Annotated in this window: 52 protein-coding genes (1 of these 52 running past the window's edge); 18 read left to right on the forward strand and 34 right to left on the reverse strand. The window is 54.2% G+C overall.

Features of this window, described 5'->3' with window-relative positions:
• Nucleotides 1-328: 328 nt before the first annotated feature.
• On the forward strand, nucleotides 329-2,929 hold the full coding sequence (mutS, locus tag K6123_RS22085; RefSeq protein WP_221801689.1) for a DNA mismatch repair protein MutS: 2,601 nt from the start codon (nucleotides 329-331) through the stop codon (nucleotides 2,927-2,929).
• A 153-nt stretch (nucleotides 2,930-3,082) separates the two neighbouring features.
• Nucleotides 3,083-3,406: a ferredoxin FdxA gene (gene fdxA / locus K6123_RS22090; RefSeq protein ID WP_221801692.1), complete on the forward strand. Its 324-nt coding sequence runs from the start codon at nucleotides 3,083-3,085 to the stop codon at nucleotides 3,404-3,406.
• Nucleotides 3,407-3,493: 87 nt separating this feature from the next.
• Here fdxA and rpoS read toward each other — a convergent pair whose 3' ends face one another.
• From rpoS to pyrG, 11 genes are all read right to left on the reverse strand, one after another.
• On the reverse strand, nucleotides 3,494-4,456 hold the full coding sequence (gene rpoS / locus K6123_RS22095; protein WP_221801694.1) for an RNA polymerase sigma factor RpoS: 963 nt from the start codon (nucleotides 4,454-4,456) through the stop codon (nucleotides 3,494-3,496).
• Nucleotides 4,457-4,545: 89 nt separating this feature from the next.
• On the reverse strand, nucleotides 4,546-5,355 hold the full coding sequence (locus tag K6123_RS22100) for a peptidoglycan DD-metalloendopeptidase family protein (RefSeq protein ID WP_221801696.1): 810 nt from the start codon (nucleotides 5,353-5,355) through the stop codon (nucleotides 4,546-4,548).
• Nucleotides 5,356-5,538: 183 nt separating this feature from the next.
• On the reverse strand, nucleotides 5,539-6,456 hold the full coding sequence (locus tag K6123_RS22105; RefSeq protein ID WP_221801699.1) for a DUF368 domain-containing protein: 918 nt from the start codon (nucleotides 6,454-6,456) through the stop codon (nucleotides 5,539-5,541).
• A 33-nt stretch (nucleotides 6,457-6,489) separates the two neighbouring features.
• Nucleotides 6,490-7,128, reverse strand: a complete 639-nt coding sequence (locus K6123_RS22110) for a protein-L-isoaspartate(D-aspartate) O-methyltransferase (protein WP_246624972.1) — start codon at nucleotides 7,126-7,128, stop codon at nucleotides 6,490-6,492.
• 52 nt (nucleotides 7,129-7,180) lie between these two features.
• Nucleotides 7,181-7,921, reverse strand: a complete 741-nt coding sequence (gene surE, locus K6123_RS22115) for a 5'/3'-nucleotidase SurE (RefSeq protein ID WP_221801704.1) — start codon at nucleotides 7,919-7,921, stop codon at nucleotides 7,181-7,183.
• Nucleotides 7,918-8,958, reverse strand: coding sequence for a tRNA pseudouridine(13) synthase TruD (truD, locus tag K6123_RS22120; protein ID WP_221801706.1), 1,041 nt, complete (start codon nucleotides 8,956-8,958; stop codon nucleotides 7,918-7,920). The genes surE and truD overlap by 4 nt, the downstream gene beginning before the upstream one ends.
• 45 nt (nucleotides 8,959-9,003) lie before the next feature.
• Nucleotides 9,004-9,483 (reverse strand): 2-C-methyl-D-erythritol 2,4-cyclodiphosphate synthase, encoded by a 480-nt coding sequence (gene ispF, locus K6123_RS22125; RefSeq protein ID WP_221801707.1) that lies wholly within the window; start codon nucleotides 9,481-9,483, stop codon nucleotides 9,004-9,006.
• Between the two features lie 8 nt (nucleotides 9,484-9,491).
• Nucleotides 9,492-10,217, reverse strand: coding sequence for a 2-C-methyl-D-erythritol 4-phosphate cytidylyltransferase (gene ispD / locus K6123_RS22130; RefSeq protein ID WP_221801709.1), 726 nt, complete (start codon nucleotides 10,215-10,217; stop codon nucleotides 9,492-9,494).
• Nucleotides 10,214-10,522, reverse strand: a complete 309-nt coding sequence (locus tag K6123_RS22135; protein ID WP_221801710.1) for an FtsB family cell division protein — start codon at nucleotides 10,520-10,522, stop codon at nucleotides 10,214-10,216. Before K6123_RS22135 ends, ispD begins: the two co-directional genes overlap by 4 nt.
• A 109-nt stretch (nucleotides 10,523-10,631) precedes the next feature.
• The gene (eno, locus tag K6123_RS22140) at nucleotides 10,632-11,927 is read right to left on the reverse strand and encodes a phosphopyruvate hydratase (protein WP_221801711.1); all 1,296 of its coding nucleotides are present in this window, start codon (nucleotides 11,925-11,927) and stop codon (nucleotides 10,632-10,634) included.
• Nucleotides 11,928-12,023: 96 nt separating this feature from the next.
• Nucleotides 12,024-13,652 (reverse strand): CTP synthase, encoded by a 1,629-nt coding sequence (gene pyrG, locus K6123_RS22145; RefSeq protein ID WP_221801712.1) that lies wholly within the window; start codon nucleotides 13,650-13,652, stop codon nucleotides 12,024-12,026.
• Nucleotides 13,653-14,229: 577 nt separating this feature from the next.
• Between pyrG and K6123_RS22150 the strand changes: the two genes are divergently transcribed.
• Complete coding sequence (locus K6123_RS22150) at nucleotides 14,230-15,198, forward strand: DMT family transporter (RefSeq protein WP_221801714.1); 969 nt, start codon at nucleotides 14,230-14,232, stop codon at nucleotides 15,196-15,198.
• Here the strand turns inward: K6123_RS22150 and K6123_RS22155 are convergent.
• Nucleotides 15,191-16,084: a LysR family transcriptional regulator ArgP gene (locus K6123_RS22155; RefSeq protein WP_221801715.1), complete on the reverse strand. Its 894-nt coding sequence runs from the start codon at nucleotides 16,082-16,084 to the stop codon at nucleotides 15,191-15,193. The two genes, K6123_RS22150 and K6123_RS22155, sit on opposite strands and share 8 nt — an antisense overlap.
• Before the next feature lie 126 nt (nucleotides 16,085-16,210).
• On the opposite strand from K6123_RS22155, the gene K6123_RS22160 reads away from it, so the two are divergent.
• Nucleotides 16,211-16,834, forward strand: a complete 624-nt coding sequence (locus tag K6123_RS22160; RefSeq protein ID WP_221801717.1) for a LysE/ArgO family amino acid transporter — start codon at nucleotides 16,211-16,213, stop codon at nucleotides 16,832-16,834.
• Between the two features lie 128 nt (nucleotides 16,835-16,962).
• Here the strand turns inward: K6123_RS22160 and K6123_RS22165 are convergent, their stop codons facing one another.
• Nucleotides 16,963-17,733 carry a Nif3-like dinuclear metal center hexameric protein gene (locus tag K6123_RS22165; protein ID WP_221801718.1) on the reverse strand — a complete coding sequence of 257 codons (771 nt, stop codon included), beginning with the start codon at nucleotides 17,731-17,733 and terminating at the stop codon, nucleotides 16,963-16,965.
• A gap of 112 nt (nucleotides 17,734-17,845) precedes the next feature.
• Here K6123_RS22165 and K6123_RS22170 point away from each other — a divergent pair, with 112 nt between their 5' ends.
• The 6 genes from K6123_RS22170 (at nucleotide 17,846) to K6123_RS22195 (ending at nucleotide 25,405) form a co-directional block, all read left to right on the forward strand.
• The gene (locus K6123_RS22170) at nucleotides 17,846-19,045 is read left to right on the forward strand and encodes a trypsin-like peptidase domain-containing protein (protein ID WP_221801720.1); all 1,200 of its coding nucleotides are present in this window, start codon (nucleotides 17,846-17,848) and stop codon (nucleotides 19,043-19,045) included.
• Nucleotides 19,046-19,158: 113 nt separating this feature from the next.
• Nucleotides 19,159-19,722: an RNA polymerase sigma factor gene (locus tag K6123_RS22175; RefSeq protein ID WP_221801721.1), complete on the forward strand. Its 564-nt coding sequence runs from the start codon at nucleotides 19,159-19,161 to the stop codon at nucleotides 19,720-19,722.
• 5 nt (nucleotides 19,723-19,727) lie between these two features.
• The gene (locus K6123_RS22180; RefSeq protein ID WP_221801722.1) at nucleotides 19,728-20,789 is read left to right on the forward strand and encodes a FecR family protein; all 1,062 of its coding nucleotides are present in this window, start codon (nucleotides 19,728-19,730) and stop codon (nucleotides 20,787-20,789) included.
• A 344-nt stretch (nucleotides 20,790-21,133) separates the two neighbouring features.
• Nucleotides 21,134-23,545 carry a TonB-dependent siderophore receptor gene (locus K6123_RS22185; protein WP_221801723.1) on the forward strand — a complete coding sequence of 804 codons (2,412 nt, stop codon included), beginning with the start codon at nucleotides 21,134-21,136 and terminating at the stop codon, nucleotides 23,543-23,545.
• A gap of 82 nt (nucleotides 23,546-23,627) precedes the next feature.
• The gene (locus tag K6123_RS22190) at nucleotides 23,628-24,899 is read left to right on the forward strand and encodes a PepSY-associated TM helix domain-containing protein (RefSeq protein ID WP_221801724.1); all 1,272 of its coding nucleotides are present in this window, start codon (nucleotides 23,628-23,630) and stop codon (nucleotides 24,897-24,899) included.
• A 62-nt stretch (nucleotides 24,900-24,961) separates the two neighbouring features.
• The gene (locus K6123_RS22195) at nucleotides 24,962-25,405 is read left to right on the forward strand and encodes a DUF4870 family protein (protein WP_246624971.1); all 444 of its coding nucleotides are present in this window, start codon (nucleotides 24,962-24,964) and stop codon (nucleotides 25,403-25,405) included.
• Between the two features lie 58 nt (nucleotides 25,406-25,463).
• On the opposite strand, the gene K6123_RS22200 is transcribed toward K6123_RS22195, so the two are convergent.
• Nucleotides 25,464-28,262 (reverse strand): prealbumin-like fold domain-containing protein, encoded by a 2,799-nt coding sequence (locus K6123_RS22200; RefSeq protein ID WP_221801725.1) that lies wholly within the window; start codon nucleotides 28,260-28,262, stop codon nucleotides 25,464-25,466.
• 480 nt (nucleotides 28,263-28,742) lie between these two features.
• On the opposite strand from K6123_RS22200, the gene K6123_RS22205 reads away from it, so the two are divergent.
• Both K6123_RS22205 and K6123_RS22210 read left to right on the forward strand, forming a co-directional pair.
• Entirely contained in the window at nucleotides 28,743-30,023 is a 1,281-nt protein-coding gene (locus K6123_RS22205) for an HlyC/CorC family transporter (protein ID WP_221801726.1), read from the forward strand.
• Between the two features lie 52 nt (nucleotides 30,024-30,075).
• Nucleotides 30,076-30,735 (forward strand): YoaK family protein, encoded by a 660-nt coding sequence (locus tag K6123_RS22210; RefSeq protein ID WP_221801727.1) that lies wholly within the window; start codon nucleotides 30,076-30,078, stop codon nucleotides 30,733-30,735.
• Between the two features lie 10 nt (nucleotides 30,736-30,745).
• Here K6123_RS22210 and K6123_RS22215 read toward each other — a convergent pair whose 3' ends face one another.
• Nucleotides 30,746-31,621 (reverse strand): bile acid:sodium symporter family protein, encoded by an 876-nt coding sequence (locus K6123_RS22215; protein ID WP_221801728.1) that lies wholly within the window; start codon nucleotides 31,619-31,621, stop codon nucleotides 30,746-30,748.
• Nucleotides 31,622-31,814: 193 nt separating this feature from the next.
• On the opposite strand from K6123_RS22215, the gene K6123_RS22220 reads away from it, so the two are divergent.
• Nucleotides 31,815-32,690, forward strand: a complete 876-nt coding sequence (locus K6123_RS22220) for a 1,4-dihydroxy-2-naphthoate polyprenyltransferase (RefSeq protein ID WP_221801730.1) — start codon at nucleotides 31,815-31,817, stop codon at nucleotides 32,688-32,690.
• 81 nt (nucleotides 32,691-32,771) lie between these two features.
• Here K6123_RS22220 and K6123_RS22225 read toward each other — a convergent pair whose 3' ends face one another.
• On the reverse strand, nucleotides 32,772-34,532 hold the full coding sequence (locus K6123_RS22225) for an autotransporter outer membrane beta-barrel domain-containing protein (protein WP_221801732.1): 1,761 nt from the start codon (nucleotides 34,530-34,532) through the stop codon (nucleotides 32,772-32,774).
• 338 nt (nucleotides 34,533-34,870) lie between these two features.
• Between K6123_RS22225 and metG the strand changes: the two genes are divergently transcribed.
• Nucleotides 34,871-36,991, forward strand: a complete 2,121-nt coding sequence (metG, locus tag K6123_RS22230; RefSeq protein WP_221801734.1) for a methionine--tRNA ligase — start codon at nucleotides 34,871-34,873, stop codon at nucleotides 36,989-36,991.
• Between the two features lie 121 nt (nucleotides 36,992-37,112).
• Here metG and K6123_RS22235 read toward each other — a convergent pair whose 3' ends face one another.
• The gene (locus K6123_RS22235; protein WP_221801736.1) at nucleotides 37,113-37,646 is read right to left on the reverse strand and encodes an REP-associated tyrosine transposase; all 534 of its coding nucleotides are present in this window, start codon (nucleotides 37,644-37,646) and stop codon (nucleotides 37,113-37,115) included.
• 171 nt (nucleotides 37,647-37,817) lie between these two features.
• Here K6123_RS22235 and K6123_RS22240 point away from each other — a divergent pair, with 171 nt between their 5' ends.
• Nucleotides 37,818-38,327: a VF530 family protein gene (locus K6123_RS22240; RefSeq protein ID WP_221801738.1), complete on the forward strand. Its 510-nt coding sequence runs from the start codon at nucleotides 37,818-37,820 to the stop codon at nucleotides 38,325-38,327.
• Nucleotides 38,328-38,333: 6 nt separating this feature from the next.
• Here K6123_RS22240 and K6123_RS22245 read toward each other — a convergent pair whose 3' ends face one another.
• From K6123_RS22245 to K6123_RS22255, 3 genes are all read right to left on the reverse strand, one after another.
• On the reverse strand, nucleotides 38,334-39,065 hold the full coding sequence (locus K6123_RS22245; RefSeq protein ID WP_221801740.1) for a sulfotransferase family protein: 732 nt from the start codon (nucleotides 39,063-39,065) through the stop codon (nucleotides 38,334-38,336).
• 98 nt (nucleotides 39,066-39,163) lie between these two features.
• A complete protein-coding gene (locus K6123_RS22250) occupies nucleotides 39,164-39,547 on the reverse strand; it encodes a hypothetical protein (protein WP_221801742.1) in 384 nt (127 codons plus the stop codon).
• Nucleotides 39,548-39,653: 106 nt separating this feature from the next.
• Nucleotides 39,654-40,727, reverse strand: a complete 1,074-nt coding sequence (locus K6123_RS22255; RefSeq protein WP_221801743.1) for a BMP family ABC transporter substrate-binding protein — start codon at nucleotides 40,725-40,727, stop codon at nucleotides 39,654-39,656.
• Nucleotides 40,728-40,929: 202 nt separating this feature from the next.
• On the opposite strand from K6123_RS22255, the gene K6123_RS22260 reads away from it, so the two are divergent.
• Nucleotides 40,930-41,640, forward strand: coding sequence for a ceramidase domain-containing protein (locus K6123_RS22260; protein WP_221801744.1), 711 nt, complete (start codon nucleotides 40,930-40,932; stop codon nucleotides 41,638-41,640).
• Nucleotides 41,641-41,676: 36 nt separating this feature from the next.
• Here K6123_RS22260 and K6123_RS22265 read toward each other — a convergent pair whose 3' ends face one another.
• Nucleotides 41,677-42,639, reverse strand: coding sequence for a glycine betaine ABC transporter substrate-binding protein (locus K6123_RS22265; protein WP_221801745.1), 963 nt, complete (start codon nucleotides 42,637-42,639; stop codon nucleotides 41,677-41,679).
• 274 nt (nucleotides 42,640-42,913) lie between these two features.
• Here K6123_RS22265 and K6123_RS22270 point away from each other — a divergent pair, with 274 nt between their 5' ends.
• Entirely contained in the window at nucleotides 42,914-43,795 is an 882-nt protein-coding gene (locus tag K6123_RS22270; protein WP_221801746.1) for a dienelactone hydrolase family protein, read from the forward strand.
• Nucleotides 43,796-43,871: 76 nt separating this feature from the next.
• On the opposite strand, the gene K6123_RS22275 is transcribed toward K6123_RS22270, so the two are convergent.
• From K6123_RS22275 to K6123_RS22315, 9 genes are all read right to left on the reverse strand, one after another.
• Nucleotides 43,872-44,294 carry a ClpXP protease specificity-enhancing factor gene (locus K6123_RS22275; RefSeq protein WP_221801787.1) on the reverse strand — a complete coding sequence of 141 codons (423 nt, stop codon included), beginning with the start codon at nucleotides 44,292-44,294 and terminating at the stop codon, nucleotides 43,872-43,874.
• An 8-nt stretch (nucleotides 44,295-44,302) separates the two neighbouring features.
• On the reverse strand, nucleotides 44,303-44,929 hold the full coding sequence (gene sspA, locus K6123_RS22280) for a stringent starvation protein SspA (RefSeq protein ID WP_221801747.1): 627 nt from the start codon (nucleotides 44,927-44,929) through the stop codon (nucleotides 44,303-44,305).
• Nucleotides 44,930-45,028: 99 nt separating this feature from the next.
• Nucleotides 45,029-45,787, reverse strand: a complete 759-nt coding sequence (locus K6123_RS22285) for a cytochrome c1 (protein ID WP_221801748.1) — start codon at nucleotides 45,785-45,787, stop codon at nucleotides 45,029-45,031.
• Nucleotides 45,787-47,013 (reverse strand): cytochrome b, encoded by a 1,227-nt coding sequence (locus K6123_RS22290; protein ID WP_221801749.1) that lies wholly within the window; start codon nucleotides 47,011-47,013, stop codon nucleotides 45,787-45,789. Before K6123_RS22290 ends, K6123_RS22285 begins: the two co-directional genes overlap by 1 nt.
• A complete protein-coding gene (petA, locus tag K6123_RS22295; RefSeq protein ID WP_221801750.1) occupies nucleotides 47,013-47,609 on the reverse strand; it encodes a ubiquinol-cytochrome c reductase iron-sulfur subunit in 597 nt (198 codons plus the stop codon). The genes K6123_RS22290 and petA overlap by 1 nt, the downstream gene beginning before the upstream one ends.
• 223 nt (nucleotides 47,610-47,832) lie before the next feature.
• Nucleotides 47,833-48,225, reverse strand: coding sequence for a 30S ribosomal protein S9 (rpsI, locus tag K6123_RS22300; RefSeq protein ID WP_221801751.1), 393 nt, complete (start codon nucleotides 48,223-48,225; stop codon nucleotides 47,833-47,835).
• Between the two features lie 3 nt (nucleotides 48,226-48,228).
• Nucleotides 48,229-48,663 (reverse strand): 50S ribosomal protein L13, encoded by a 435-nt coding sequence (gene rplM, locus K6123_RS22305; RefSeq protein WP_221801752.1) that lies wholly within the window; start codon nucleotides 48,661-48,663, stop codon nucleotides 48,229-48,231.
• A 254-nt stretch (nucleotides 48,664-48,917) separates the two neighbouring features.
• On the reverse strand, nucleotides 48,918-49,229 hold the full coding sequence (locus tag K6123_RS22310) for a hypothetical protein (protein ID WP_221801753.1): 312 nt from the start codon (nucleotides 49,227-49,229) through the stop codon (nucleotides 48,918-48,920).
• 85 nt (nucleotides 49,230-49,314) lie between these two features.
• Nucleotides 49,315-50,901 carry a peptide chain release factor 3 gene (locus tag K6123_RS22315; RefSeq protein ID WP_221801755.1) on the reverse strand — a complete coding sequence of 529 codons (1,587 nt, stop codon included), beginning with the start codon at nucleotides 50,899-50,901 and terminating at the stop codon, nucleotides 49,315-49,317.
• Between the two features lie 233 nt (nucleotides 50,902-51,134).
• Here K6123_RS22315 and K6123_RS22320 point away from each other — a divergent pair, with 233 nt between their 5' ends.
• Nucleotides 51,135-52,865: a bifunctional metallophosphatase/5'-nucleotidase gene (locus K6123_RS22320; RefSeq protein ID WP_221801757.1), complete on the forward strand. Its 1,731-nt coding sequence runs from the start codon at nucleotides 51,135-51,137 to the stop codon at nucleotides 52,863-52,865.
• Between the two features lie 29 nt (nucleotides 52,866-52,894).
• Here the strand turns inward: K6123_RS22320 and K6123_RS22325 are convergent, their stop codons facing one another.
• From K6123_RS22325 to K6123_RS22340, 4 genes are all read right to left on the reverse strand, one after another.
• Nucleotides 52,895-53,554 (reverse strand): SDR family oxidoreductase, encoded by a 660-nt coding sequence (locus K6123_RS22325; RefSeq protein WP_221801759.1) that lies wholly within the window; start codon nucleotides 53,552-53,554, stop codon nucleotides 52,895-52,897.
• A 104-nt stretch (nucleotides 53,555-53,658) separates the two neighbouring features.
• A complete protein-coding gene (locus K6123_RS22330; protein ID WP_221801761.1) occupies nucleotides 53,659-55,065 on the reverse strand; it encodes an efflux transporter outer membrane subunit in 1,407 nt (468 codons plus the stop codon).
• Complete coding sequence (locus K6123_RS22335; protein WP_221801763.1) at nucleotides 55,066-57,006, reverse strand: MacB family efflux pump subunit; 1,941 nt, start codon at nucleotides 57,004-57,006, stop codon at nucleotides 55,066-55,068. It abuts the gene before it with no gap.
• A protein-coding gene (locus tag K6123_RS22340) for an efflux RND transporter periplasmic adaptor subunit (protein ID WP_221801765.1) crosses the window boundary here: on the reverse strand, nucleotides 56,999-57,671 show its 3' portion. The gene runs 548 nt beyond the window's last position; only the last 673 of its 1,221 coding nucleotides appear in the window; its start codon lies beyond the right edge, outside the window; its stop codon occupies nucleotides 56,999-57,001. Before K6123_RS22340 ends, K6123_RS22335 begins: the two co-directional genes overlap by 8 nt.

Raw genomic sequence — 57,671 nt, forward strand, 5'->3', positions numbered from 1 at the left:
AAGAATCCGGCGACCCGAGCGGTTAAACACACTCTTTTCGCCGTCCTTCGCTGCCGAAGCAGTGAAGAGGCGCGCATTATAGGGACGCCTCATTTTGAGTCAATCTCTTTGTGAAAGTTTTTTTACATCCGGTATATCGAGCTATTTCCTGACTGATTTTCAGCCAACAGCCAAAGACAGCTCGCGAATTACCCTGCAGTCGGTACCCAGCTATTTCACGGTTTGGTAACCTTGGCCGCTGTTTGAGCGGAGCTGTTTGCAAGCTGTCGCTGATACATCTTTCAGGTTTTACCTGCTACGTGTTCACCCCAACCCGGTTTAGTACTTCATGGCCAGACAAGCATCGCCCGCGGCAGCATCATCACACACACCTATGATGCAGCAGTATTTCAAGATAAAGGCTGAATTCCCCGACACCATTTTGTTTTATCGAATGGGGGACTTTTACGAGCTATTCTACGACGACGCCAAGAAAGCTGCCCAACTGCTGGATATTACCCTCACCGCCCGCGGCAAAAGTGATGGCCAACCTATCCCGATGGCCGGTGTTCCTTATCATTCTGCAGACAACTACATCGCCCGGCTGGTGAAATACGGCGTTTCTATCGCCATTGCCGAACAGATCGGCGACCCGGCAACCAGCAAGGGCCCGGTTGAACGCAAGGTCGTTCGGGTTATTACGCCGGGTACCCTGACTGATGAAGCCTATTTGGATGAACGCTCCGATAACCTGCTGACCTGTGTCTGTGGTGAAAAAGACGATATCTCCAAAGGTAAGGCCGGCATTGCAGTATTGGAAGTCAGTAGTGGCCGTTTCTCTGTACTCGAAGTGGCCGGAGAAGCAGAGCTGCTGGCAGAGATTGAACGTCTGCGTCCAGCAGAACTCCTCTATAGTGAAGACCAGACCCTGCCAGCCGCACTGTCTGAACGCAACGGCATCCGCTCTCAGGCTCCCTGGCATTTTGAATCTGACACCTGTTTCAGGCTATTGACCCAGCAATTAAAGACCCGCGACCTGCGTGGCTTTGGCTGCGAAGGTATGACCCAGGCCGTACGGGCCGCCGGTGCCTTGCTGCATTACGCCCGCGACACCCAACGCAATGATCTGCCACACGTTCGATCATTACAGGTGGAACTGCCTGATGATGCCATTGTGATTGATCCAGCCAGCCGTCGTAATCTGGAAATCGATATCAATCAGCAAGGTGACACTTCCCATACCCTCGCCTGGGTGATGGACAAAACATCTACCGCAATGGGCGGACGTTTACTGAAGCGCTGGTTAAACCGGCCGATCCGCCAGCAGCATGTTCTTGAACAGCGCCAGCAATTTATCAGTGAATTACTGTCTTCCGGCCGTTGGCAGGATCTGCAGCCACTACTGCGTAATATCGGCGATATCGAACGTATTCTATCGCGTGTTGCATTAGGATCTGCTCGTCCACGCGATCTGGCGCGTTTACGTGATGCCTATACCGTCTTGCCAGAACTGCGACAGGATCTTGAATCCATCGACTGCCAATTGGCCAAACAACTGTGGACTGACGTACAGGAATTCCCTCACTGGGTTGAGCGCTTACAAAAAGCCATTATTGAAAACCCGCCAGTGGTTATTCGTGACGGCGGTGTGATTGCCGAAGGTTATGACGCTGAACTCGACGAACTGCGCGGACTGAGTGAAAACGCCGGTGATTTCCTGATTCAGCTGGAGAACCGCGAAAAAGCCCGCACCGGTATTCCGACGCTGAAAGTTGGCTACAACCGGGTACATGGCTATTACATTGAAATCAGCAAATCCCAGGCGGCTGACGCACCGACCGAATACATTCGTCGCCAGACACTGAAAAACGCCGAGCGTTTTATTACGCCGGAGCTGAAAGCATTTGAAGACAAGGCCTTGTCTGCCAAAAGCCGAGCGCTAAGCCGCGAAAAACATTTGTATGAACAACTGGTGATTGATCTCGGAATGGAGCTGTCAGCGCTGCAACTCAGTGCTGCCGCCATTGCCCAGCTGGACGTATTGGTCAACCTCAGCGAGCGCGCCGACACCCTGCAATTCAGCCGCCCGGAGTTTACTGATGAAGCCATCATAGCTATCCGTCAGGGTCGTCATCCGGTGGTCGAAGCGCTGATTGATGATCCGTTTGTCGCCAACGACACCTGCCTTGATGAACAGCAAAAGATGCAGATCATTACCGGCCCGAACATGGGTGGTAAGTCGACTTACATGCGTCAGGTCGCCTTGATTGTGCTGCTGGCACATATCGGCAGTTATGTACCGGCCGCCAGCTGTAAACTGACCGCCGTTGACCGCATTTTCACCCGCATGGGTTCCGCCGACGATGTCGCCGGTGGCCGCTCAACCTTTATGGTGGAAATGACTGAAACTGCCAATATCCTCCACAACGCCACGGCCAACAGTCTGGTGTTGATGGACGAAGTTGGTCGCGGCACCAGTACCTTTGATGGATTGTCACTGGCCTGGGCCAGCGCAGCACATCTGGCTGAAAAAATCGGCGCCTTTACGCTGTTCGCAACCCACTATTTTGAGATGACGGCACTGCCGGAAAATCACGACAGTGTGGTCAACGTTCATCTGAAGGCCACCGAGCATGATGACAAGATCATCTTCCTGCACTCTGTGGAACAAGGCCCGGCCAGCCAGAGTTATGGCTTACAGGTTGCCCAGCTAGCCGGCGTACCCACCCGGGTTATCAGTGAAGCCCGCAGCCAGCTGAAAAAGCTCGAACAAGGCAGCTTGCCTCCTACCAGTCCGCGCTTCCCCGAGCCTGAACAATCGCCTTATCAAAACGATATGTTCGCCAGCCTGCCATCAGCAGCGGAAACCCGCCTGGCGGAACTGGAACCGGACAACCTGACTCCGAGACAAGCACTCGAGTTGTTATACGAATTAAAATCCCTGCTGTGACAGCAACGCCACCGTGAACAGCCAAATTGGCTGTTCACTTGTGATCCGCTTTTGCTATACCTAGAATGACGCCGACATAATCCCGAGCGCAGAACTCGGATATATAACCATTTAGCTATGTGCCAATAACCGGCACTGATCAGGAGAGATCCCATGCCATTTGTTGTCACCGACAACTGCATTAAATGCAAATACACCGACTGTGTTGAAGTCTGCCCGGTCGATTGCTTCTACGAAGGTCCGAACTTCCTGGTCATTCATCCGGATGAATGTATCGACTGCGCCCTGTGTGAGCCCGAATGTCCGGCACAAGCCATTTACTCAGAAGACGAAGTACCAGCAGGTCAGGAACAGTTTATTGAGCTGAATGCCGAGTTGGCAGAAGTGTGGCCAAATATTTCCGAACGCAAGGAGCCACTGGCGGATGCTGAGGACTGGGACGGTAAACCCAACAAGATTGATATGCTTGAGCGTTAATACGGCAGGACAGGATTGGCTTCATCTGGTCTGGAACAGACCAGATGAAGTTGCAGAAACGGAGACTTCCCCCTCAGAAAGTTCCGATCAGGCTTCGCCAAACAGGGTTTCAGCAGTCAGGCCCTGGCCTTCCATGATCTCACGCAGACGCTTCAGGGCTTCAACCTGAATCTGGCGTACACGCTCACGAGTCAGACCAATTTCACGGCCTACATCTTCCAGTGTGCTGACTTCATGGCCGCGTAAACCGAAGCGACGAGCCAGAACTTCACGCTGCTTTTCAGGCAGCTCATCAATCCAGTTTTCCAGGTTCATCTGGATATCGTTGTTTTGCAGCTCTTCACCCGGATCCGCACTGCGTTCATCAGCGATGGTATCCAGAATGGACTTGTCAGAAGAATTACCCAGCGGAGTATCAACGGAAGTCACACGCTCGTTCAATTTCAGCATGCGCTTAACATCATCCACCGGTTTTTCCAGCAGTGCTGCGATTTCTTCTGCACTTGGCTCGTGATCCAGTTTCTGGGTCAGTTCACGAGCAGCGCGCAGATAGACATTCAATTCTTTGACGACATGGATCGGCAAACGAATTGTGCGGGTCTGATTCATGATCGCACGCTCGATGGTCTGACGAATCCACCAGGTGGCGTAAGTTGAGAAACGGAAGCCACGTTCAGGGTCGAACTTCTCTACCGCGCGGATCAGTCCCAGGTTGCCTTCTTCAATCAGGTCCAGCAGTGCCAGACCACGATTGATATAACGACGGGAAATTTTCACCACCAGACGCAGATTGCTCTCAATCATACGACGACGACCCATCTCGTCACCCTTGCGAGCCAGACGTGCATAGTGCACTTCTTCTTCGGCAGACAGCAGTGGGGAGAAACCGATCTCGTTGAGATACAGCTGAGTTGCATCCATTTCCTTGTAGGAAGAGTCGGCAGCGAACCGCTCAGGAGTTTCTTCCGCCCGAGATTCCAGAGCATCAGTATCCATCATTTCGCTTTCGTCGAAGATTTCGTCATTCAGTTCACGTTGCTGAAGAGCCATGATCATTCCCCCGCCTTGATATTATTGTTCTGTCTGCTAAAACAAACAGAATCTGTGCCAGAACGAGTGATTAGCAATCCAGTGGACGCTTACCGTTTTGGCAAATACAGCAGCGGATCGACAGGATTACCGTTTTTTCGAATTTCGAAGTGAAGTTTCACTTCGGTTGTTCCGGTAGAACCTGTTTCGGCAATTGTCTGGCCAGCTTTAACAACTTCTTGTTCATTGACCAGAATGCGGCTTGCGTGGGCATATGCACTCAGGAAGGTGTCATCATGCTTGATGATCACCAGATTGCCGTAACCCCTGAGGCCCTGACCTGCATACACCACGGTTCCTGCCGCTGCTGCAGCTACAGATTCCCCCAGTGACCCGGACAGATCAATCCCCTTGTTGACAGGCTTTTGGGTTGAAAATTGAGCCATTATTACCCCTGGTACAGGCCAGACCCAGCTTAATGGTTGTTCTGCTACTGGAACGATTGGCGGACTTTGACTAGTTTGAGCATCAGTTGTGACAGATGTCTCAGGTTTTGACGCTATTAGCGACGGATCACTGACACGAACGACTGTGACAGGTTTTTTGACTTCCTCGGCCTTAACGTCAACATTACGGACGTCAATTTTCTGACCAGGATAGATGGTATAGGGGCTGTATATTCCATTTGCACGTGCCAAATCCTTATGATTCAGGCCATAACGCCATGCAATGGAATAAAGGGTATCGCCTTTTCGCACGGTGTAGAGGCCTGACGGACTTTTGTCGTGGCCTCCTTGTTTATAGACCACTCGTTCAGAATTACCAAATTTTTCCTCTAGCGATACAAAGCCACCGCTACTGGCGCAGCCGGTCGTCATACTAACTATTGTGACTAATGTAACAGCAGCCAGGCGGAACATGTTTTTTCCTGAGCGGTTGGTTTTTGACACGTTGGAGTGACAGGTTTCCGTTAATCGGTGCATTAGTGAACCAATTCTGTGGCTGTGAATTAAACCAGCATTACTAATTCCAAAAAACTCTAAAAAAGCAAAGCATTTGGCAAAGTTACATTGTTATCACTGTTGCACAAGTGAAAACCAGACTTATTCCCCCTGCAACGCAGGCTGTGGCTGACGCCTGGCGACCCACTCCAGGCCGATAACCAGCACAAAACCGGCAACCATCAGCAGTATGGCCAGCCAAAGGTCCGTTCCTGCGTCTGGTAAAATATTGGTCTGGTAAACTGGTACTGTTTCACCCTTGCTATCAATCCGGGTCGTCAGTGTGTCCTTCCACGGCCACACCTTGAGCAGCGACCCGACCATAAAACCGGTCAGCACGGCAAAGGTGGCTTCCTTCCAATCTTTAAGCAACCAGCTCAGAAAACGCGAAAATGACATCAAGCCAACCACGGCACCAATGCCAAACAAGCCTATTGTGACAAGATCCAGGCTTTTGAGTGCCGCTAGAATCGGCTCATACAAGCCCATTAATAACAGGATAAAGCTGCCAGAAATTCCCGGCAGAATCATCGCGCAAATAGCGACACTGCCTGCTAACAGAATAATCAGGTGATTAGGCTCAATAGAAGTAGGCGCCGCCGTGCTGATATAGCCCGCAATCACAGCGCCCAACAACAGCAAAATACCCTTGGCTGGCGTCCACTGATGAATCTCACGACCAACGTGAATCACCGAAGCAACAATAAGCCCGAAGAAAAAAGCCCACAGCCACACCGGGTAATGCATCAGCAGATAGTGAATACCTTTGGCAAGGCTGAACAGTGCCGTCAGAATGCCGCTGCCAAGCACCAACAGAAAGGTGCCGTTGATATAACGCCAAGCAGCCAGAGGGCCTTGTTTGAACAACAACCGAAGAGCTTGCAGGTCAACGCGGCGAATAGAACCCAGTAACTCGTCATAGATACCGGTAACGAATGCGATGGTGCCACCGGATACGCCGGGAACAACATCCGCCGATCCCATGGCGATGCCTTTCAGAAACAACCAGATAAAGTGCATGAAACATCCTTGCGGAAAGAATAGAGAAAGAAGTTAGCGTTGTACCCCTGCGAGGAAAGGCACAAACAGGGCATCTTCCAGATCCCGGGTTACAAATTCGTCACCATCACGGCTGATCATCAACAAACGCTGCTTCTTGCGGCCGCCCACCGGAATCACCATACGGCCACCATCGGCCAGCTGTTGTTTAAGTGTTTCAGGAACAACCTCAGGCGCTGCTGCCACCAGAATGCCATCGAATGGCCCCTTATCTGGCAGTCCCCAGCCGCCATCGGAGAGCGAACAATTGACGTTGCGATAGCGCAGATCATAAAGACGGTTACGAGCGCGCTGATACAAGGGCTCGATACGTTCAACGCTGTAGAGCTGATCGACAAACGGCGACAGCACGGCCGACTGATAACCACAACCGGTACCAACTTCGAGCACCCGACCAAGCCGTTGCTGGTCTGCCAGCAAGAGTTCGGTCATGCGGGCTACGGTGTAAGGCTGGCTGATGGTCTGGCCATGACCGATCGGCAACGGCGTATCTTCATAGGCATGATGAGCCAGCGCTTCGTCAATAAACAAATGACGGGGTGTTGTCGCCATCACAGCTAACACTTGCTCGTTGGTAATACCGGCATCCCGTAAACGCTGTACCAGGCGATCCCGGGTACGCTGGGAGGTCATGCCAATTCCGCTCACCAGTTGTGTTGTCACGCTCTACTCTCCTGTACCTGTGTCAGTCCAGTAACACACGCAGATGGTCCAGCCCGCTGTGCAGCGTCATATCCATCTGGATGGGGGTAATAGATACAAAACCTTGCTCAATGGCATGAAAGTCGGTGCCAGGACCGGCATCTGCAACATCGCCAGCAGCGGCAATCCAGTAACAGTCCTTGCCGCGCGGATTGGTCGTCAGCACCGGATTATCGGAACGCAAACGGTGGCCCAAACGGGTAATCCGGTGCCCCTGCAACTGCTCATAGGGCAGATCCGGGACATTGATATTGATAATGCTATTGGCAGGCATCTGCAGCTGTTCCAGTGCCGGCAGAAGTTCTACCAGCACCCGGGCAGCGGTATCGAAGTGCTGTTTGCCGGTGAGCGATACTGCGATCGGCGTTTTATCGAGAAAACGACCTTCCATGGCAGCGGCAACCGTACCGGAATACAACACGTCATCACCGAGGTTGGCACCGGCATTGATACCGGATACCACCCGCTCACACTGATCACGGAACAAGGCATTGATGCCCAGATGCACACAGTCCGTCGGGGTACCGTTCACACTGAGGAAGCCGTTATCCAGTTCGACAGGGTGCAGCGGTCGATCGAGCGTCAGCGAATTGCTGGCGCCGCTGCGATCACGGTCCGGCGCAATCACAGATACCTGATAGTCCGCTTGCTGCAACGCCGCCGCCAGGGTTTTCAACCCGATAGCATGGGCACCATCGTCGTTGGATAACAGCAGATGGGTCACTGATCGTCTCCCTCGCTGGCGACTGGATCCTGGCTCAGACGCTCAGGCTCGGTCACAGTCAGCACTTCTTTTAATAATGAGGTGGCATAATACCCGGCACCGAGACAAAAGCGGACAACCAATGTCAGCGAATTGTCGGCTTCCTCACGCCACTGCCAGTTCATCGCGTCCGGCTTCACCACCAGAGTACGACGTTCCTGCTGCAAGCCGGCATGTTCCAGCGCATCGAGGATGTCCGCATGCGCTGCCAGCACAGCATGCTCCAGCTGTTCGAGCTCGCCCGTCACCAGCGATTTACCCCGGCCCCACTGGGGTCCACTTGGCAAGCCATTATCGGTCTCGACGTCCCCTTCCAGCCGCTGCAGCCAGTTACCCTGACGCACCCGCTCAGCCAATACCTGGTTGAACAACCAGGAACGAACGGCTGATAGATAAAGGCCCTTTTTCTTCGGATTACGCACCCGCATTTCACGCTTCAGCATACGAATGCCGGACTCAATATTGCCGCCGCCGTGGCCAAAACGCTGGTCACCGAAGTAGTTCGGGAAACCACTGCTGGCGACCGCCTGCAGATTTTGCTCAACCAGCTCACGATTGCCGCTGAAATTACGCAGGGCAATTTCAAAGCGGTTACCCAGCAAATCACCGCGACGCAGCTTCTTGTTATGACGTTGCTGACGCAGAACCCGGAATTCCGGATGCTCTAACGCCATGAAGTCAGGCGTTTCACCCTTTGGCAAATAAATGCTGAACCACTGGCTGGTCACTGCATGGCGGTCTTTCAGCCCGGCAAAACCAACATCCATCTCCTTCACGGCAGCGTAACGGGCCAGTTCCTCCGCCACAAAAGCGGTATTGGCACCGCGTTTCTCGATCCACAGCCAGACGTGCTCGCCTTCGCCACAAGGCTCGGACAAGGGTAATTCCACCACCAGGAAATCTTCCGGCTGTGATTTCAGCATGGCACTGGATTGGCTGTTCGGCCAGGCCGCAGGCCAATCAAGGGTGTATTCAGAACGGGTTTCAGGAGCAGACAAGAACAGGGTTCCTCACAAAAAAGACTGCCAGGGAAATTATAGAACTCAGTAACCGGCTTCGAGCAGCAAGGCGACAGCATGCACGGCAATGCCTTCCTTGCGGCCAACATAGCCCAGTTTTTCAGTGGTCGTGGACTTGACGTTGACGTCGTCGAGACGCACTTTCAAATCGGTCGCAATGGCCTGACGCATGGCAATGATGTGCGGGGCCATTTTCGGTGCCTGGGCGATGATGGTGACGTCGACATTGCCCACCCGATAGCCACGGTCTTCGATCAGGGTCACCACGTGACGCAACAGCATACGGCTGTCGGCGCCTTTCCAGCGATCATCGGTGTCGGGGAAATGCTGGCCGATATCACCCAGTGCAGCAGCACCCAGCAAAGCATCCGCTAACGCATGCAAGGCAACATCGCCATCGGAGTGCGCCTTGAGACCATGGGAGTGGGCAATCTGAACACCACCCAGTGTAATGAAATCGCCTTCATCAAAGGCATGCACATCAAAACCGTGACCAATACGCACAGCCGACCTCACTCAGGATTATTGGATGTTGTTGAAACCGCCCGGGCCTGCTGAATAAACAGCTGCGCCAACGCCAGATCTTCCGGCCGGGTGACCTTGATGTTATCCGCCCGCCCCGCCACCAGTTTTGGGGCCAGCCCCAAATGTTCAATCGCCGAGGCTTCATCGGTTACCACAAAGCCGTCAGCCAGACTCTGTTTTAATGCCCGACTCAGCAGCCCCAGCGGGAATACCTGTGGCGTCAGCGCATGCCAGAGCTGGTCACGCTCAACCGTATGGTCGATTTCGACGGAACCATCAACAGCCAGACGCCCACGCTTCATGGTATCGCGAGTTGGACTTGCCAGAATCGCGCCGGGCAACTGCAGGTCAGCCAGCAATAAATCCAGATCACTGTGACGTAAACAGGGACGGGCGACATCGTGCACCAGTACCCAGTCATCTTCATGGGCAAGTTCAGCCAGAGCCTCAAGGCCATTGAGTACGGAATAACAACGCTCGGCACCACCGTCAACCCGCAGAATACGCGGATCACTGGCAAACTCACTGGCTGGCCAATAAGGATCAGCGGCAGACAATACCAGCATCAGCTGTTCAAAACGCGGGTAGCCCAGCAAGGTAGCGAGGGTATGATCAATCAGCAAGCGCTGATCAAGGGAAAGGTATTGTTTGGGACGATCCGCCTGCATGCGGGAGCCAACCCCGGCAGCAACGACCAAGGGCCATATTGTCATTGTTCAGGTTCTACAAACAGAATCAGAGTTTCGCCATCGCGTACCAGACCCAGGTCTTCGCGGGCTTTTTCTTCCAGAATTGCCGAGCCGTGGCGCAGGTCTTCAACTTCCAGCTGCATCTGGTGATTGCGATCATCCAGTACCCGAATGTCTTCAGCAATACGACCGATGCGCTGATCCAGCTCACGACTGGCCAACACCCCGCTGTCATCCCACCAGATGCGGAATTGCAGCAACAGCGCAAGTACCAGTCCGACTGCCAGCAAAATCCGTTGGGTCATCACACTCATAGGCTGCTCCGTCATCAGCTATCTCCTGTCAGACACTTCCAGCTGGCTGCGACTCAAAACTCACAGCGCTAAAATAGACAAAACCGGGCAAAGGCCCGGTTTTGTCATTCAGGGAAGAGGCGGATTATGCCTGACCCTTGATTTCCTTCCGACCGTTGTAAGGTGCGCTGGCACCCAGCTGCTCTTCGATACGCAGCAGACGGTTGTACTTGGAGACGCGGTCAGAACGACACAGGGAACCGGTCTTGATCTGGCCAGCCGCAGTACCCACTGCCAGGTCGGCAATGGTGCTGTCTTCGGTTTCACCGGAACGGTGAGAAATCACGGCAGTGTAACCAGCGTCCTTGGCCATCTTGATGGCTTCCAGGGTTTCGGTCAGGGAACCGATCTGGTTGAATTTGATCAGGATGGAGTTACCAATGCCTTTCTCGATGCCTTCAGACAGAATCTTGGTGTTGGTTACGAACAGATCGTCGCCCACCAGCTGTACCTTGGAGCCCAGTTTTTCAGTCTGGTATTTCCAGCCATCCCAGTCAGATTCATCCTGACCGTCTTCGATGGAAACGATTGGGTACTGGTCGCACAGTTCGGCCAGGAAGTCAGAGAATTCTTCGGACGAGAACACCTTGCCTTCGCCAGACAGGTTGTACTTGCCGTCCTTGTAGAATTCGGAAGAGGCACAGTCGAGAGCCAGAGTCACGTTAGTACCCAGCTCGTAGCCAGCGTTGGCAACGGCTTCTTTAATAGCCGCCAGAGCATCAGCGTTGGAAGCCAGGTCTGGAGCAAAACCACCTTCGTCACCCACAGCCGTGTTCAGGCCTTTGGAGCTCAGAACCTTCTTCAGGCTGTGGAAGATTTCCGCGCCACAACGCAGGGCTTCAGCAAACGTCGGTGCGCCAACTGGCTGTACCATGAATTCCTGAATATCAACGTTGTTATCTGCGTGCTCACCACCGTTGATGATGTTCATCATTGGAACCGGCATGGAGTAGACGCCTGGAGTGCCGTTGATGTCAGCGATGTGAACGTACAGTTCAACGCCTTTGGCAGCAGCGGCAGCTTTGGCAGCAGCCAAAGACACGGCCAGAATGGCATTGGCGCCCAGCTTGGACTTGTTCTCGGTGCCGTCCAATTCCAGCATTTTGGTGTCCAGCGCGCGCTGGTCAGTTGCATCCATGCCGATCAGGGCAGGCTTGATGATGTCGTTGACGTTGGCAACGGCAGTCAGTACACCTTTACCCAGATAGCGAGCCTTGTCACCATCGCGCAGCTCCAGTGCTTCACGGGTACCGGTAGAAGCGCCGGACGGGGCACAGGCAGTACCAAAAAAACCGCCTTCCAGAGTCACGTCTGCTTCAATAGTCGGGTTACCGCGGGAATCCAGCACTTCGCGCGCTTTGATATCAACAATCTTCGCCATGTAAGTTCTCCATAAGTAAGTTTGGCAATCGGTCAGTCACGCCAACGCCGTCAGACCGTAAAGTCCGACGGCGTGCAAAGGCAAGCTGCCGTTTGGTTATTTTGTAGCCTGGTGATCCAGTGCTGCAGCGATAAAGGCTGCAAACAGGCCGTGGCCATCACGTGGAGTCGAGGTGAATTCCGGATGGAACTGACAACCCACGAACCATGGGTGATCCGGTACTTCAACAACCTCAACCAGCTCACCATCAACAGAGCGGCCAGCGATCCGCAGACCCGCTGCTTCCAGTTCTGGTACCAGTGATGAGTTCACCTCGTAGCGGTGACGGTGACGCTCAACAATGACATCTGCGCCATAAGCCTTGGCGGTATTGGATGCAGGCGTCAGCACACATTCCTGACCACCCAGACGCATGGTGCCGCCGAGGTCGGAATTTTCGGTACGGGTTTCAACGTTACCGGACGCATCTTTCCATTCGGTAATCAGACCCACTACCGGGTGCTTGCTGTCAGAGCTGAATTCGGAAGAATGGGCATCTTCCCAACCCACCACGTGACGAGCGAATTCAATCACAGCGACCTGCATACCCAGACAGATACCCAGGTATGGAACCTTGTTCTCACGAGCGTACTGGACTGTACGAATCTTGCCTTCAACGCCGCGATTACCAAAGCCGCCTGGCACCAGAATGGCGTCAACGTCAGACAGAATCTCAACTCCTTTACGCTCAACGTCTTCGGCATCGATATAGCGAACGTTGACCTTGGCGCGGTGGTGAATACCGGCGTGATCAATGGCTTCGATCAGCGACTTGTAGGCATCCAGCAAATCCATGTACTTGCCAACCATCGCAATGGTGACCGTCTTTTCAGGGTTCAGCTTGGCATCGGCCACGGCATCCCACTCAGACAGGTCGGCTTCCTTGCAGGACAGATCGAATTTTTCAACGATCAGGTCGTCCAGGCCAGCCTGGTGCAACATGCGAGGAATCTTGTAGATGGTGTCGGCGTCTTCCAGAGGAATCACCGCACGCTCTTCAACGTTGGTGAACAGCGCGATCTTGCGTAGTGCCGATGCTTCGATCTTGTGATCAGAGCGGCAAATCAGTACGTCAGGCTGCAAACCAATGGTACGCAGCTCTTTAACCGAGTGCTGGGTAGGCTTGGTTTTGGTTTCACCTGCGGTGGCAATGTAAGGCACCAGCGTCAGGTGAATCGACAGCGCACGACGGGAGCCCAGTTCCACCTTCATCTGGCGAACTGCTTCCAGGAATGGCTGGGATTCGATGTCACCAACGGTGCCGCCGATCTCGACCAGCGCAACGTCAGAGCCTTCGCCACCTTCCAGAACACGACGCTTGATTTCATCAGTGATGTGAGGAATTACCTGCACAGTACCACCGAGATAATCGCCACGACGTTCCTTGGCCAGTACGTCGGTATAGATACGGCCAGTGGTGAAATTGTTGCGACGAGACATGGTGGTACGGATGAAACGCTCATAGTGACCCAGGTCCAGGTCAGTCTCAGCGCCATCTTCAGTCACAAACACCTCACCGTGCTGGAAAGGGCTCATGGTGCCAGGATCGACGTTGATGTAGGGATCAAGCTTGAGCATGGTGACCTTGAGGCCACGGGCTTCCAGAATGGCAGCCAGAGATGCAGAAGCGATGCCTTTCCCCAACGAAGAAACAACACCACCTGTGACAAAGATAAATCGTGTCATAGAGGGTCCGCGAAAAGAGATTGAAATATCAAAATGGAAGGTGAAGAACCTTCACTCAAGATGGGAGGGCAGGATACCAGACTCGACAATTCGGGTAAATTTGTTTGGCCTTGTTGAGGCAAAGAAAGTCATGTTAGTTTGAATGGATTCGCACGGCTGGCCGTAAATGCAGCACCGGATTGGCAATTATGGCCAATTTGGCTGCCGTCGCCCCAAGCGCAACTTCCAAACGAGATAGTCCCGAATAATCGGTGCGAGAACACAATCCATAATGGCAATCATACAGACCAACACCTCGGCGCCCTGCTCACGGCTTGTTTACAAGTCACGTGTGCTGCTGTCTGTTAATGCCACCGTTTCACTTTTCTCAGCACAGCCCCTGCCTGTTCCATCCTGGCTTACCTGTTGGCAACCATCCCTGCTATGGCGCAAGCCATAATCGCCAGCAGCTGAGTCAAACATACTCATCGGTCTGGCCAGTGCATGCCACCAGACCGAATACCATGCCCTGCTGCCACACCATTTTGTCACCCCTGAACCTTGAGATTTAATCGGTTTCCGTTTCAAAAGGATCTTTATGAACACCGCAGCTCCGGCACCTGCCAGCAGAGAACGCATTGGCCTGATATTGGCGTTATGCGCCGCCACCCTGTTTTCTACCAAGCCAATCCTGATCAAGTGGCTGTACGAACTGGGCGTCGATACGCTGCCGTTGATGTGGCTACGGCTGTCGATCGCCCTGCCGTTCTATCTGGTTATCGGCTATGTAGCCCTGCTGAAAATGAAACAACGCCCAACGCTTGCAGCAATTGGTCGCGCCGCATTGGTCGGGATATTGGGCTACTACCTGGCGTCGTTACTGGACTTGCTCGGCTTGCAGTACGTCAGTGCCCAGCTTGAACGATTGGTGTTGTACGCCTATCCATCACTGGTGGTTTTGCTCGGCATCGTGTTTTTTGGCCAGCCGTTTCGGCGCGCCATTCTGCTACCACTGGCGATTACCTACGCGGGTTTGCTGTTTATGTACGGCAATGACCTCAGTATGGTCAGCCGGGAAGTCTCGAGGGACACCGCCATGGCGTTCGCCAACAATACCGCCGAACTGATCCAGGGTACCTTGCTGGTGATTGGCAGTGCGCTGTCCTTTGCGCTCTATTTATTACTTAGCAAACGCCGCATTGCCGAACTTGGCAGTGTGATGTTCACCAGTGTCGCCATGACCAGTGCGACGCTGGCAACGCTGATCAACAACAGTCTGACTTCAATAATTGAAGGCCAGCCATTGGATCTGCTACCGGATTACAGCCAGACCGTTTGGCTGGGAGTTCTGGCACTGGCCATTCTCGCCACCGTGATTCCATCTTTTCTGGTCAGCACAGCCATTGCCCGTATTGGGCCAGAAAAAACCAGCATGAGCGGCACATTGGGGCCGGTTACCACAACGCTGTTGGCAGTCTGGCTGCTGGACGAACCGCTCTCGCTCTACAGCATCGCCGGTATGGTTCTGGTGGTATTCGGGGTATGGAAGCTGAGCAAGGTTAAATAACCAGCACCAACGATTGTTGCGCCACTCTGGCGACCGTTTGCCTCAAGGCTTTCAAGGCCGGGCTCTCGGTTTGCCAGTAGTGCCAGTACAAGGGTACGTCGAGGTAATAACCCGGCACCACTTGCTGCAAGCGACCGTCCTGTAAATATTCCGCTACCTGGATTTCCGGCATCATGCCGTAGCCCAGTCCGGCCAGTGCCATGCGGATAAAACCTTCAGACGACGGGCAAATATGGTAGCGGCCGGGTTCCGGCTGCTGCGGCGAAACCGTACGCAGAAACCGGTGTTGCAGCTGATCGTCCTGGTTAAAAATCAGACTCGGCAGTTGTGACAATGGTGTCGCGGGCTCGACCTGATCGAGCTGATAACGCTGCAAAAACGCCGGACTGGCAAAGGCCCGATAGCGCAAGGTGCCAAGCCGCATCGCCAGGCCACCATTCACTGGCGCTTCAGTGGCACAAATGCAGGCCATGACCTCGCCATTTTTCATCCGTCGCAAGCCAACGTCCTGATCTTCCACCAGTATTTCAAAGTCCATACGCTGAAAATCCGGCGAAGCCGCCAGCGCCTCCGGTAACCAGGTATCGAGGGAATCGGCATTCACGGCCAGCCGAATGCGCAAGCTGTGGTTTTCATCTTCCATCGGCAACAACAGCCCCTGCTCCAGCTGGGCCACTTGCTGCAAATGGTTGGCCAGCCGCTGGCCCAGTTCGGTAGGCCGCGGCGGGGTTGTGCGCAGTAACACCGGCTGGCCGAGCTTGAATTCCAGCTGGCGGATACGCTGGCTGACCGCCGACTGGCTGATGTTCAAACGCTGGGCGGCACGTTCAAAACCACGAGCTTCAATCACCGCCACCAGCGCTTCGAGCGCCCGATAATCAATCATAAGTTTCTCTTATATTACATAAGATTTATTCCTTGGACTTATATCACCACCACTCGTAACCTGCCAACCATCCGTTGCCTGCAGCCAATCGTGTTTCCCTGATCCCTGTTTCTGGACTGAATCACCATGAACGACCTGTTCTTTCAATTTCAACCTGCCCTGACCGGTTTTGCGGTCACCATGGGGCTGATCGTAGCGATCGGCGCCCAGAACGCCTGGGTGCTGCAAAAGAGTCTGCGCGGAGAAAATCCCTGGACCATTGCCTCGGTTTGTATCGCGCTGGACGTTGTACTGGTTTCCGCCGGGGTGTTTGGCCTCGACTATATTCAGGGGCGGATTCCCGGGCTGGTGCCGATTTTGACCTGGATGGGTGTTGGCCTGTTGTTATGGCTGGCGGCGCAGGCCTTTGGCCGCGCCTGGCAAGGTGGCGATACTCTGGTGGCGGCCGGACCGTCAACGCCGGTAAGCCCGTGGCGCAGTGCCGGTCAGGTAATGGCGCTGTCGCTGATTAATCCGCATGTGTATCTGGATACCGTAGTGCTGATTGGCAGCGTTGGTGCCCAGCAAACGCATCCGGGGGTATTTGTGGTGGGTGCCGGACTGGGCTCGGCGCTGTGGTTTATCACTCTGGTAAGTGGTGCAAAAAAGCTGCGGCCTTATCTGACTTCAGCACGTCACTGGCAGATTCTGGATAGCGCCACTGGTTCGGTGTTGCTGCTGGTTGCGCTGTCGATTGCGCCGATCTGGTAAGGGCAGGTGTATTACGCCTGCAGCGAATACACCCTACCACTGCCGAAGAGTAGACGGGCTAAGCGAGCGCCATCCAACAGCGCAGTGTCAGATGGCAGCCGCTGCGCGTCTTTATCAGACCTACGGAATCAGACCGGGTTATCGATATCGATAAAAGTCACCTGAATACCAAATTCGCTGGCCAGTTGCTGGCCAACCGCCAAAGCACCGTAGCGTTCGGTGGCGTGGTGTCCGGCGCTGAAGAAGTGGGTGCCGGTTTCGCGTGCCAGATGCACTGCCGGTTCGTTGATTTCGCCGGTAACAAAGGCATCGACTCCGGCATCGACGGCCAGTTGCAGATAGCTTTGGGCACCACCGGTACACCAGGCGATGGTTTCGATAATGTCTTCGTCTTCACCAATGTGCAGCGGCTGGCGATCGAGTTTTTCGCCAATAAAGGCGGCGAATTCAGCAGCCGTCATCGGCTGTGGCAACTTGCCAATCAGCCCTGGAGTAGCTGGATTCAACGGATCAATCGGGCCAGTCACGGCCAGCTCCAGCAGATCACCGAGTTGGGCGTTGTTACCCAGCTCCGGATGTACGTCCAGCGGCAGATGGTAGGCGATCAGGTTAATGTCGTGTGCCAACAGGGCTTTCAGACGTTCGCGCTTGATGCCGGTAAGACAGGGATTTTCCCCTTTCCAGAAGTAACCGTGATGCACCAGCAGGGTGTCGGCTCCCAGCCCAATAGCTTCTTCTATCAGAGCCTGACTGGCGGTCACACCGGTGACGATGTGTTGAATGCGCTCTCGTCCTTCGACCTGCAGACCATTGGGACAATAATCATGGATTTTGCGGGACTGTAAGAGATTTTCCAGATAGGTCAGCAATTGCTGACGATCGATTGCAGCTTCCAACATGAAACTCCATAACTGTTTTCGTTATTGTGGCAGTACTGGCAAAATACCGCCTCGCGCCAGCGGTTCGTTTTTGGTCTGGCGGCGACAGACAACCAGCCTCCGGAGACCCTGCATGGCAAGACACTCGCTCGTTAACACATTGCTCGTGCCTGCACTGGTTGGTCTCTGCGTCGCCCTGATGGTATTGCTGTGGGCGCCCGGCTGGGTAACGCCACTGCAACCGGCGCTACCCGCAGCCAATGACACAACCACCGCGTCAGTGCTGACGACGGACAGCCAGACTGCCGACAGCGGCGACGTGATTGTGCAGCCAACCGTGATTACCAGCTACGCCGATGCGGTCGAACGGGCCGCTCCGGCGGTGGTGAATATTTATACCAGTAAGGTGGTACGGCGCAAACTGCACCCGCTCTACGATGATCCACTGTTCCGCCGTTTCTTCCAGCAAGACCCGGAGCCGGATGAGCGCATCCAGTCGAGCCTGGGGTCTGGTGTGATCATGACCTCCGACGGCTATATCCTTACCAATAACCACGTGATCAAGGACGCCGACCAGATTGTTGTCGCCCTCCACGATGGCCGTGAATCCAAGGCCACCCTGATCGGTACCGACCCGGAAGCCGATCTGGCACTGCTGAAAATTACCCTCGACCAACTGCCACACATTACCGCTGCGACCTCGCAGAAGCTGCGGGTCGGTGACGTCGTGCTGGCAATTGGTAACCCGTTTGGGGTTGGCCAGACCGTTACCCAGGGCATTGTTTCCGCCACTGGCCGTAACCAGCTGGGCCTGAATACCTACGAAAACTATATCCAGACCGACGCTGCCATTAACCCCGGTAACTCCGGCGGCGCCCTGATCAACGCCCGCGGGGAACTGGTCGGCATCAACACCGCCATCTATTCCCAGAGTGGCGGCAGCGAGGGGATTGGTTTTGCCATTCCGGTCGAACTGGCCGAGCGTACGGTGAAGGATATTTCTGAACACGGCGTTGCCATTCGTGGCTGGCTCGGTATTGAAGTGCAGGAAGCCACACCCAAATTGTTGTCGGCACTGGCTCTGCCGGATGCCCTCAAAGGACTGATTGTGACCGGTATTTATGAAGACGGCCCAGCGGACCATTCCGGCATGACCGTTGGCGATATCATCGTCAAGATCAACGAGCTTGATGCCAGTGACGCCCGCGCTTCAATGAACCAGATTGCTGCCCTGCGGCCGGGCGACAAGATCCAGCTGGAGTTTATCCGTGACGGCAAGCTGACCCAAACGGAAGCCATTGCCGGGCAACGTGGCCAGCCACCCTCTTCCTGATTCGCCGCCGCAGCCAGTGCAGACTGGAGCCATTGTCAGCCGGATCAGCAGACTTACATACTGACAAACTTCTTGATCGAGGTCATAATGATAATTAATCTCAGTTAATTATCATGGCCTCTGACAACCTCAGCATGAAATCCCTCACCAGTCTTTTTACGGTACTGCGACAACAGGAAAACTCCTTGCTGTATTTCCTGGCCAGTCGGGTCGGCTGCCCTCATACCGCCGCTGACCTGTTACAGCAGCTGACCGAAAAACTGCTGCGCAAGCCGGATAACAGCGAGATTGAAGACGAAAAAGCCTATTTGTACCAAGCTGCCCGCAACGAGGTGATCAGCCACTTTCGCAGCGAGCAAAGCCGCCTGAAAAACGAACATGAATACGGCGAGTTGAAGCAGGACGAAGACGGTTATGATGTTGAGGCCGCAGCGCTGGCCAGCTTCAAATTGCAGCAACTGAATCAACGCTTGCAACAGTTGCCGCCACTGACCCGCGAGGTATTCTGGCGCTACCGCATTGACGGCCAGCGTCAGAAACAGATCGCTGAACAGCTGGATATCAGCCTGTCGTCGGTGGAGAAACATCTGGCAACCGCCACTCGCTGCTTGCGCCAAAGCCTGCGCGACAGCGAGCAGGGCAATCCAGCCAACCACAGTGAATCAGCAGGGCGCTGAGCGACATGACGGATCAACACTCACAGTTATCGCTGGATGATCAGGCCTTCAGCCTGATTCGCCGTTTTTACGAGGCGGAATCCACCGAAGCCGCCGCACAGCTGCAACAACAGCTTGAACAATGGCAACAGCAATCCACTGAGCACCGCCAGGCACTGGCACAAGCCAGCGAAGACTGGCTGTTAATGGGTCAGTTGAGCGACGTCGCCAGCCCCACGTATCAATCTGCCAAACAACCTGCAAACAAAGCTCACACCTGCACTGTTGCCAAGCCCCGTAGCAACTGGCTTGGAGCCGGTGCAGCACTGGCCGCCATCAGTTGTCTGGCGATTGTCGCCTGCCTGACGCTCTGGCAACAGCCCACCAGCAGCCTCCAGACAGCCAGCGCCAGTAGCGCAGCAAACTGGCAACAGCAATTCCGCTCCGGTTACGGTGAGGTTCAGCAGCACACCCTGCCCGATGGCAGTCAGGTGACGCTGAACTGGGATTCCGAAATAGCCATCGACTTCAGCGCCGAACAACGCAACGTCCGCCTGCTGCATGGCGAAGCTTTTTTTCAGGTCGCCCATAACCCGGCGCGGCCATTTGTGGTTCAGGCCAATGGTGCCAGAGCCCGCGCTGTCGGTACCGCATTTAATGTCCGCCAACAGGACGATGAACAAGTCACCATTGCAGTCACCGAAGGCGTGGTGGCAGTGACTGGCGACAAGCGCCAGTCACTGGTATTGAATGCCAGCCAGCAAGTCGCTGTGTTACAAGGCGTACCCGGTGCCGTACAGTCACAGCCAGCACAACGCACACTGGCCTGGCAAACTGGCAGCCTGATTTTCGATCAACAGCCACTGGTCGAGGTACTGGCGGAAATCAACCGCTATACCCGTTACCAGATCGACACCCGCTACCTGCCCAGCCCGCAAGCACCGGTGACTGCCACCTACTTTATCAGCCGCACGGATGAAGCCATTCGATCCCTGATGCAGCTGTTCCAGCTGCAGGCCGATATGCGTCAGCAAGCCGATGGCAACCATCTGGTATTGCGCCCGGCGTTACGGAAACCCTCGCAGTAGCAAACCGCTGAGCGTCAGCCTAACACCGGAAGCACAGCCGCCGTCCTGAACTTGCTTCAGGATCCATGCGGCGTTGCAGCCGCTGTATGGAGTCCAGATCCCGCCGGGGCTCGCCTGGAACGACGACGATTTTCCCAGCCTTCGTCATACCGGACTTGATCCGGTATCCATACGCCCCTGCAACCTTCCACTCGATTTTGGGGCCCGTCTGGAACGGCTATGTAATAAAAATCTGAAATTTTTTTACGGGTTTTGATGCTGGCCTGCGTCTCTATATAAAACGCTTTGATTTTGATTCTTATTTGTAAATCAAAGCAAAGATTATCAGAGAAGGAGCCAGGATCTTGCCGAACCACCCATCCATTCGTCGTCAGTTGCTGTTTGTTGCCATCAGTTCTGCCTTGTTGGCTCCGCTTGCAAATACCGCCAGTGCTGCCAGCCCAACCGCGCCGCAACAGCAGCTGGTGATCGACATCGCCGCCATGCCGTTAACCGATGCCCTGCGTCAGCTGGCCTTGCAAAGCCATTTCCAGATCAGCGCCAGCAGCGTGTCACTGCAGGGTCTGCAAAGCCCGGCGTTGCAGGGCCGATATGACGTTGAAGAAGCACTGCAAATCCTGCTGCAAGGTACTGGCCTGCAGGCCCGCCGTATTGGTGGCACCAGCTTCACCATTGACGAGCCAGCCGAGCCACAAACCGACGTCAATGATTACAGTGCCATAGAAGAAGTGGTCGCCGTCGGTGGTTATATCGAACGTGAGCAGCTGGATACCGCCACAGGTCTGGGCCTGAAACCGCTGGAAACCCCGCAGTCGGTGACGGTATTTACCGCCCAGCGTCTGAAAGACCAGCAGCTGGAAACCATTCAGGACGTGGTCAGCAGCACCATTGGCCTCACCAGTACCGACACAGACACCGTCCGTAACGGCTTCTCTTCCCGTGGTTTTGATGTTTCCAACTACCAGGTTGATGGCCTGCCGCTGTCATGGTCATTGGGTGGCGACTCCGGCGAAACCATCGCCGACGTTTCCATGTACGAACGGGTTGAGTTTGTGCGTGGTGCCACCGGCTTGCTGACGGGCGCTGGTAATCCATCGGCATCGATCAACTTTGTTCGCAAACACGCCGACAGTGATGAATTCCACGCCACCATTGATGCCTCGGTGGGCAGCTGGAACAAAAAAGAACTGCTGGTTGATGTCGGCTCCGGCCTCAACGACAGCGGCAGTATTCGTGGCCGTCTGGTAGCCAAAAAAGCCAGCAAGGATTCCTGGCAGGATCTCTACCACGAAAAACGCACTGTGCTGTACGGCACCATTGAAGCCGACCTGACGGCCACCACCTTGCTGCGCGCCGGTGCCAGCATGGATCACCATGAACCGACCGGGGTGACCTGGGGATCACTGCCAAGCAATTTCAGCGACGGCAGCCAGACCGATTGGGAGCGTTCCAAGACTACCTCCGCCGACTGGACCAAGTGGGAAACCAAGGGCACCAACTATTTCGTTAATCTGGAGCACACTCTCGACAACGGCTGGCTGGTAAAAGCCACGGCCAACCGCCTGATTTACGATAAAGATACCAAGCTTCTGTATATGTACACCTTGGCGAGTACTGGTCTCGATAAAGAAACCGGTGAAGGCCTCGTCACCTGGCCAATCAACTCCTACGGTTACAGCCGTCAGGACACCCTCAATGTGCAATTGCAAGGTGACTTTGAATTGGGTGGCAATTACCACGAGTTCACCCTGGGTGCCCAACGTTCCGTACAAACGGCACGGACATGGGAATACAACGAGCTGAGCTACCCGAGCTCCGGCAACTTCTATGAATGGGATGGCAGTTCGGCTGAACCGGAATGGGAAGACACTGCGACCCAAACCCTGTCGATGCGTACTATTCAAACCGGTGTTTATGCTGCCACCCGTCTGAACATTACGGACGCCCTGAAAACCATTGTCGGTGCCCGTATTGCCAGCTGGAACCGCAGCGGCAACAGCTGGGGCGAAGACACCAACTTCGGTAACACTGGAGAGCTGATCCCCTATGTTGGCGTACTCTACGACCTGACAGAAACCCAGCGTTTGTACGCCAGCTACACCACTATTTTTATGCCGCAAAATTACCGTACCTATGAAGCTCGGCAAATCGACGCCCTCACCGGAGAAAACTGGGAGGCTGGTTTGAAAAGCAGCTGGCTGGATGACCAACTGCAAACGACCGTTACCTTCTACCGCACCGTCCAAAGTAACGTTGCACAAAAACTGAGCACCTACGTCAAAGGAACAGAACAATACGACACCGATGGCAATGTTGTCGGAGGTGAAGATGCCTATCGACAGGCGAACAGCACAGATACCAAAGGTGGAGAAATCGAAGTGGTTGGTAATCTGACCGACACCTGGCAAATCCACGCAGGCTATGAGCATTTCCGATCAAAGGATATTAGTGAACTCGATATCAACTCAGACCATGCCCGCGAAACCTTCAACCTGTTTACCACCCTCGAGCTGAACAACCTGACGCTGGGTGGCGGTGCCGACTGGCAGGGCCGCATTTATGGCCCAAGCGTTGAGCAACCGGGCTTTACCCTGATTAACCTGATGGCTCGTTATCAGATTACCCCGGCGCTTTCGACCCAGTTCAATGTGGCCAACCTGACCGACAAGAAATATTTCAGCCAGGTCGGCTCCAGCGGTCAGTACCGTTATGGAGCCCCACGCAAGCTGAACCTCGGCGTCAGCTACGAGTTTTAACCCTGTTTAAGCCTTGTCGCAGCAGTCGGATGACGACTGCTGCCTGACCAGGAATTTGCCGCCACATTCGAGGGAATCCTGAATGCGATCGACACTGGTTTTATTACACCGCTGGGCTGGTTTGACCACAGCGGTTTTTCTGTTTATCACCGGCCTCACCGGCGCGGTGATTTCCTGGGATCATGAGCTGGATGAATGGCTCAACGGCCATTTACTGGATGCCAATACCCCGGGCCAGCCAATCCCCATGTTTGAGTTGATCGAACAGGCTGAGGCCCGCCACCCGCACATGCAGGTGCTGTATACACCACTAACCCCGGAGCCAGGCCATTCCGTCAGCTTCTACGTTCAGCCACGACTGAACCCGGCAACGGGAGAACGTTATGAGCTGGGCTTCAACCAGTTGTTTGTTGATCCGGTATCCGGCGCAGAACTCGGCACCCGCCAGTGGGGGGCGGTATGGCCACTCAGCAGCGAAACCTTTGTGTCTTTCCTCTACAAGCTGCACTACAGCCTGCACCTGCCGGAAATGTGGGGAATTGATGAATGGGGCATCTGGCTGCTGGGGGGGATTGCGCTGATCTGGACGCTCGACTGCTTCTTTGGCATCGCCCTGACCTGGCCGAAATTCAGCACCCAACGCGGTGACACCAGCGCAGTGAAAACCCGCAACTGGTTCGGCAACTGGGGCAAACGTTTTGGTATTCGCTGGAATGGTGGCCGTTACAAGCTCAACTTCGATCTGCATCAGGCTGTCAGCCTGTGGACCTGGGGACTGTTGCTGATAATCGCCTTCACCGCCTTCTCACTGAACCTCAAGCGGGAAGTGTTTATGCCGGTGCTGTCAGCCATTTCCGACGTCACGCCGACGCCCTACGATGTGCATCCGTTTATTGCACTGGCCGATGTGAAGCAGCCCAACCTGACCATGCAGCAGGCGATCGAAACCGCCACAGAACGCGCCCGCGAGCTCGGCTGGGATGAGCCAGCAGGTGCTGTCTATTACGCCCGCCAGTTCGGTTTTTACGACGTCAAACTGTTCTTCCCTGACAACGACCACGGTACTGCGGGAGCTGGCCATAAAGAGCTGTATGTTGATGCTTACAGTGGTGAAATTCTGGGCCAGCGGATTCCGTGGCAAGGTTCGGTTGCCGATCTGTTTGTGCAGGCCCAGTTCCCGCTGCATTCCGGTCGAATTCTGGGGCTGCCGGGTCGTATCCTGATTTCGGCCATGGGCCTGGTGGTGGCCATGCTGTCGGTCACAGGCGTTATTATCTGGTGGCGCAAACGCAAGGCTCGCAAAGCCACGGCAGCCAAACAGCAGCAAAAGAGCGCCCAGCCGCTGGCCGTTTAATCGCTGTACTGGCCCGTTGTAATTGTTATGCTGCCAGCAATGACCAACGGGCTGGAGCCAACATGGCCGACTACGATCACGACAGCGACAGCGACAGCGACAGCGACAGCGACAGCGACAACTATCGGAAAGACAAGCAGAGCTACAACTCTATGCCGCCACGCGACAATTTTCAGCCCTTGTCGCCACACGACAACGACGCCAAAAATCATGCGCTGTTCGCCTATATCATGATGGGGCTGGGCTATTTCACCGGCATTTGCTGGGTCATCGGTGGCGCCTGGGCGATGGTCAAGATCAATGATTTTCGTGGCAGTCAGTTTGAAGATCACTTCGCCAATATCATCAAGGTGTTCTGGTGGGGATTAGGTCTGACCGTGATTGGCTACGTCACGGTGTTTATTTTTATTGGCTGGTTTATTTTGCTGGGTGTGTTTGTCTGGAGCGTGTTCCGGCTGGTGAAAGGCATTGCCAACCTGACCACCAATCGGCCGTATAACTACTAATGCGGTTATTCAACCCGGACGCTGTAGCAGGCTCCGGGTCGCCCGATTGATTGCCTGATTATTCCACCATCACCCAGAAACGTATTTCAAAGCCAGGGTTACCACTGCTGTTACGCTCGTTCATAACACCGGTCGGATTGATGCGAATATTGGTGACGTTGGCGTCCAGTCCCTTGGCATCTGCAGATGGCGTATAACCCCAACTGCTGCCACCATCGGCGGAATATTGCAGCTGGCCACTGCTCCAGCTGAGACCACTGCTGATGCTGTCATCTTCAAAAATCACCGCAGCGCTGGTGCCTTCGATACCGTCCACGTACATCACCAGGTTGGCCGGAATCGCATCGGTAATCGTGATGGAATCGGCATCAACCTGCCCCAGCCCCGAGTTTTCCACCTTGATGGAATATTCCACCAGCGCCCCCGGAATGGCTTTTGGATTATTGGTACCGTTGACCGGGTCTTCCACCGCAATGGCTTGCTTGATCACGCTCAGTTTGGGTTTCAACTGTTCGTTGGTGAAGGTACAGACGATGTCGGTGTCATCAATGCCAATGGTCAGGCTGTTACTGGCGCTGTCAAAACCGTCGGTGCCGGAACAGGTTACCGTGGTGGCAAAGTCACTGAGATCCAGCGTGCCCGAACCAGACAGCCAGGTTTCCGCCAGGCTGCCGGATTCCAGGATATACACCGTCGCCGGATCGCCGCTGGTGAGGTTTTCGGCAACAGAAGTGGAATCATGGGTGGCGTCGGCGTCATTACCGAAGCCAGAGCTGGTCAGCTCAATCACACTGCCGGCATCCGCGTTAACCCATTGCTTTTGCAGCGTCAGGCTGGCGCTTTTGCGGCTGTTGGTGAAGGTACATTCGATATCAGTATCATCCTGCCCCACCAGCAAGGTGCTGTCGGTCAGACCATCGGTGCCACTGCAGCTGATGACGCTGTTGTAATAGTTGGGTTCGCCACTCAACCAGCTCTCTGCCAGCGTCCCGCTTTCGCCGACATAAACGGTGGCGGCGCTGCCAGAATCCAGGTTGTCACCGCTGGCATTGGATACCGAGCTGGCAAGACTGGCGTTGTTGATAAAACCACTGCTCGCCAGACTCACTTCGTCGTTCTCAAAACCCACCTGCCATTGCTTGCTGAGCACCAGATTGGCAGTCTTACGGCTGTTGGTGAAGGTACAGATAATATCGCCATTGGGCATGGTAAAACTGGCCGAGTTGCCATCGCCGGATGCCGCTACTGCCGTCGCCGGATCGGTATCACAGACGTAACTGGCGTTGTAATCGTTGAGGTCAGTATCGGTGCCAGCCGCTTCCGCGGCGCTAACGGTTGCGCCGACATCGACGATGGTCGACACCGTAGTGCCATCACCGCCTTCTTCCGACCACTCACCGTTGGCGCTCATTAAAAACAGCCCCGGCTTGAAGGGATCATCCAGCACCTTGGTAACCGTCAACGGTCGCTGACGAATATTGGTGTAGGTACAGAGAATTTCAGCCCCTGGCGACATCGCGTTGGCGTCCATCGACACGGTTGCCGTGTCGTAGTCATAACTGATAGTACCGGCAGCCACCGGATAACCGTTGTCGACACAGGACATATCGTCGAGGCGGAAATCGGTCTGGCTGGTCTCACTCACAGAAGCGGCGGTATAGGGCGTCAGATACTGCACACTGCCTTGCTCGGCGGTATCAACAGCCGTGGTTGAAATGGTTGCTGTGCTCCAGCCTGCGGTGCCGGTAAATTCAAAGCTGCCAATGTCGCCAGTGGAGATTTTCTCGATCTGAATCTGCGGCTTCTTGGTATTGGTAATGGTGCACTCACCCGCAGACGTGGTGGTGTTTAGCACCATCGCCATACTGCGATTGGCGGTGTCTGTGCTGTAGGAAACGCCGCCAGAGCAAGTGATATCCTCAGCGGTTTCAACCCAGCCAGTGGTGGTCGCTTCAGTAACCGTAAGCGTCTGGTCACTGTCACTGGCGGTCATAAATACCCGCGCGGTTTCGCCGTCACTGAGGGTAAACGTCGTGCTATTGGTTGCTTCCGAGATGGTGGCAGGAATATAGGTGCCACCGCTCACGCCAGTGCTGCTCAGCGTCGCGCCAACCAGAGCAATCACCTTGCTGCCACTGGGTGCGGTCGCGGTATAGGTAAAACTTTGTGGTGTAAAGCCATCGGTGGTAATCGACTGCTGATCTGGTGTGGTCTGTTTGGTGATGTCCATCCAGACCCCTACCTGCACGGCTACCACACCGTTCACCACCGAAGTACCCGTCACACACTTGGATTTATTGTCCTGGGATACGTCGGTCGGGCCGGTACACAGGCCGTTATTTTTTTCATTCTGCTTGTATGACAGCATGTAGGGGATTTGCAGCGCACTGGTGGCGGAGTCGGCAGTACAGACCACCTTGATCTTGTCGATGCGGTTGGTGGTATCGCCCCCGCCCATATAGTCGCCACACAGGTCACCGGCTTCATCGTTGGCCGCCGCAAACCAGGGATTGGAAACCGTTGGCGTCGGGTTATCCAGCGCCGGGAAAGTTGCAACCGAACAGAGTGCATTGCCGGAATTGAGAGTACTGGCAGTGGAAACTGCCGGGTTGTTGCCTTCCTGACCGACAAAAAAACCGACGTCGTAACGGTCAGTATTGGAACCCGACAGCTCAATTTCCACCACGAATTCAAAATCCTGCCCGGCCATACAGAATGGTGGTTCACCATCAGCGGCACTGAACGTCGGCGATACGGTAAATTCACCGGCTGTACAGTTAAAGGTCTGGCTTGCCCGATCTGCAATACACGACAAATCCTTGGTCGCGCTGACATCAAAGTCGGCAGCTTGCGACATCAGACTCAGCATGCATGCTGGCAGCACTGAACCAGCGATAAAAAAGAGCCGCAACAGTCGTCGTATTACCAACGCAGATATTAATCCGTATTCCATGGACAACTACCAAATACAAGGTTTAAAAGCCAGACTGCTACGACTGATAGTTGATAGGTTTATAAACTAAAAGTACACAATCAGTTACATGAATATACTATTTATTCACAATAAGAAAAACTGGTTCGCAAGTGGATAAATTGCTTGAGCGCTATAAAAAACTGACTATTGAAGACAGACAAAATGGTCAAAGATGGTTATTTGCACAGCCTTTACCGATTCGATGACACAGTCCTGACGACCGCACCGTTAATCACACAGACAGGCCATGCAAGACGCAGCTTTATGCCATATCAACAAATCAATAATGAGTACCAGAGCACAGTTGACAGACTACCCGTCAGCCCTATGATGACCACTTCTTAATAGTCAAAGGACACCACCTTGAACGAGGTTCCCTTAAGTGTGCTATTCGGCATACTCGTGGTACTGATCATTTTTTCAGGATTCTTCTCCAGCTCTGAAACCGGCATGATGTCGCTTAACCGCTACCGCCTGCGTCACCTGGCAAAGAATAACCATCAGGGCGCCAAACTGGCTTCCAAACTGCTCGACAAACCCGATCGTCTGATCGGCACCATCCTGACCGGTAACAACCTGGTGAACTTCGCTGCGGCTGCCCTGGCCACCATCATCAGTCAGCGCCTGTGGCCTGATAACCCGGATCTGGCAGTGTTTGTTAACACCATCCTGTTTACCCTGATCGTACTGATTTTTGCGGAACTGACGCCCAAGACGCTGGCCGCCATCGCCCCTGAACAAATTGCCTTTCCAGCCGCCCGCTTGCTGCTGGGGCTGCAATGGTTACTGCATCCGTTCGTCTGGTTTGTGAACACCATCGCCAATGGCCTGCTGAAGCTGGCCAGGGTTGATACCAACCAGGCCAACTCCGACAGCCTCAGCACCGAAGAGCTGCGCACTGTGGTGCGGGAAGCCGGTGGCATGATTCCGAAGCGCCACCAGCACATGCTGCTGAGTATCCTTGACCTCGAAAAAATGACCGTCAATGACATCATGGTGCCGAAAGGCGAGGTCTACGGCGTCGATCTTGATGACGATATGGATACCCTGCTGGAACAGATGCGCACCACCCAGCATACTCGCGTGCCGGTTTACCGTGGCAACATCAACAACATCATCGGCATCCTGCATGTGCGTTCGATTGCCCGGGTTATCAGCCTCGAGAGTTTTTCCAAGGCCGATATCGAAGAGGCCACCCGTGAACCCTACTTCATTCCAGAAAGCACACCGCTGCACACCCAGCTGTTCAACTTCCAGAAAAACCAGCGCCGTATCGCCCTGGTGGTAGATGAATATGGCGACGTGCAGGGAATCTGTACGCTGGAAGATATTCTTGAAGAAATTGTCGGCGAATTTACTACCGATGTGGTGGCGACCAATTCACCAGATGTTCATCCACAGGAAGACGGCAGCTACATTGTCGACGGCACCGCCTATATTCGTGACGTCAACAAAACCATGAACTGGGAGCTGCCCACCGACGGGCCAAAAACCATCAGTGGGCTGATCGTGGAAATTATTGAACACATCCCGGAATCGCCGGTGTGTCTGCGCATTGGTAACTACCGGTTTGAGATTCTGCAAATCAAGGACAACATGGTCAAAGCCGTCCAGGTGACGTTCGACAAGCCACGTAAAGCCTGACCGCTGACGGCGGGCGAGTTGCCCGCCAGACCAACCAGAGGGAGTAACTGTTGTGATTTCCCGCCTGCCCCGCTGGGTCGAAGCTGGCGCCTTTTTGCTGGCGTTCATCGCTGGCAGCGTCAACGTCGTTGGCCTGCTGGGCTTCGAGCACCAATCTATTTCACACCTCTCCGGCACTGCCAGCCAGTTTGCCAGTGCTCTTGCAGGTTGGTCTGACAAGAGCTGGCACTTACTGGGAATTCTGGTCAGTTTCCTGCTTGGTGCCGCAGTATCCGGCCTCAGCCTCAGCAATACCGCATTGGTCGAAGGGAAACCCTACAGCCCTCTGCTATTACTGGAATGCCTGCTGCTGTTATTGGCGGTCTGGCTGATGAAAGATCATCCGATGTGGGGGCATTATGCCGCATCCATGGCCTGTGGCCTGCAGAATGCGCTGGCGACGACCTTCAGCGGTGCCATTGTTCGCACCACCCACGTGACCGGTATTGTCACCGATCTCGGCATCATGCTGGGAACCTGGTTGCGAGGGGACGGACTGGACCAGCGCAAAGCGCTGTTGTTTCTGTTGATCATCGGCGGCTTTATTTCCGGTGGCGTCGCCGCCACCTGGCTGTTCCAGCAATATCTGTTTCTGACGCTGCTGATGCCAGCAACCCTGTGCCTGCTGCTGGCCATCAGCTATTACCTGCTGATTACCCGCAGAGCACGATAATCTCTAACAATCAGACTAACTGGGCACGACGGCGGTCCAGCCAGCGAACCAGACCGATATAACCAAAGCCCGGCAGGTTCATCAGCAAACCGTACATCAAAGGCACGGCCGCCAGTTCCGGACGCTGCAACACCGTCATTGCCACCAACAGCGCGGTGCCTGCGTTCTGAATCCCTACTTCTACAGCAATGGTACGGCTATCGGCCTGATCACAGCCCAGATGGCGCGACAACAACAGTGCAAATGCCATCGACACCATCGCCAGCAGCAGCACAGCAACACCTTGCAGCGACAGCATCGCCAGTAGAATGTCACCGTTCACAACCAGTAGCGCAATCACCACCAACGCCATCGCCAGCGCTGCCAGCTTTTTCGCATAAGGCTCTATTTTTACCATCAGCGCCGTTGCCCAATGGCGCAAGGCCATACCCAGCAACACTGGCACCAGTGTCACTGCAACCAGTTGTTTGATGGCAATTGCTACAGGAAAATCGATGTCCGACAACATATCCCCGGAAGCCGTCAGGTAGCTACCAAACAGCAAGGGCAAACTCAGCGGTACCATCAGGCTGGTAATCGCCGTCAGCGAAATACTCAAGGCCACGTTACCGCCCGCCAGCCAGGCGAACATATTAGAGGTTGCCCCGCCAGGGCACAGTGACAGCAGGAACAAACCTGCGGCGGCGGCACCTTCCAGCCCGGTAACCACAATGATCACCAGCGCCAGCGACGGTAACATCAGCATCTGACACACCAGGCCGACCAGCGGAACCACAGGCCGCTGAATAACCTGGCTAAAATGCTTTTTTTCGAGACCTAGCCCCATCGAAAACATGATGAAGGCCAGCACCACTGGCAGAATGATTTGGCTTAAAAGCTGTTGCATTGTTTTCCCTGACTTCCCTGCGAAATATCGTTCTAACACCGGTTTGATACACTAGCAAAGGTTGCCCAATAACGACGACCAGCATGTGTTCAAACGAGCCGCTATTCTAAATAAAAGTAGTTTCATTTTGCGACTGGCAGTCGACGGAATTTTGCTCCATGCTGCCCGCCATGATTATTTCAGGGAGAATCCGGTGAATTACTGGGTACAAGCGATTCGACCAAAAACCATTCCGGCGTCCATTGGACCGGTGCTACTGGGGTCTGCTTTGGCGGCCAATCAGCAAGCGCTGGATATGGGTATTTTCCTGCTGGCGATGCTGTGTTCGGTATTACTGCAAATTGGCGTCAACCTCGCCAACGACCTGTTCGATGGGCTCGGCGGCATTGATACCGACGAACGACTGGGGCCAGCCCGTATGGTGCAGTCCGGTTTTATCAGCCCCAAATCCATGATCATGGCATTGGCGCTTTGCACCCTCGCTGCGATGGCCACGGGTGTTGCCCTTGCTGCCCTTACCGACTGGCGCCTGCTATGGGTCGGCTTGCTCTGCATACTGGCCGTGTTTGCCTACAGCACCGGTCCCCTGCCGCTGGCCTCCAAAGGACTTGGTGAAGTTGCGGTACTGGCATTTTTTGGCTGGGTTGCAGTGGCCGGAAGTTATTGGTTACAAACCGGAGAGATCAACAGCCATGCGCTGATGTACGGCACAACCGCGGGCTTGTTCAGCGTCGCCATCCTGCTGATCAACAACATTCGCGATATTCCAACCGACAGCAAGGCCGGCAAATTCACCCTCGCTGTACGTCTGGGTGACAAAGCCAGCCGTGCGCTATTTGTCGCCAGTATGGTCGCGGCCCTGCTGCTACATCTGTGGATCAGCTGGCCCGATTACCTGCTGTTACTAGTCCCCGTGCTGCTTTGCAGCCCGATGGTGTGGTCATTGTCCCAGCGGATCTTCATTACCCAGGGTCGAGATATGAACGATCTGCTGGCGTTGACCGCCAAAACCGGTCTGCTGTACTGCACTGCCTGCGCCATTATGCTGGTACTTGAAAGCCTGTTCTGAGCGATTTTAGAAAATCAGATACTGGCTACACCAGTATCTGATGCGCCAGGCGGCGTTTGAATAGCCGGTCTTAAACTCCAGTCAGTTGGATACCATCAAGGTTATCTGGCCTTCATAACTGCCAGCGGCAATGTCGGTTGCAACACCGTCGACATACATGGTCAGGCTGGTGCCTTCTGGTGCCGACAGCTGGGCACCTTCCGCCAGTGTCAGCGAGGTGATCCAGGAAGTTTGATCGACCACCCATTCACTTGAACCATCCAGCGAGACGGCAACTCCGTTATCGTCGAAGGTTTCTTCGTACACATTGGTCACTTCACCGATCATGGCATAGTCGTCAGCGGTCAATTCATCGGCCGTATAGCCTTCTTCTTCGTACAGAGGTGTCGTAGTTGCCGTTGTTATAGCGCCCGTCAGCGTGGTCGCAGCCAGGTTTACATTCAGGGTCACTGCAATGGTGTTACCGTTGACCAGGTCCCCTTCCAGCTCAGTGTCTGACAGATTGACCGTCGCGTCATAGTTACCGGTCACCGTGCCCGTGCTGGTTACAAAATACGGGTCATCGTTAGCCATCAATTGCACCAGCAAACCGGAGTCCGACACTACCGTCGCAGCATCAATATTAATCGTTGGGTAACTTCCCTTGGCCTGAATCCCGGTGCCCACAGAATGCAGCAGGCTATCGCCGTTAATCGTCAAGGTGCCGGTCGCAGTGCTGTGCATCATGACGCCAATACGACCAGACTCAATGGTCGAGGCATTACCAATCGTCGCCGTACTGCTGCTGGTCAGAATCAGACCATAGTCCGTAATATCAAAATCACAGCCACGGATAACAACATCGGCGCCATTATCGGAATAGGCTCCATAGCCACTCTCGGTCGTTTTGACGGTGGAATTGATACAGTAGAGTTCAGTGCCATTGACGTCATCGGTTGATAACACGCCCCAGGCATCAGCACTCAAATCACTGTTCACGTAATACGCAGTACCATTACCAGTTGCCAGCGTGGTTCGCACATTACCGGTAATCCCCAGCATCCACGGCACTTCCATCATGCCTGCGCCCAACGCCCAGACATAGTCATCCGGCAAAGTGCCATTATGGGCAGCAATCGTTGAATCCGTTACCGTCAGAGTACTGTTGCCTGTCACAAAAGTAGCCGGACGAATCGCCCCCGTCGTTGTGATTGTAGCGCCATCCATGCTGACATTGGCATAACCGCTGGTAAAAACACCGGCACCAACACCGGCGAAATCGTCGACACCATTACCGTCAAAGTTAATGGTTGGCTGATTGATGGCATAATCGAACGCTTCGGTATTACCATCACTACTGGTAATCATAATCCCGTTGAACTGCTCACCAACGGAATCGATAACAATATTTTCTGCTGCAGTATCGGATACCTCACCGGAACTGACCGCGGAGGGAACCGAGCTGGATTCGATATAGGCACCATCCTCAATATATATTGCCGTGCGGTAATAATAAGTACTATCGGTGCCAAAAGTGGTATAACTAATCGGAATCTGATCAGTCAGTCGCAAGACAATATCACCACTGTATTCACCGGCGTCGATGCCGGTTTCAACACCATCGACTGTCATGGTCAGACTATAGCCGTCGGGGGCCACAAGGCTGGCACCGCTAGCTAGGGTTAAGACATCCAGGCTGGTATCCTCAGTGATTTCCAGGCTGCTGTCAGCCTCGACACTGAGAGTGACAGCACTGTTGTCTGCGGTGTCTGAACTATTATCATCGCCACCACAACCGGTCAGTGCGGCAGATAACAACGCAACTCCCAACAGGGCCGGGCGATATTGAATAATATCCATCATAAACCTCTCTTCTATTTATTATGGGTAGCAAACCAATTCTGTTGGTTTTGCAGTTTCAATATCAGGCAGTTGGTTTGGATATGTAAAATCGCTTCAATCGATTTGGACAATTGCGCTGACCAATTCAATATATCAGGCCATATATGTCAGTAACTGTCGTTTTATTATAAATATCCGGTTTAATCTTATAAGCGGACTTTCAGCCTGCTGAAGCCAGGTTCGCTGACTTACCAGAAGCGCCACACAGAGGGATGAAGCCTGATCCACGAACCGCTACAATAACGCCCTTTGATTTTCCACCCTTCGAGTTTTCGAAACAGCCATTCGGTAGTGACACCATGACAAACAGCCAACGCAAGATCCTGGTCACCAGCGCGCTTCCATACGCCAACGGCTCCATTCACCTGGGCCACCTGCTGGAATACATTCAGACCGACATCTGGGTACGTTTCCAGAAATCTCGCGGCCACATGTGTACCTACGTTTGTGCAGACGACGCTCACGGCACTGCCATCATGCTGCGGGCCGAAAAGGAAGGCCGTTCGCCGGAAGCCCAGATTGCTGCGGTAAAAGCCGAACACGAAGCCGACTTTGCTGCCTTCCAGATCGGTTTTGACAACTTCCACAGCACCCACAGCGAAGAAAACCGCGTGCTGTCGGAAGAGATCTACAAGGCCTGTCGTGACAAGGGCCACATCAACGTGCGCTCGATCAAGCAGCTGTACGACCCGGTGAAAGAGCTGTTTCTGGCCGACCGTTACATCAAGGGTGAATGTCCCAAGTGTGGTGCCGCCGACCAGTACGGCGACAACTGTGAAGCCTGTGGCGCGACCTACACCCCGGCGGAGCTGAAGAACCCTTACTCCACCATCTCTGGCGCCACCCCGGTTGAGAAAGAATCCGAGCACTACTTCTTCAGACTGCAGGATTTCGACGCCTATTTGAAGGAGTGGACCCGCTCCGGCACCCTGCAAAACGAGATCGCCAACAAGCTGGCCGAATGGCTCGACGCTGGCCTGCAGGAATGGGACATCTCCCGCGATGCGCCGTATTTCGGTTTTGAAATTCCGGACGCACCGGGCAAATACTTCTACGTCTGGCTTGATGCACCCATCGGCTACATGGCGTCGTTCAAAAACCTGTGTGACTCCGAAACGGGCAAGGCACAAGGCCTGGATTTCGCCGAATACTGGCAGCAAGGCTCCGAAGCCGAGCTGTACCACTTTATCGGTAAGGACATCGTGAACTTCCACGCGCTGTTCTGGCCAGCCATGCTGACCGCCGCCGAATACCGCACGCCAACCGCAGTCAACGCGCACGGTTTCGTGACCGTTAACGGTTCCAAAATGTCCAAGTCGCGCGGCACCTTTATCAAGGCCCGCACTTACCTGAACCACCTGAACCCGACCTACCTGCGTTACTATTTTGCTGCAAAGCTGGGTTCCAGCGTCGACGACTTTGACCTCAACCTCGAAGACTTCGTCCAGCGCGCCAACAGCGACCTGGTCAACAAGCTGGTCAACATTGCCAGCCGTACCGCCAACTTTGTTTTCAAGGCCGGTGGCAAGCTGAGCGACAACTGCGTCGAAGCAGCCATGGTGCAGGACTTCATCAATGCCGGTGACCAGATTGCCGCGCATTACGAAGCCCGCGAATTCGGCAAGGCCATGAAAGACATCATGGCGCTGGCTGATCGTGCCAACGAATACATTCAGGAAAAAGCTCCGTGGGCGATGAACAAGGAAGAAGGCCGCCAGCAGGAAGTCATCGACGTCTGCTCCGTTGCCATCAACCTGTTCCGTCAGCTGATCACCTACCTGGCGCCGGTACTGCCGGAAATCGCCGAAAAAACCGCCGAGTTCCTCAACCTCGACGACCTCAAGTGGGATTCCCGCAGCAACATCCTGCTGGGCCACCAGATCAACAAGTTCCAGCCCATGCTGGCGCGTGCTGAAATGGACAAGGTGAACGCGATTCTGGAAGAAACCAAGGCCGAGCTCGCCATTGAAAACGGCGAACAGCCAGCCGCTGCGGCTGATTCCAAGCAAGGCAAGAAAGAAGAGAAAAAAGACAAGAAAGCGAAAAACAAGGGTCCAGAACTGCGTGAAGACGGCAACGAAGTGATTGCCGACACCATCGAATTCCCTGACTTCGCCAAGGTCGACCTGCGCGTTGCCCGTATCGTCAAAGCCAACCACGTCGAAGGCGCAGAAAAACTGCTGCAACTGACACTGGACATTGGCAATGGCGAAACCCGCAACGTCTTCTCCGGCATCAAATCCGCCTACAACCCGGAAGACCTCGAAGGCAAACTCACCATCATGGTCGCCAACCTGGCACCGCGTAAGATGAAGTTTGGCATGTCCGAAGGCATGGTACTGGCCGCCGGGCCTGGCGGATCAGAAATCTACCTGCTGGAGCCAAATGACGGTGCCCAGCCGGGTATGAGGGTGATGTAATTCGTTTGATTTAAACGTTGTGGTGTATTACGCGTTCCGCTAATACACCCTACGTTTGATATACAACAAAATCATCGTAGGATGTAATAGCCGAAGGCGTATTACATCAAACTCCCAAAATTCAATCTCGATACGACAATAAATCCGCATTCACTGCATCTGCCCAATCGATCGGATAACCCCCTCGCTCAACACACCGGTGAAACGTTGAATATGGCCAGTCCTGTACCCGTTGCACCAGACCGTGTTTCAACGGGTTGATATGGATATAATCCATATGATTATTAAAGTCCTGTTGATCCCGAATAGTATGTTCCCAATAGCGTCTTTGCCAGATTCCTCGTTCACCACGTTGTAATCGCACGTTATCAATATTTTCGTTTTTTGGAATCGCTTTGGAAAACCGGGTTTTGATCAAACGCCATCTTAATGCGTAATCCACATCGCCCTCCGGCAAGCTGATCAGGCAATGGAGATGGTCGGGCAACACCACCCAGCCATGGATTTGAAACGGATGCTGATAACGGATATGACGTACCGTTTCACGCAGCTCGTCGACGTAACGCACCAGCAAGTCATTGCCATGACGGTTGTGAAGCACATGAGTGAAGAACCAGCAACCGCCCGGTTGCCAGTTTCGATGGTAATCAGACACAGGATTCCTTTCCTCAACAGGGTGTATTACGCGTTCCGCTAATACACCCTACATGCCATCAACTCAACAAACCACAGTAGGTGATGACCTGACATTGTAGCCCCAACCGCGACGCCAGCCCGCAAACCACGTACACTCGCGCTTTAATCACGCTGCCCTGCCGGATACACCATGACTGATCATGCCAATACCAATTACCAGAACAATCCGCTGCACGGCGTTGGCCTCAAGGCCATGCTGGAGGAGCTGGTCAGTCATTATGGTTTCCAGATTCTGTTTGCCTATCTGAATATCAACTGCTTCAAGACCAACCCATCGATTGAGGCCAGCGTTAAATTCCTCAAGAAAACCGATTGGGCGCGGGAGAAGGTGGAGGTGTTTTATTTGTATCGCTACAAGAATCTGCCAAACCCATCGTCAGATCAGTTCAAGCTGCCGCCGCGTGACCGGGTCGTGCCAGCCCATCAACAACCAGGTGAGCCCCAGCAGCTGAGTCTGGAAGATGCTGCCGAAGAGCAGGCCAAACGCGACCGTAAAACGGCCGCACATAACAAGCGCCCACAGGGTGGCAAGCCTTTTGGTAACCAGCGTTCGATGCCACGCGCCAAAGCCAGCCCGGCCACAAGTTCTGACCCCTGGGCCAAGGCGCGTCAGCAGCATAAGAGTGAAGATAAGGACTAACGCGGTTCAGGCCAGCCGGTAACGCCAGTTAGCCAGACGGTTTACCCAGCGATTTTTAAATTCCAGCCTCGGCTCGCTGCTGTGTTGGCGAGCCAGATACAGGGCTTCGGCCTTGTGGTACAACTCCAGATCTGCGGCACACAGACTTTCCAGTTTACCCATGGTCGCCTGATCAAATATCGGCTGCTGTTTACGCACCTTGCGATCGCGAAAGCGTAACGGCCGAATATCCAGCTGCTCAGCCACTTCTTTCAGATACAAGGCCGCATAGCTCTGCAATCCAAAGTGGCTGTTCTGCAAATGTTCCAACGCTTGCCCTACCGACTCCGGCTGCTTTGGACTCAGGTACAAACACTGGCCGTTACAGACTTCCGGGAAGTGCTGAAAGAATTGCAGGATGTCACCGGACTGGGCAATTCGAACGACCTCCGGAATATCCGAGGTTTCCAGCGACTGCTGACGGGTGAATTCGAAGAAGGAGATCATCCGATCAATCGGATGACGTAACAGGGTGTGATATTGAACGGGGGTTTCAGTCAGCTCATGCAGGCCATAGAAAAAGTGCCCGAACACGATCTTGGTATGGTCCGTTAGCTGCGGCGCAATGCCTGGGTAATTACGCTCAAACTGTTCGTTGCCGTACCAGTAGATTGCTTCATCATTGCTGAAATGAGGGCGCAGGAATTCCCGCAAAGTGGTGCCACTGGTTTTGGGTATATGAATAAAAACTTGCAACATGCTGCCTGCATCCATCCGGAACAGCCCGCAGACTAGCATGACAGCGGTTTGCAAACATCCGTCAGGCAACCTTGCTGCCAGCCAAAGCGTCGCAAAAACTACAGTGCCTGTAGCTGTTGGCTGAATCGATACCAACTGGCTTCTGCTGCCTCGATAACCCTTTGCAAATATTCGCCCGCCGGGTTGTGCTCTTGCGGGAAGTTCGACAAGGCACAGGAAGTGCGGTGTTTCTGCAGTACAACGGTCAGAAACTCTGCGGTATAACCGTCCAGCAACATCTCTAACGATGCTAATGACAGTTCATTTTGTTGAACCTTTTCAAGCAGTTGGCTAGCCAGCTCATCCAGAGCTGTGGGTACATTACGCAATAAAACCTCGTAGCCCAGCTGCTGCGACAAATCACGATTCAGGTTGCGTTCGTACTGTCGCAGCGTCTGGCGCTTGAGCTGTTCAATCAGCTGCTGTTCAGATAGCGGGTTCATCTCAGTGTCTCCTGCTGCAATTGCTGTCGGACATTGGCTTATGTCCTTTGCTGCTGTCAGTGGGAATTGCAGCATCCGTACCAGCGGCCTGAAACACACCTGACCATCAGAAAGTCGGTAGTTCTCCAATCAGGCCGTCGACGTACCAGTTCATTCGTTCCAGCTCAAGGTCCGACAGGCTCTCTCCTGCTTTTACAACTTCGCGTCCAAAACTATTCCGAATCGGCCCGGCAAACACCTTGAATTGCTGCTGTTCAATCAGCTGGCGTACCGTTTCAACCTGCTGACGAACCGTTGCCGGAACCTTGGCACTGATACGATTAAGCTGTGAAACCTGTTCCTTCATCCCCAACCAGCGGCTGTCACTGTGCCAGTCGCCATGTTTCAGGGCTTCGATTTGCTCAGCGTAATAAACACCCCAGTCATAACCAATTGAGGCCAGCTGACGAGTCGGTGCAAACTCCGACATATCGGAATGGAAACTGATGCCATAAATACCAGCCTGTTCAGCAACCGTCATGACTGCTGGCGAATCGGTATGGTGAGTGAGGATATCAACGCCTTCGTTTTCTACCAGTTGCCTGGCCAGTTGGGTGGATTTCTCCGGGTCGTACCATTGGTGCGTCCACTTCACATACACCACCGCATCAGGATTGACCCGTTTTACTCCCAATACAAACGCGTTGAGACCCCGAATTACCTCAGGGACGGCATGAGCGGCAACAAAGCCGATGCGGTTATTACGAGTCATGGAACCGGCAATGATGCCGGACAGATAACGAGGCTCGTAGGCTCGGGCAGAATAACTCCCCAGATTTTCGTCCACTCGCAGGCTGCCAATATTATCGAACTTGACGTTTGGCCATTCTTTCGCGACCCGCGAGGTTGGAATCATCAGCCCGGATGAGGTACTGAATATAATGTCGTTTTCTTTCGCCAATTGGCGTAGCAGCTCGGTTGATGCTCGTCCCTCTTTGGCAAATTCAACATATTCCGTTTTGATATCATTACCGTACAGGCGTTCGAGGTATTGGCGTCCTTCATTATGGGAATACGACCAACCGACTTCATTGGCTGGCCCAACATAAACGAAAGCAGCACGGATCTGGGCAATGCTGGTTAACGGCATCATGCAGGCAAGCAACAAGGCTGTTAGACGGAGCGGTTTGGCAATTTTCATTGTTATCCTGATAAATTCTGACCAATTGGTCAGGTAATTATCCTAACCAACCGGTCAACTTCTCAAGATAGAAACTGCTTCAGGTCAAAATTTCATCGACGAATGTGGGCAATACCCTGAAAGGGGTAGACTATTTGCCTATGTTTTGCTCAGGCAGTTCAAAAAGCCTGCAACGCCATTTGCTGCAAGCGAGACAGGAATCGTGCATGCTTCCGGCCACCTGAAAGAAGAGATCAGATCCATGCTGGATGAATATTGCGAACGGCTAGGCCCTGGGCTATGGGCAGAACCCTGGAATGCCATCACGAATCTGGCGTTTATCCTTGCCGCTTTCATGCTTTGGCGGTTGCTGAAGCAGCGCTATCCGGCCAACAAACCCATCGGTGATCTATGGCTGGTGATCATGGTCGCAGTGATTGGTACCGGCAGCGGCCTTTATCATACCTTCGCGACTGTCTGGGCCATGTGGCTGGATGTGATTCCGATTCTGGTTTTTCAGATCAGTTTGTTGTGGATTTATCTGCGACGCATCCTGCGGCTCGGCTGGACCTCCAGCAGTATGCTGATGATGATATTTTTTGCCGCAAACTATATTGCCGGGCTTTATCCGGATTTACTGAATGGCTCGATGATGTATGCACCAGCCATTCTGTCAGTGTTACTGCTGGGGATTCTTCACGCCATGAGTCAGCCTTCACTAACTAATGGCAAAGCCAATCACGAGCGCTGGTTATTGCTGGCTGCGTTTGGCGTGTTTTGTGTTTCCCTGACGTTCCGTACCCTCGATGATAGGCTCTGTAGCCAATGGCCACTGGGAACCCATTTTCTCTGGCACCTGCTCAATGGCACGGTTTTATATCTGGCAACCCGCGCAGTCATAACCGCCCGGCCACGGGCTGATAGTGAGGACTAACAAGCCCGTTGGGACTACAGCAGCAGGCAGAGTGTCTTAACGTCCCAGAGTCAGTTCCATATCTGCGGCCATTGCCGCCGGATCAATCGGTTTGCCATCAATGGTGGTAACACCGTTGAGCCAGGCCGAAACCTGTTGTGGGTTGGCATGCATCCACATTCGCACGGCACGATCAACCGGTACAAAGCCATTGGAAACCTGGTCCATCATTTCCTCCTCAACGGAAGCTCGGAAGGTCAGGTTTTCAAAGAACCGGCCAAGATTTGGGCAACTTTCTGCCAGACCTGCACGGACACTGGTATTCACAATCGCCGCACCGTAATCCTTGCCGAAGTAGTCATCACCGCCACTGAGGTAACGGATGGCGTAATTCTGATTCATCGGATGCGGTGCCCATCCCATAAAGACAATCCACTCACCCTTGCGTACCTTGCCCTTCACCTGCGCCATCATGATGCGCTCAGTCGTTTCTATCAGTTTGAAGTCTTTGAGGCCAAAGGCGTTACCTTTGATCATATCCAGAATGGCTGCGTTACCACTGCTGCCCTGCTCGAGACCATAAATACGGCCGTCCAGTTTGTCGGCGAATTTGGCGATATCGGCAAAGTCGTGTAAACCGGCGTCATAAACATAATCCGGTACAGCCAGTGTCCAGCGTGCTTCATCCAGATTTTCAGTCAGGGTTTGTACTGACTTATCGGTGTAATAACGCTGGGCAATCGGCTTCATCGCTGGCGTCCAGTAACCCATGAAAACATCGATGTCCCGGGCTTCCATTTTGGCGAACACCTGTGGCGTCGCAGGCTCTGTCTGCAGACTGACCTTGTAGCCCAGCTCTTCCAGCAGGGTTTTGGCAACGCCATTGACAATGTGTAAATCGGTCCAGTCGACCACACCAATATTCACATCACGGCAATTGGCAGCAGCGTCATTGGCTTCCGCGATCAAGGGCGCAGCCAGGGTATAGAAGAGCAGGGTCAGCGTGGGCAAGGTTTTCATGGCGTTCACTCAGGTAAATTGACCAATGGGCAAGGGTCCAGAATTGACCTGAATCAAGTTTATAAAAACAACGGCCTGAGCCAATTCCCCGTTATGGCCATCCCTATGGAGGTACAGGCTGCCGCGCCCTGCCCTAAAGAGGTACTCCCGAAGGTGCCATTGCGCGCCTGCTTGACTGATAAAGCTTCTCAATGGAACCCGGCGCCGATAAAAAGATCAGCAGGTCACGAACCTGCTCAATGCGTGTTCGTTACATCAATGGAGGAAGACGTTCATGAAGCGAGATCATATTGATCCCAAGATCTATGAGCTGTACGACGAGTATTGCCACACTGGTATGAGTCGGCGGGATTTTCTTTCCAGAGCTTCTTCCCTGACAATTGTCGGCGGCTCCGGATTGGCAATGGCACAGGCGCTGTTGCCAAATTATGCCAATGCCGAGGAAGTGTTGTTTACCGACGATCGTATCAAGGCCAACTGGGTGGAATATCCATCACCCGGTGGATCGTCTGGCAGCATGCGTGGTTATCTGGTTCAGCCAGCTGGCAAGGGGCCGTTTCCGGCGGTGGTGATCATTCACGAAAACCGGGGACTCAATCCCTACATCAAGGACGTTGCCCGACGAGCAGCGGTGGCAGGCTTTCTGGCACTGGCTCCCGATGGCCTAGCACCGATTGGTGGCTACCCGGGCAATGACGATGAAGGCAAGCAGATGCAAGCCTCACTGGATCAGGAACAGCTCTACAAGGATATGCTCAACAGCGCCTGGTATGTTAAGAAGCACCCACTTTCCAATGGCAAGCTGGGCGCGACCGGCTTCTGTTATGGCGGCGGTGTGGTGAATCAGCTGGCGGTCGATATGGGTAAGGATCTCGATGCTGGTGTGCCCTTCTATGGCCGGGCACCAGCGCTGGAGGATGTGGTATCCATCGAAGCCGCCATGATGATTCAGTATGCCGAAGATGATCCTCGCATCAACGCCATGCGATCGGACTATGAACAGGCGCTGAAAGCCAGTGGTACGGAGTTCGTGATCTACAGCTACCCAAACACTCGTCATGGCTTCCACAACTATTCAACCCCACGCTATAACGAGGAACAGGCAAAGCTGGCCTGGCGGCGCACAACGGAGTTCTTCGATCAGAAGCTGATTTAAACAGCGGTTTAGCAGTATAAAAAAACGCCCCGAGGGGCGTTTTTTTATTTCAGAGCTTGTACAGCAAGACTGATGGTTACTTCACCACCTTCAGCGAAGGCCTGCCACTGGCAGACTGCGCAGTCTTTTCTGAGGCATCAGATTTGACCGGACGCGGTGGTTCTGGTGGCAGATCCGGGTCTGGTGCACCGGCTTCAGTACCAAACACCATGCCCTGGCCATTTTCCTTGGCATAAATCGCCAGGATAGCCACAGTCGGTACATAGACCGACATAGGGACACCACCAAAACGGGCATTAAAGGAAATACCCTCGTTATCAATCAGCAGACTCTGCACAGCGACCGGGCTGATGTTCAGCACGATCTGGCCCTGGTTCACGTAGTCCTGAGGCACTTGCACCCCAGCCAGCGAGGCATCCACAAGTACGTACGGCGTGCACTGGTTGTCGAGAATCCACTCATTCAGGGCGCGTACCAGGTATGGTCGGCTTGGGGTCAGGTTGCTCATCAGTCGCGCATTTCCCGTTCAGCTTCAGTCAGACTGGCCTGGAAGGATTCGCGATCAAACAGGCGATCCATGTATTGCAGCAATGGCTTGCACTGCTTTTCTGGCAGCTCGATACCCAGTACTGGCAAACGCCACAGGATCGGAGCAACGCAGCAATCAACGATAGAGAAGTCATCACTCATGAAGTAAGGCATCTCGGCGAAGATTGGCGCAATACCAACCAGACTGTCAGTCAGGTTCTTGCGAGCCGCTTCAGCATCATCACCGCCCTTGAGGATGGTATCGATCAGGCCACACCAGTCTTTTTCGATACGCTTGATCCACAGACGGCTTTCAGCGCGGGCAACCGGGTAAACAGGCAGCAGCGGCGGATGAGGGAAGCGTTCGTCCAGATACTCCATCATGATGTTCGGGTCTTCGTACAGAGTCAGTTCCCGATCCACCAGAGTTGGCAGTGTGTTGTAAGGATTCAGCGACGTCAGATCTTCCGGCAGATTGTTTGGATCTACATCCAGAATCTCCACGGCAACACCTTTTTCAGCCAGTACGATACGTACACGGTGGCTGAAGTGATCCGAGGCGTCGGAATAAAACGTCATGGTAGAGCGCTTGGCTACAACCCCCATAGTGTCCTCGCTTGCTTGCTAAAAAATCGATTATCTAAAAACAAAGATAGCCCGGCCGCAAATACGGCCAGGCTAGCTACAGAGTTTGGGCGAGTATGATTATTTCACGTCGCGCCAGAACTCCTTGTTCAGCATGTACACAGGTACGAAGAAGATCGCCAGGAACAACAGAACCCACCAACCCAGACGCTGACGCTCAACCGCAATTGGTTCAGCCGAGTAAGTCAGGAAGTTCACCAGGTCAAAGACCAGGTTGTCAAACTCAGCTTCGGAAAGCTGACCTTCTTCTGCCAGATACAGAGTGTGCTCTTGCTCTTCAGTGATCGGTTGACCAGTCAGAGTATCGTAGCCCACAGTCACTGGCGCTGTACCCAGATGCTGGTTGCCTTGCAGGGCAGCCAGCACGTTTGGCATACCTACATCCTTGAATACCACGTTGTTCACACCCCATGGCCGGGAAGGATCAACATAGAAGCTGCGCAGGTAAGTATACACCCAGTCTGGACGACGTACGCGAGCCACCAGAGTCAGGTCCGGAGGCGTAGCACCGAACCACTTCTTGGAGTCTTCAACCTGCATACCGATGGTAGCCAGATCACCAAACTTCTTGTCGGTGTCGAATACCAGGTTTTCCATCATCAGAGCTTCAGGAATGTCCAGGTCTTTGGCCATACGGTTAAAACGCGCATGCTCCAGAGAGTGACACCCCATGCAATAGTTCATGAATGTCTTGGCACCACGTTGCAGTGACGCCTTGTCAGTCAGATCAGTCAGGTGTTTATCCAGATGAACACCTTCCGTGGATGCCATTGCCAATGCCGGCAAAACGGCTGCGATCAATGCGAAGATCTTTTTCATTAGTGGCCCCCTGTTACACGCTCTGGCACTGGCTTGGTTTTTTCCATCTTGCTGTAGAACGGCATAGCGATGAAGAAACCGAAGTAGATTACGGATGCAATCTGAGCAACCATGGTCAGGGTTTCAGTCGCAGGCTGAGTACCCAGCCAAGTCAACAGTACAAAGTTAATACCGAAAATCACCAGGTAGATCTTGCTGATCCAGCCCTTGTAGCGCCAGCTCTTGACCGGGCTACGATCCAGCCATGGCAGTACGAACAGCACCGCAATCGCAGCACCCATGGCCATTACACCGAACAGCTTGTCCGGAACCGCACGCAGAATCGCGTAGAACGCACCGAAGTACCAAACCGGCGCGATGTGCGCAGGTGTCTTCAGACCGTTGGCAGGTTCAAAGTTGGCGTATTCCAGCATGAAACCATTGCCTTCAGGGAAGAAGAACATCACGGTACAGAACACCATCAGGAACACCACGATACCAACCATGTCATGCACGGAGTAGTAAGGGTGGAACGGAATACCATCCAGCGGCTTGCCGTTTTCGTCTTTCAGTTTCTTGATGTCAACGCCGTCAGGGTTGTTGGAACCCACTTCGTGCAGAGCCAGCAAGTGGACAACAACCAGCATCACAATAACCAGAGGAACGGCAATCACGTGCAGGGCGAAGAAACGGTTCAGAGTGGCACCTGAAATCAGGAAGTCACCACGGATCCATTCAGTCAGCGCATCGCCGTATGGCAATACAGAGAACAGAGAGATAATTACCTGTGCACCCCAGTAGGACATCTGGCCCCATGGCAGTACGTAACCCATGAAAGCTTCCGCCATCAGCGCCAGGTAAATCAGCATACCGAAGATCCAGATCAGCTCACGTGGCTTCTGGTAGGATCCGTACAGCAGCGCCCGCATCATGTGCAGGTAAACGGCGATAAAGAAGAAGGTAGCACCAGTGGAGTGCATGTAACGAATCAACCAGCCCCACTGCACGTCACGCATGATGAACTCAACGGATGCAAAGGCACCTTCGGCACTTGGCACGAAGTTCATGGTCAGCCAGATACCGGACAGGATCTGGTTAACCAGCATCATCATGGACAGTACGCCGAAGAAGTACCAGAAGTTGAAGTTCTTCGGAGCATAGTACTTGGACATATGCTTTTCATAGGTCTGGGTTACCGGCAAGCGGTCATCGATCCAGCCCATGAGGGTGTTCTTGTTAGTGCTCATCAGGCTTTCTCCTCGTCAACACCGATTACAACCACACTGTCGCTTTCGTACATATATGGAGGAACTTCCAGGTTGATGGCTGCCGGGGAACCCTTGAATACGCGACCGGAAAGGTCAAAACGGGAACCGTGACACGGGCAGAACCAGCCACCTTGCCATTTTGGATCAAACGGCTCAGCTTTCACTTCAGGGTGATATTTCGGAGCACAGCCCAGGTGAGTACAAACGCCCAACAGCACCAGCAGCTCAGCCTTGCGCGAGCGATTGATGTTGTCTGCATAGGCAGGTTGCTGGGTTTTAACGCTGTTGTCAGGGTCTTTCAAACGGTCGTTATGGCTAGGCAGGTTAGCCACCATCTCTTCCGTACGGTGTACGATGTACACAGGCTTACCACGCCATTCTGCGGTCAGCATCGCACCTGGTTCGATCTTGCTAACATCGACCTTTGCCGGAGCGCCCGCTGCCTTCGCCTTTTCACTTGGGTTCCATGACCCGAGGAAGGGCACTGCAACGAAGCCAGCACCAACTGCGCCGACAGCAGAAGTCGCGCCCACCAACAGGGTGCGGCGACCTTTATTAACGCCGTCTTGACTCATTACCATCTTCTCCCATCATTAGAATTCTTTTCTGCCGCGAGGTCGTTTTACCTGTTGAGAGACACAGTTTGCAGACCCGGGTAGAGTGCAGAGCGGCGCACATAGTAAAGAAATTGATGGGGTGAAACAACCGGGAAGACCCGCTGAGGGTATGGATATTGGTATAAAAAAAGCGTCCATTGACATAGGCCAAGGGACGCTTTTTTTGAGCAGCGATAACGAATTAACGCTTGGAGAATTGTGGCTTCTTACGTGCTTTACGCAGACCCACTTTCTTACGTTCAACTTCACGAGCATCGCGGGTAACGTAACCAGCAGCACGCAGAGATGGACGCAGGGTTTCATCGTACTGCATCAGAGCACGAGTGATACCGTGACGAATAGCACCGGCTTGACCGTTGCCACCACCACCCTGGACGTTGACGATGACGTCAAACTTTTCCAGGCTTTCAGTCAGTTCGAGAGGCTGACGCACAACCATACGAGCAGTTTCACGGCCGAAGTATTCGTCCAGTGAGCGCTTGTTGATGGTGATAGAGCCAGTACCTGGACGCAAGAAAACGCGAGCGGTAGAAGTCTTGCGACGACCAGTACCGTAGTATTGAGTAACGGCCATTGCTTATTCTCCCAACTTCAGTTCTTGAGGTTGCTGAGCAGTATGTGGATGCTCGCTACCTGCGTAAACTTTCATTTTCTTGAACATGGCACGACCCAAAGGATTCTTTGGCAGCATGCCTTTTACCGCGATCTCGATTACGTCCTGAGGCTTGTAGTCGATCAGCTTTTCAAAAGAGATAGACTTCAGGCCACCTGGGTAACCAGTGTGACGGTAGTACATTTTGTCGCTGGCTTTTTTGCCAGTAACTTTTACTTTGTCTGCGTTGATAACAACGATGTAATCGCCTGTATCGACGTGTGGTGTGTATTCTGGCTTGTGCTTGCCTCTCAAACGGCGAGCAACCTCGGTAGCCAGGCGACCCAGCGTCTGATCAGCTGCATCAACAACAAACCACTCACGTTTTACGGCTTCTGGTTTTGCGCTGTAAGTTTTCATCAAATTCTCGCCTTCAAGGGCATGTTGATCAGAAAAGAGGGCGGCATTCTACAGGACGGGTATGACGCACGCAACCGTTTGAATAATTTTAATCCAATCAGCAGTGCAGCCCGACACAGCACCTATTGGTGCCAGAATGGAGCCGTCTATATCTATAACGGGGGCGCGGAGAATAGCGCATTTTCGGATAATGATCTAATAAATTTGTCGTCCGAGCGTGAATTAGTCATTAGCAGCCAATATTGTGGCTCAAATCAGTAATGTTCCGGCTCACGCATGCGCTGCAAACCGACGATCAGACAGATCAATGAACTGGTCACATCCAGCAAGATTGCCAGCGCCATCAGGGTTGATGTTTCTTCCGCCTGGTCATATCCCATCACCTGGCCGAAATAGAAACAGACTGCACTGACCAGAAACGCGATCAATACCGCAATCACCAACAAATAGCCCTTGGCGTCGTCCAGTCGTAATACTTCATCCAGTACCCGCCGCTGCAGCAACATATAACTCGCTATGCTCAGTCCCACAGTGACCACCAGACCGGCAATAAAAAAGCTCAACATAGGTAACTCCTCCTTTATATAGAAAGAAGCCTAGTTGAGCTTTTAACAGATGCCATATTACGGGCCGATAGCCCGCTATTGGCGATCAGTGTTCGCGCGTTGCCTGGAACCGGACATCCGGCCAGCGTTCCTGGGTCAAACTCAGGTTCACCCGGGTCGGCGCAATATAAGTGAGGTAACCACCGCCATCCATCGCCAGGTTCTCAGCCGCCTTGCGCTTGAAGTCTTCAAGCATTTTGGCGTCGTCACAATAAACCCAGCGAGCTGTGCTGACACTGATCGGCTCGTAAACGCACTCGACCTTGTATTCGTCACGCAGACGTTGCTGCACAACGTCAAACTGCAGCACACCCACTGCCCCCAGAATCAGGTCGTTGTTATTCAACGGCATAAACAGCTGGGTAGCGCCTTCTTCAGACAGCTGCTGCAACCCCTTCTGCAGCTGCTTCATCTTCAGCGGATCTTTCAGACGCACACGTTTGAACAGTTCCGGCGCAAAGTGTGGAATACCGGTGAACTGCAGGTTTTCGCCTTCAGTAAAGGTATCGCCAATCTGAATCGTGCCGTGGTTGTGCAAACCAATGATGTCACCAGAAATTGCTTCTTCCACCGCTGAACGGTCACCCGCCAGGAAAGTTACCGCGTCGGCAATCTTGATATCCTTGCCAATCCGGTTGTGGCGCATCTTCATACCCTTGGTATAGGCACCGGAACACACCCGCATAAAGGCAATACGGTCGCGGTGTTTCGGATCCATGTTCGCCTGGATCTTGAAGATAAAGCCGCTGAATTTTTCTTCCGTTGGCGTCACTTCGCGTTCATTGGTCTGCCGCGCAATCGGTGCTGGCGCCCACTCAACGAAATAGTTGAGCATTTCACGCACGCCGAAGTTGGCCAATGCAGTCCCGAAGAATACCGGCGTCAGTTCACCGCGCAGGTACTCATCCAGGTCGAATTCGTGGCTGGCAGCCTGTACCAGTTCGATTTCTTCCTGCACATCTTCGATCAGGCTCTGCCCCAGCACAGCAACCGCTTCCGGCGAATCCAGCCCCTTGATCTGGATATCGTCCGGCACCACGCTGGCCTGGCCATGCTTGAACACATGAACCGTGTCGGTGCGCAGGTCATAGATACCCTTGAAAGACTTGCCCATGCCGATTGGCCAGGTTACCGGCGCACATTTGATTTTCAGGATGCTTTCAATTTCATCCATCACTTCAATGTGATCCCGTACTTCACGGTCCATCTTGTTGATGAAGGTGAAGATGGGCGTATCACGCAGACGGCAGACGTCCATCAGCTTGATGGTCCGGTCTTCAACACCCTTGGCGCCGTCGATCACCATCAATACCGAGTCCACGGCGGTCAGTGTACGGTAGGTATCTTCCGAGAAGTCCTCGTGCCCCGGGGTATCCAGCAGGTTGACCATACGGTCGCGGTAAGGGAACTGCATCACCGAGGTGGTAATCGAGATACCACGCTCCTGCTCCATCTGCATCCAGTCAGACGTTGCCATACGGCCGGTCTTCTTGCCCTTCACCGTACCGGCGAGCTGGATGGCATTCCCGAACAGCAACAGCTTTTCGGTAATGGTCGTTTTACCCGCATCCGGGTGGGAAATAATGCCAAACGTACGGCGACGCTGGACTTCTTGCTGGAATTGACTGGCCATTCGCTTTGCTTTGTCTTCTGAATTCAGTAGTCCATACCCGCCATCGATGGCCGCAGTATGAAAATTGGGCGCTATTGTCCATTATTCAGGGCCAGATAGCCAAGCATCCCTGCAACTCTGATACAACTGGCTGCAGTTTCATCCAGACGGGCCTTGTCCCTGTACCCACTCAATGATGTGATAGCGCCATGATCCATCAGCTGCAGCAGACACCCACCAGCACCGGAGCCAGCATGCCAAATCATTCTATCGCCCGCTTGCCCGGCCTCAGCCTGCTGCTGTCCGCCCTGCTTGCCGCGCTGTTACCCGCTTGCAGTTCCCTCCCCGGCCAGCCAGAGCAAACCATCACAGTTAATATCGCCGCGATCAACGACCTCCATGGCCATCTGGAGCCAGCCCGACTGCCGTTCAGCTACAGCACTGCCAACGGCAAGGCGCTACAACAGGCTGGCGGTCTGAAGGCGCTGACCAATACCGTTGAAGCCTTGCGTCAGCAAGACCCCGATACCCTGTTTATAGGTGCCGGTGATCTGATTGGGGCCAGCCCGGTGATTTCCTCCTTGTGGGCAGATGAACCAACCTTGCTGGCGCTCAATCGGATGAAGCTGGATATGGCAGCGGTTGGTAATCACGAACTGGATAACGGCAAGGATGAATTTCTGCGGCTGGTCAATGGCGGCTGCCATTCCCGCCGCCCGGATCAGGCCTGCCAGTACCGGGACAACTGGAGTGGCGTCAATTTTCCCTATCTGGCCGCCAACCTGATCGACAGCAGCAGTGGCAAACCATTAACGGCCGCCTATGTCATCAAACAGGTTAAAGGACTGAAGATCGCCCTGATCGGTGCGGTATTACAGGATCTGCCGAGCGTGGTGTCCGCCCGCTCACTTCAGGGCATCCAGGCTCTGGATGAAGCCCAAACCATCAACCGCCAGGTGCCGGAATTATTGGCCCAGGGCGTTGATGCCATCATAGTTGTGATTCATCAGGGCGGCCAAACCGCCGAAGCCTTCAATAGCCCTGGCTGCTCGCAACTGCGTGGCGACATCCTGCCGATCGTCGACAAGCTCGATAAACACATCAAGGTGGTCATTACTGGCCACACCCATCAGGGCTATTTGTGCAAACGTGGCGACGTCACCATCACCCAGGCGCTGGCTTATGGTCAGGTCGTGACGCATCTGCAATTACAGATCAATCCGCGCCGCCACCAGGTCACCGACGTAAAAGCCGCCAATCTGGTAGTCGATCCAACCGCACCAACGCAGCCAGCCAACCGCTTGAGCAGTGAAATGGAAATCCTGCTCGATGATCTGAAACAACGCGGCAATGCCAGAATCAACCAGCCGATAGCCCGACTGGCCGTCGCCGAGATGAACAAACAGGCGAACCCTCATGGCGAATCCGTACTCGGCGATCTGATTGCCGATGCCCAGCTGGCCGCGACCCGATCTTTCGGAGCCGTCGCCGCACTGACCAACTATGGCGGCATCCGCGACAGCCTGCGTCTGAGCCGCAAACAGCAGCAGGTCAATTATGGCCAGCTGGCTGCGATTCAGCCGTTTAATAACGAACTGGTGGTTGTGACCCTCAACGGCAGCCAAATCGACACCTTGCTGGAAAGCCAATGGCGCGGAGATTCCGATGAATTCCGCCCGTTGCAGGTGTCGGCAGGATTTTCCTATCAATGGCAGGCAGCTGCGCCACAAGGACAAAAGGTCGATATCAACAGCATCCGCATCAATGGCAAAGCCATTAAGCCGGAACATCTGTACAAGATTACGGTGAATGAATATATGGCCGGTGGCGGCAGTCATCTGACGGTACTGACCCAGGCCAGTCAGCAACAACCAACCGGCCTGCGGGATTTACCGGCACTGATTGATTATATCAAGGCCCGCGATCAGGCTGGCTCGCCGGCCGGATTCGCCAACTATCAGGGCCGGATTGAGCGTCTCCCCTGACGTCTGGCTGTTACTGCTGACTTCTACTACTAACGATAATGGGCAACCGCTTCCACCGCCTGCCGCACCGGCTGACTGCCATCTGTGAGCTCCAGAATCTCACGCCTGATAGTCGGGGTATTAATCAGCTCTGCCAGCACAGCAGCAACATTGCCACGTTTGACGTTGCCGTAGACCAAAGCCTGCGACAAACAAACGCCATCGTCGCAGTCTTCATGCAACAAGGTACCCGGCCGCAGAATCACCCAATCCAGTCCGCTGGCTGCCAAGGCAGCATCCGCCTGCTTCTTGGTGCGCATGTAGAATTCAAAGCCTTCGCTCGGCTCTTGCCCACGCCCGGCTTCCGGCATGGCTGACACCAGATAGAGACGGCGAATGCCATTTTGCCGGGCGGCCTCGATCAATTTGAGCGGCCCTTCGCCGTCAATTTCAGCGGTACGATTAAGACCACTACCAGCGGCCCCGGCGCTGAACACCAGCACCTCCTGACCGACCGTCATGGCGGTCAGCTGATCCGCAGTCAGATCCATCAAGTCTGCTTCGATTGGCTCGACACCCCGGTTGATCAGCTCCTCAACCTGTTCCGGACTGCGGCACATACCGGTTACCTGGTGTCCGGCTGACACCAGCATCGGACAAAGCCGCCGCCCCACGCCACCGGTAGCACCAATTACAAACACCTTGGCCATCTGTAAATACCTGCTTGTTCGCTGTTAATAGAACCATAGTTGATTGAGCCGCAATCTGGTTCCATTAAATCCGTGAGACAGTCTTTGCCAGCCGTCAGATCAACTCAGTTTTCACGGCTGGCCACCACCGGCGGTTCTCCCAGAGCGGCGTACAAATCCAGCAGCGAATCCAGCTGACTCAGCCGTTGGCTGACCAGACTGTCGCGGGCACTGAAGAAGCTGCGCTGGGCATCCAGCAAATCAGAGAAATCCGTGTCGCCGGAGTCATAACGCAGCTGTGCCAGCTCCAGCAGATGTTCGTTGTTCTGCAAGGTGTCTTGTGCCAGCACCGTCTGGCGTTTTTCGTAGTCCACGGCTTCCAGTGCATCAAGCACTTCCTGCATAGCCGAGATCACCGCGCTGCGGTAGTCGAGTCGTGCCAGTTGCGCTTCCAGCCTGGCATTGTCGACGTCGGCCTTGCTGCTGCCGCCATCAAACAGAGTGACCGACAAGGCTTCGCCCAGTGCCAAAGTCCAGTCGCCGGCCAGCGACAACAGATCCACGGGGGACAACCCGGCACTGAGGCTGAGGCTCGGCCAGCGGTCGCTTTCTGCCAGATAAATATCCTGATGACGCTGTCTCAAGGCCAGCTCGGCAGACAGCAGATCCGGCCGTTGCTTTAGCAGCCGTGCCGGCTGAACGTCAGCCGACTGCGGAATCCGGATCGCATCAAAATGCTCATGACCAAGATCCAGTTTGAGATCTGTTTTACCCAGTAGCGCCGCCAATGCCCGCTGACTGGCGGCCACTTCTTGTTGCAAACTCATCAAACTGCCCTGCAGCGACAAGGTGGTATTACGCTGCTGGGCGACTTCGATTCCAGAGGCGTCACCGGCTTCAAAACGCACCTGTACCAGCTCTTCCAGCGCCTGGCTGGCCTGCAGGTTTTGCTGCGCCAGCTCCAAACGACTTTGCAAGGCCAGCCACTGCAGATACTGGGTCGCCAGATTCGCCTGCAAGGTAATGCGGGCACTGGCCAGATCCAGTTCAGCAGCCACGACATCCAGTTCTGCCTGTTCGATCAGGGTGGCCCGCCGACTCCAGAGATCGACGGTATAACTGGCAGTCAGGCTCAAGCCTGTGCCTGACTGCCAGCCACTACCAGCATCCAGTTGCTTGTTCTGACTGGCGGATGCCTTTGCTGACAGCGTTGGCCAACGGTCGGCATTCTCCTGCTTGAGTGCCACTTGTGTCTGCTGCAGACGCAAGACGGCCTGGCGAAGATCAATGTTGTCGATGCTGGCCTCATCCATCAGCCGGTCCAGTACCGGTGAACCCAGTTGTTGCCACCATTGACGCTGTAACTCGCCAGCATCACGAATCAGCTGCGCCTGCTGGCTGTTCAGTTGTGGCAATGCCACATTTTCTGCTTCAAATGCCTGTGGCCCGGCGCAGCCGCTGGCCAGAACAGCGCCTGCCAGCAGCGTCACCAGCATACCGACACGCAGCGGTTGTTGAGAAAAGCTGTTCATCTAGTCCTCCGCCAGCGCGTCAATCGGATTCAAACGAGAAGCCTTGCGCGCTGGCGCATGGCCAAATACCAACCCGACCAGCAGGGCTGAAGCAAATGCCAGCACCGGCGGCATCAGCGAAAACGCAATGGCGATATTTAATTGTGCCATCACCAGAGCGACGGCCGAGCCAAGCAAGACCCCGACGACACCGCCGAGACAGCACACCACCAGCGCCTCGATATTGAATTGCTGCAGAATATCGCCGGGTTTGGCACCCGTGGCGATACGCAAACCAATTTCACGGCGTCGTTCAGAAACACTCACCAGCATGATGTTCATCACGCCGATGCCACCGACGAACAACGAAATCGCCGCCACCGAACCCAACAGCCAGGTAAGGGTGTCCTGAGTCTCCGAAATTGCTTCGATCAGCGAGGCGGTGTTGTTGACGGTGAAGTCTTCACTGCCATGGCGCGCAGCCAGCAGCTGGGTGACTTCCGCTTCAATACTGTCAATGTCGTCGGTGTTCTCGACCTTGACGGTGATCGAGCTGAGATATTCTCGCCCGAAAATCCGCACCATACCGGTCGATAACGGCACCAGCACTTCTTCATCTAGGTCATTACCGCCCGCCGTGGCGCCCTTGGCCTCCAGCACGCCAACAATCTGGTAAACGCCGTTGGACATAAAAACGTATTGGCCAATCGGGTTTTCACCGTTCACAAACAGTTCATCCACAATGGTCTGGCCAACCACCAGCAAGGGTGCCAGTGACTCCATATCTTCTTCGGTGAAGAAGGTTCCCTGCGACAGCTGCCAGTCTTTCACCTTGAGATAATCTTCGGTCGTTGCCCGGGTACGGCCGGAATAATCGCGGTTGCCAAAGCGAATGGTGGCAAACGAGTTACGCTCCGGCGCCACCGCACTAACGCCACTCAATTCGGCCAGTGCGCTGGCATCGTCACGGGTCAGGGTGGCGGTATCACCAGAGTTACGGTTGTTGGCCCCACCCGGACGCACCAACAGCAAATTGGTGCCCATGGATTCAATACGCTGCAATACCTGCTGTTTACCGCCTTCACCAATTGCCATCATGGCGACCACGGCTGCAACTCCAATGACAATACCGAGCAAGGTCAGCAGAGTACGAAACCAGTTATTGCGTAACGACTGCAGCGCCGTCAGTACAGAGACCAGCGCACTGACCGACTTATAGGCCTGCAATGGCTGGATTTCCGGCTGCTGGCGGTCGATAAAGGAATCCGCTGCACTGTCGGATAACAGCCGGCCATCATGAATCTGAATCTGCCGTTCGGCATGGGCTGCCACCTCAGCATCATGGGTAATCAGAATCACGGTGACGCCTTCCGCATTGAGCTGCTTCAGCATGGCCAGCACCTGAACACCCGTTGCACTGTCGAGTGCGCCGGTCGGTTCGTCCGCCAGAATCACTTCGGCACCATTGATCATGGCGCGGGCAATCGATACCCGTTGCTGCTGACCGCCCGACAGTTCTCCGGGGGTGTGATACATACGTTCACCCACGCCGAGTTTGTCGAGCAGCTCCGCTGCCCGCAGCTGTCGTTGCTCCTTTGGAATATGGGCATAAACCGCGGGCAAGGCGACGTTTTCGACCGCCGTCAGATTCGACAGCAGCTGATAACGCTGGAACACAAAACCAAAGGTTTTCAGCCGCAATGCCGCCAGTTGATCCGGCGACAGCTGATTCACATCGTGGCCATTAACCTGATATTCCCCTGCGGTTGGCCGATCCAGACAACCGAGGATATTCATCAGCGTCGACTTACCCGAACCGGACTGCCCCATCACCGCGACAAACTCCCCCTGACGGATAGTCAGGGAGACATCATCGAGTGCCTTCACCACCACATCACCGGTCTGGTAATAACGACAGACACCGCGCAAGGAGATCAATACCGGAGTATCTGCCTCAGCCATGCGGACCGCCTCCACCCGGTGGTGGCCCCATGCCGCCCGGAGGCCCGCCATCATTGCCCGTCACACTTTTGGCTTCCGTCTCGGCAACCTTTTGCTTGCTGCCGGTAATAACCTGATCACCCGCTTGCAGACCTGAGAGGATTTCCACTTCCGTGCGATTGGACAGCCCCAGCTCCACCGGCACCAGCTGCATACCCGCCGGACCAATCACTTTGGCAAAGGCTCCCTGAGGTGTCTTGTTGATTGCTGCTACCGGTGCCACCAACACATTGGTCACCGAGCCCTGTACAAAAAACACCTTGGTGGTCATCGAGTCCATCAGACTGCCGTCGCTGTTATCGACATCCACCAGCACCTGATACAGCACCACATCGTTGACTTCTTCCGGGGTCGGCAAAATCTGCCGAATGGTCGACCAGCGATAATCGTTGGGGCTGCCGAGGGTGGCGAACTTGACGTCCATACCACGGCTCAGCCTGGGTACGTCCGCCTCCGAGACTTCAGCCCGCAATGTCATGGTCGACAGATCGGATATCTGCAATACCGTCGGCGTGCTGTTGGTGGCATTGAGGGTTTCCCCTTCAGTGACATCAATACTGGCGATAGTGCCAGCAATCGGCGCGTAGATTTTGGTATAGCCGAGTGACACCTTGTCGGCTTGCAGC

This window comes from Oceanobacter mangrovi (genome assembly GCF_019740315.1).
In the GTDB taxonomy this organism is placed as follows: domain Bacteria; phylum Pseudomonadota; class Gammaproteobacteria; order Pseudomonadales; family Oceanobacteraceae; genus Oceanobacter; species Oceanobacter mangrovi.

Excerpts from the sequence above, each read along its gene's own strand:
- rpoS (WP_221801694.1), bottom strand. The coding sequence starts at position 4,456 with ATGGCTCTTCAGCAACGTGAACTGAATGACGAAATCTTCGACGAAAGC.
- K6123_RS22225 (WP_221801732.1), bottom strand. The coding sequence starts at position 34,532 with ATGATGGATATTATTCAATATCGCCCGGCCCTGTTGGGAGTTGCGTTG.
- K6123_RS22135 (WP_221801710.1), bottom strand. The coding sequence starts at position 10,522 with ATGACGGAGCAGCCTATGAGTGTGATGACCCAACGGATTTTGCTGGCA.
- K6123_RS22105 (WP_221801699.1), bottom strand. The coding sequence starts at position 6,456 with ATGCACTTTATCTGGTTGTTTCTGAAAGGCATCGCCATGGGATCGGCG.
- K6123_RS22240 (WP_221801738.1), top strand. The coding sequence starts at position 37,818 with ATGACTGATCATGCCAATACCAATTACCAGAACAATCCGCTGCACGGC.
- K6123_RS22245 (WP_221801740.1), bottom strand. The coding sequence starts at position 39,065 with ATGTTGCAAGTTTTTATTCATATACCCAAAACCAGTGGCACCACTTTG.
- rpsI (WP_221801751.1), bottom strand. The coding sequence starts at position 48,225 with ATGGCCGTTACTCAATACTACGGTACTGGTCGTCGCAAGACTTCTACC.
- eno (WP_221801711.1), bottom strand. The coding sequence starts at position 11,927 with ATGGCGAAGATTGTTGATATCAAAGCGCGCGAAGTGCTGGATTCCCGC.
- K6123_RS22195 (WP_246624971.1), top strand. The coding sequence starts at position 24,962 with ATGGCCGACTACGATCACGACAGCGACAGCGACAGCGACAGCGACAGC.
- K6123_RS22170 (WP_221801720.1), top strand. The coding sequence starts at position 17,846 with ATGGCAAGACACTCGCTCGTTAACACATTGCTCGTGCCTGCACTGGTT.
- K6123_RS22310 (WP_221801753.1), bottom strand. The coding sequence starts at position 49,229 with ATGTTGAGCTTTTTTATTGCCGGTCTGGTGGTCACTGTGGGACTGAGC.
- K6123_RS22290 (WP_221801749.1), bottom strand. The coding sequence starts at position 47,013 with ATGAGCACTAACAAGAACACCCTCATGGGCTGGATCGATGACCGCTTG.
- pyrG (WP_221801712.1), bottom strand. The coding sequence starts at position 13,652 with ATGACACGATTTATCTTTGTCACAGGTGGTGTTGTTTCTTCGTTGGGG.
- K6123_RS22165 (WP_221801718.1), bottom strand. The coding sequence starts at position 17,733 with ATGTTGGAAGCTGCAATCGATCGTCAGCAATTGCTGACCTATCTGGAA.
- K6123_RS22155 (WP_221801715.1), bottom strand. The coding sequence starts at position 16,084 with ATGATTGATTATCGGGCGCTCGAAGCGCTGGTGGCGGTGATTGAAGCT.
- K6123_RS22330 (WP_221801761.1), bottom strand. The coding sequence starts at position 55,065 with ATGAACAGCTTTTCTCAACAACCGCTGCGTGTCGGTATGCTGGTGACG.
- K6123_RS22265 (WP_221801745.1), bottom strand. The coding sequence starts at position 42,639 with ATGAAAACCTTGCCCACGCTGACCCTGCTCTTCTATACCCTGGCTGCG.
- K6123_RS22110 (WP_246624972.1), bottom strand. The coding sequence starts at position 7,128 with ATGACCTCCCAGCGTACCCGGGATCGCCTGGTACAGCGTTTACGGGAT.
- K6123_RS22180 (WP_221801722.1), top strand. The coding sequence starts at position 19,728 with ATGACGGATCAACACTCACAGTTATCGCTGGATGATCAGGCCTTCAGC.
- K6123_RS22150 (WP_221801714.1), top strand. The coding sequence starts at position 14,230 with ATGAACACCGCAGCTCCGGCACCTGCCAGCAGAGAACGCATTGGCCTG.
- K6123_RS22315 (WP_221801755.1), bottom strand. The coding sequence starts at position 50,901 with ATGGCCAGTCAATTCCAGCAAGAAGTCCAGCGTCGCCGTACGTTTGGC.
- petA (WP_221801750.1), bottom strand. The coding sequence starts at position 47,609 with ATGAGTCAAGACGGCGTTAATAAAGGTCGCCGCACCCTGTTGGTGGGC.
- K6123_RS22160 (WP_221801717.1), top strand. The coding sequence starts at position 16,211 with ATGAACGACCTGTTCTTTCAATTTCAACCTGCCCTGACCGGTTTTGCG.
- rplM (WP_221801752.1), bottom strand. The coding sequence starts at position 48,663 with ATGAAAACTTACAGCGCAAAACCAGAAGCCGTAAAACGTGAGTGGTTT.
- K6123_RS22190 (WP_221801724.1), top strand. The coding sequence starts at position 23,628 with ATGCGATCGACACTGGTTTTATTACACCGCTGGGCTGGTTTGACCACA.
- sspA (WP_221801747.1), bottom strand. The coding sequence starts at position 44,929 with ATGGGGGTTGTAGCCAAGCGCTCTACCATGACGTTTTATTCCGACGCC.
- ispD (WP_221801709.1), bottom strand. The coding sequence starts at position 10,217 with ATGACAATATGGCCCTTGGTCGTTGCTGCCGGGGTTGGCTCCCGCATG.
- mutS (WP_221801689.1), top strand. The coding sequence starts at position 329 with ATGGCCAGACAAGCATCGCCCGCGGCAGCATCATCACACACACCTATG.
- K6123_RS22335 (WP_221801763.1), bottom strand. The coding sequence starts at position 57,006 with ATGGCTGAGGCAGATACTCCGGTATTGATCTCCTTGCGCGGTGTCTGT.
- K6123_RS22320 (WP_221801757.1), top strand. The coding sequence starts at position 51,135 with ATGCCAAATCATTCTATCGCCCGCTTGCCCGGCCTCAGCCTGCTGCTG.
- K6123_RS22215 (WP_221801728.1), bottom strand. The coding sequence starts at position 31,621 with ATGCAACAGCTTTTAAGCCAAATCATTCTGCCAGTGGTGCTGGCCTTC.
- K6123_RS22285 (WP_221801748.1), bottom strand. The coding sequence starts at position 45,787 with ATGAAAAAGATCTTCGCATTGATCGCAGCCGTTTTGCCGGCATTGGCA.
- metG (WP_221801734.1), top strand. The coding sequence starts at position 34,871 with ATGACAAACAGCCAACGCAAGATCCTGGTCACCAGCGCGCTTCCATAC.
- K6123_RS22255 (WP_221801743.1), bottom strand. The coding sequence starts at position 40,727 with ATGAAAATTGCCAAACCGCTCCGTCTAACAGCCTTGTTGCTTGCCTGC.
- fdxA (WP_221801692.1), top strand. The coding sequence starts at position 3,083 with ATGCCATTTGTTGTCACCGACAACTGCATTAAATGCAAATACACCGAC.
- K6123_RS22200 (WP_221801725.1), bottom strand. The coding sequence starts at position 28,262 with ATGTCGCAAGCTGCCGACTTTGATGTCAGCGCGACCAAGGATTTGTCG.
- K6123_RS22175 (WP_221801721.1), top strand. The coding sequence starts at position 19,159 with ATGGCCTCTGACAACCTCAGCATGAAATCCCTCACCAGTCTTTTTACG.
- K6123_RS22270 (WP_221801746.1), top strand. The coding sequence starts at position 42,914 with ATGAAGCGAGATCATATTGATCCCAAGATCTATGAGCTGTACGACGAG.
- K6123_RS22250 (WP_221801742.1), bottom strand. The coding sequence starts at position 39,547 with ATGAACCCGCTATCTGAACAGCAGCTGATTGAACAGCTCAAGCGCCAG.
- K6123_RS22100 (WP_221801696.1), bottom strand. The coding sequence starts at position 5,355 with ATGTTCCGCCTGGCTGCTGTTACATTAGTCACAATAGTTAGTATGACG.
- K6123_RS22325 (WP_221801759.1), bottom strand. The coding sequence starts at position 53,554 with ATGGCCAAGGTGTTTGTAATTGGTGCTACCGGTGGCGTGGGGCGGCGG.